The following is a 57,671-nucleotide window of genomic DNA, read 5'->3' as shown; positions in this document are numbered from 1 at the left end:
CTGATCAACGAATTAGATCCTTCCCGAAATATTTTTTTTAAAACGGAGTATGATGAAATGGCAAAGAAATACCGCACAAACCTGGACGATTTTATTCTTAGTAATGATTGCAGTTTTTTAGCCGATATTACTTCCAAATACAAAGAAAGTCTTTTGAGAACAAAAAAGGTTCTTGAAAAAATTCAAACTGAACCTATTGATTACAGCAAAACAGATACTATCCGATTTTATAAAAAATCATTTCCTTTTTATCTTAAAAAAGAAAACCTTGAAAAAGTATGGCTTAAAAAAATTCGCTACCAGATTTTGGATGAGATAGCCGAACTAAGTGACAATTTAGATTCAATTAAAGTCAATTTTCAGTCGATAGAGCTCAAATCAAAGAAACTAATTTTATCCAATGAAATATGCCGAATCAATACGCTTTTAGAGACAAATATTAGACAGGAAGAAAAGTTCTACAATTTCTTTTGTAACTACTTTGATCCGCATTCTGCCTATTTTAGTGACGATTCTAAAACGAGCTTTGTTGCTTCACTCTCTAAAGAACATTTATCTTTAGGAATGACTGTCAATTTAAATGAAAAGAATGAAATCATTGTAGCCGAAGTTGATCCTAATGGTCCTGCTTATCAAACAGGTCAGGTCAAAAAAGGCGATCAGATCATTTCAATATCCAATCAAAAAGAAACTTTACAAGTTTCCTGTGCTTCGCTGGAATCCATCTCAACTTTGATTTTATCGGAATCTAACAAAAGCATCACCCTAACTTTAAAACGAAACTCCGGTAAAAGCTTTGATGTTTATATCGAAAAAAAGGTGATGAAAGACGAAGAGAATTCTGTTTTTAGCTTTATTATTGGAAAGGAAAGTAAAATTGGGTACATCAAAATTCCAAGTTTTTACGCTGACTTAGAAGGCAATAGTCGCAAAGGTTGTGCTGATGATGTGGCTCGCGAAGTTATAAAACTGGAAAGAGACAATATTAAGGGACTCGTAATTGATTTAATTGACAATGGTGGCGGATCGATGGAAGAAGCGATAAAACTAGCCGGAATGTTTATTGACTATGGACCACTTTCTATAGTTGTAGATCGTAATCAGGGAAAATCGATTATTAATGATCCCTATAAAGGTTTGATTTATAAAGGTCCGATAGTCATTCTGGTCAATAGCAATACTGCCTCGGCAAGTGAATTCTTTTCCTCTATATTGCAGGATTATAACCGTGCTTTATTATTAGGAAGTACTACCCTTGGGAAAGCGACCATGCAAACGATTCTCTCGCTTGACGAAACTAAAAACACTGATTTTTTAAAAATTACAATCAACAAATTTTACAGAGTTACAGGTAAAAGTCATCAATATATTGGAGTAAAACCGGATGTAATTCTTCCTGAATTCTATGAAAATGTTTATCAACGAGAAAGCAATTTCCCTACCGCCATTAAAAATGATAGTATTACACCGTCTTTAAAATTCAAGCCTTACGTAAAAAGAGCCCTAATCGACAAACTGGCCCAAACTAGTACAACAAGATTGGCAGACAATTATTTTTTCAATAACATAAAAGAAATCAATCAAAAAATTGACAAACTTATCAATACTCCAAAAGCGGAAATTCCGATGACTCTAGATGCGGTCTTCAAACAGAAAAAAGTAGTGAACTCACTTTGGACCGAAATCACAACTTTTAACGATGAAAACAATCCTCTGGATGTGTATAACTCTACGGTAAATCAGTTTCTACTGGGGGTATACCCTAATGACAAAACAATCAACCAATATCAGATCGACAATCTAAAAACGAATCCCTATCTAAATGAAGCTGTAAATGTTATTAATGAGTTTAATGCTTGGAAATAGTTCTAGGCTATAAGCTTTAAGCTATACGCTATAAGCTGTAGGCTGTAGGCATTGGACGTTAGACTTTCTACTTTACAAAAGGGAATTCGGATAACCTTAAACCGTAAACTTTAAACTTTTTAACCTCTAAGCCCTAACTATCACTAAAAAAGAATTCAATTGATTTTGGAAAAATAAGGAATAACCGTATTTTTGCCACACAAAACTAAAAATTAGAAATGGGAAGAGCGTTCGAATTTAGAAAAGGAAGAAAAATGAAACGTTGGTCAGCAATGGCTAAAACATTTACCCGAATTGGTAAAGATATCGTTATGGCCGTTAAAGAAGGTGGTCCCAACCCGGAGGCCAATTCTAGATTAAGAGCTGTAATACAAAATGCAAAAGCCGCCAACATGCCTAAGGACAATGTGGAGCGTGCCATAAAAAATGCAAGTAATAAAGATACTGCCAACTATAAAGAAATTTTGTTTGAAGGATATGCTCCGCACGGAATTGCGATTTTAATTGAAACAGCATCTGACAACAATAACAGAACGGTAGCAAATATCAGAAGCTATTTTAATAAGTGCAACGGAACAATGGGAACACAGGGTTCTGTTGAGTTTATGTTTGATCATACCTGTAATTTCAGAATTGCAAAAGGTGAAATTGATGCCGAAGAATTAGAGTTAGAACTAATTGATTTTGGTGCTGAGGAAGTTTTTGAAGACGAAGACGGAATTTTAATCTACGCCCCTTTTGGAAGCTTCGGAGCTTTACAAAAAGAACTGGAAAACAGAGGTCTGGAAATCTTATCTTCAGGATTTGAGCGTATTCCTCAAATTACAAAAGAACTTACGGAAGCTCAAATTGCAGACGTTGAAAAACTAATCGAAAAAATCGAAGAAGATGATGACGTGATGAACGTTTATCACACAATGAAAGAAGAGTAAAAACTTACATTTTTTATTTTACAAATCAAACTCCTGAGCAATCTGGGGTTTTTTTTTGCCATAATGTGGAAAGCCGTAAAGAATAAATTCAGAGATTGTTTATGTTTGGCAAAAATTTAACAAAACCAACATTTGATACTTACATGAATGCAAATAAAAAGAGTCTTTTTCCTGTGGCTCTGTACCTGAAATCGAATGTTTTGAAAAGAAGTTATAGCCTCAATAAACCATTTTCTTTCTATTAAAAACAACAACAACTATTTGGTCCCCCTAAAGAAGTTGCTTTAGATCCGTTAACGCGCTACTATATTGCCTAATACCAACCAAACCTACTAAGACTTGAAAAAAACTACTCTTAAGTTATTTCCTTTTATCGTATGTATTATTTTATTTTTAGTCAGCATCAATTGCTTTTCTAATACTTACACCGATACCATCACCAATTCAAAGAAAGTTTTTATTTCTAAAAATCTTCCCAAAGACGAAATTGGTCTTCTCAACAATTCGCTTAGTTATTACCAAACTCCAAAAAGCGAATTCACCAATGAGTTTCTAAAAAAGAACTTCCCAGTTTCACAGGAGATCAATAAAGATCGTGATCTGGCCATGTCTGTTTTTAAGGAGATTGCCAAAAACGATAACCTTACAGATTTTTTAGAGCCTAAAAAATTATCGATGCTTCCTCTTGGTATAAAAAAGACCATAGGAGGAATCCAATATATGCTTGGCATTAGCAGCGCCAAATTTACTCCGGAATATACAGAGCTGACTGCTTTTGTGAAAATTGTAATTCCACAGCATGACTCACTTGGAAGACCAAAAGAGTTGTTTTTTGGGGCTAATGGTATTAAACTTTCTCACAAAGGCGGATTGGTTGGGGCTACGAACTTGGTTTTACTGGGTGACGTTCCCATTAATATAAATGGTCAAAACTCCTTACTTATTTTAAAAGGAGGCATGGAGATGTCTACAGGACTTGTAGAAAAAAAGACTTATGTAACGATTGACTGTAATGGTTTTAAGGAACTGGGAATTGCGGCGGATGTTGAATTTTCAAGAGCCTATCTTGAACCGGTTGATAATGATTACAGGCTTATTCCCGCTCCGACCCGCGTACGAGGTTCATTTCAAACCATAGTTTCCAATTGGAATGATATTTTGATTGAAATATCATTACCTAAATTTCAATTGACATCATATAAGGGCAAAGGCCCTGCTTTTGAGCTAAACAATGCTGTAATCGATTTAAGCGACATCAGGAACTCGGATAAAATTGAATGGCCGGATGCGGATTATGTCAAAGATTATCTGGTGCCCGGTAACGAAAAATTATGGAGAGGTTTTTATGTCAAATCCCTGAAAGTCGTATTACCGGAACAGTTTAATAAGAGAGACGAGAACAAGAGAGTTAAATTTGAAGCCGCCAATCTCTTAATTGACAGAATGGGGGTTTCTGGTAAATTTTCTGGTGATAATGTTTTTAGTCTTAAAGAAGGAAGTGCTTCGGGCTGGCAATTTTCATTGGACCATATTGAGATGGAATTTAGAGCCAACTCATTAACAGCGGCCGCCTTTAATGGTGAAATTGTTCTGCCGGTTTCTTCGGAAGAAAATACGCAATGTGATCCAAAATCGAGAGGAAGATTGGCTTACAATGCCATCATAAATCCTGTAGACAACGAATATATCCTTAAGGCTGATGTAACAAACAACATTTGTTTTCAGGCTTTTAAGGCAACCGCCTCTTTAGAAAAAAACTCCTATCTGGAACTAAAGGTAAAGGATGGAAAGTTTTTACCAAAAGCGGTTCTTTACGGAAGTTTAGCTTTAAAAGGAAGTAATAAAAATACCACCGCAGCCGAACTTGTTGCATCACCAACTAAATCATCCGGATCAACTGATGCAGAAGGCGAGAAAAAAGAAGCCATAAATTTTAAAGGAATTATTTTCCAGAATTTAACCCTGCAAACTGTTGTTCCCTATCTGACGGCAGACTATTTCGGTTACAAACACATTCAGGAAAAAGATGCTGCAGTAAGTAATTTTCCGGTTACCATTAACGAAATTGCTTTGGTCGCTACAGATGTATCAGCAAGTCTGAAAGTTGATGTTGCCATTAACATTATGCAAAATCAATTTAACGGTCAAACCAAATTTTATGTGGTTGGAAAATTCGACAGAGAGAAAGGAATCCAAAAATGGAAATACGATCATCTTAAGTTCGAAGAAATAAAAGTTGCTGCAGACTTAGGAGGTGTAAAATTTAAAGGAAGTATCACCATAATGGACAATGATCCGGTGTACGGAAACGGTTTCAAAGGAAGTGTATCGGCTGATTTTACAGGAGGTATCAAGGTTGAAGCTAATGCTATTTTTGGATCTACTACTTTTAGATATTGGTATGTGGATGCCATGGTAGACAATTTAAATATTCCTGCCGGGGCCATTACTTTTAAAGGTTTTGGTGGAGGAGCCTATTATCAAATGAAGAAAGACGGCTTTAGTTCTTCTTTTGTGGCCTCTAAGTCGAATTACGTACCTGATGCAGATTCAGGATTAGGCGTTAAAGCTATGATTAAGTTTGCGGGCACAGCTACGGCAAATGCTTTTTGGGGAGGTGCCGGCTTTGAAATTGCTTTTAATAAACATGGCGGTCTTAATAGAATTAGTATTTATGGTGAAGGTCACGTGATGCAGCCCTTTGAAATTCCGGGAGCAGACGAAATAACAAAGGCATTACAAACTGTTACTGAAAATGAATCTCTAATGGGGGCAGTCGCTTCAGAAGTACTTAAAACAAATAATTTATCGGCTGCTGCGGAACAGCTTTACCCAAACGATGTAAAAAACTCGATGGGTATCAATGCATTTGCAGCAATAGAATACGATTTTAGGGCAAAAACATTACACGGTACATTCGATTTATACATTGATACTCCGGGAGGCTTCATAAAAGGCCGTGCTTCTGGTAACAGAGCAGGTTGGGCAGTGCTACATTTTGGACCGGACAAATGGTACATCAGAGCAGGTACTCCTACTGATCGATTGGGTATAAAGCTGGCTATTGGATCTATCGAAGTAGAAGCCGGCGGTTACTTTATGCTTGGAGATGATATCCCAGGCAGTCCTCCACCACCGGATATTGTTGCACAGCTTTTAAAAGTTGATGTCGCTAAACTGAATTATATGCGTGACGAAAACAGCATTGCTTCAGGAAAAGGATTTGCCTTTGGTTCTGATTTTAGCATCAAAACCGGAAATTTAAGTTTCTTAATGTTTTATGCCAATTTTCAGGCCGGATTTGGATTCGACATTATGGTTAAAGATTATGGAGAAGCACAATGTAAAGGTTCCGGACAAATTGGTATAAACGGTTGGTATGCTAACGGCCAGTCGTATGCTTATCTACAAGGAGAACTCGGAATTAATATCAAATTGTTTTTTATACGAAAGAAAATATCTATTATAAAAGGTGGAGGAGCCGTTCTATTACAAGCCAAATTACCTAATCCGGTATGGATTCGAGGATATATGGCGGGTGAATTCAGTCTGCTTGGTGGTGCCGTGAAGGGTAGTTTCCGCTTTAAACTTGAATTTGGGGAACAGTGCGAATTCATATCCGCGAACCCTTTAGAAGGTTTAAAATCTATCGCAGATATTACTCCTGCTCAGGGAACAAAAGAGGTAGATGTCTTTACCATTCCTCAGGTTGGATTTAATATGCCTGTAGATAAAAACTTCAACATTGAAGGAGATGACGGGATTAAAACCTACCGACTCAAACTAGAAGAATATACCATCAAGAATGGCGGAGTTCCTGTAATTGGTACTTTAAGCTGGAATAAAACGAATGATTTGGTAAGTTTCAATTCATCTGAAATATTACCTGAAAAATCAGAACTAACCTTAACGGTAAAAGTAAGTTTCCAGGAATATAAAAACGGTTCATGGCAAACAATTCTCGATCAGGGTCAGGTTGCTATGGAAACTGAAACCAGAACTTTTACTACGGGTGTGGCGCCTAACAATATTCCGGTGAACAATATTGCTTACTGCTACCCTGTTTTTGATCAAAAATATGTTTATCAGAACGAGAGTAAAGAAGCTTATATGGTTCTAAAAACCGGACAGGCTTATTTGTTTAATCTCAAACCGGGGCAATCACAAAAAGCTTTTTATAAAACCGGAAATAAAACCGTAAATGGCACTATATCCTATAACACAGCTTTAAAAAAGGTCATTGTTAGTCTGCCGGTTTTAGAGCGAGTAAAATTGTATAATTTATCTTTAATGACATTAGAAACTCTAAAAGATGCCAATACCAATCTAAATGAAAGTTTTGAGAAACAGGATCTTGGTTCAAATGCTAATGTTGAGGTAAAAAGTAATAAACTGGGTGAAACTCTTACGGGTGGTCAGGGTGTTGAACTGTTACAATATAATTTCAATACCAGTCAGTACAATACTTTTCAGGAAAAAATAGCGGCAAAAAAACCGCGAAAAACTCATACAGAAATAATTGAAGCTGATCAGCATGCCTTAAATGCCGAAAATTCCTCAACTGAACCTTTTGATGAAATTGAGATCGCCGGTAGTCCAAAAACGTTAAATATTCCATTGGTGAATGTCGAGGCTATATTGGATGACAGTTATTTTAAAAATGATATTTATCCCTTGATATACAAAGGCTATCCATTGGAAGCTGATTTTACATTAAACAGAAATACAAACATATTAGGAAACCCACCAATTAGAGGAGTTGAAATCTTGACCTGGTATTTGGCTGATTTAACTAATAACCCGAAAAGCTCTGATTTAAGGGAGAGATTGCCTTATCGTTATAATCTCCCTTTTTACTATAAGGACGATTTTATAAAAATTCAGTATAAAATAATCAATAAGTATATAAACAGTCTGAATCAGGCTATGATCAGTAAGTACCATTACATTATGAACGGAACATTCCCTATGATAAAAGATGGGCCTTACAATGTTAGACTAAACTATACGCTACCAGGCGGACAAGCAGGTACCAGTTCAATTTTTACATTTAATAAAACAGATTAGCATGAAGCTTAAATTTTTAATTCTCCTTACTCTTATTACAATTGGTACTACCTATTCACAAGAAAAAAATAGCACAGGAGAAGCAAATCCAACCGAAATAAAATCGGAGATACAAGTTATAGCCAGAGTACAAAAAGATCGAATTTTGTTACGCTGGGCTGTCACCAATGCTATGGCCTGGAAAAAACTAAATACTTATGGGTATACTGTAGAACGTTATACCGTTACCCGTAACAACAAGACTTTGCCAGCTCCCGAAAAAGTGGTCCTGGCTGGTACATTGAAACCTGAGGCACTGGAAACATGGGAAAAACTAATTGAAAAGAATGACAATGCCGCTATTGTAGCGCAAGCCATTTATGGAGAAAATTTTTCGGTTACCGGAACAGATAAATTAGAAAATATCGTAAACCTTTCAGAAGAGAATGAGCAAAGATTTACATTCGCTCTCCTAACTGCGGACAAAGATTATGAAATTGCCAAAAAAGCGGGTCTGGGATTGGAAGATAAAACAGTTAAGCCTAACGAAAAATATGCCTATCGCGTAATTTCAAATGTACCTGAAAAAGAGGCTACAATATCTTATGGTGGAATTTTCGTGGGATTAAGCGATTATCAGCCACTCCCAAAACCAATGGATTTCACGGCTCATTTTACAAACAGCAGTGCCATGTTAAGCTGGAATTTTAAAATACTTTCGCATACTTACGCCAATTATTTTGTAGAACGTTCGACCGATAAAAAGACTTTCGAAAGAATTACTGATAAACCTTACACCAGTTTAAATCAGCAAAACACGAATAACAGTCAAATTTTCTATGTTGATTCTATCGCGAACAATAAACCATACAGCTACAGAATTCAGGGGATTTCGCCTTTTGGTGAATTAGGTCCCTATTCAAAGGTTGTTACCGGAAAAGGTGCTGAAATATTAAAATATGTTCCCCATCTGACTGTGAAGGAGTTTAAGGATGAAAATACTGTTACTTTAACCTGGGAATTTCCAACAGAAGGGGATAATGAAATCACAGGATTTGAATTAAACCGTTCTGATACGGATGATGATGGCTATACAAAAGTAGTAAAGAACATCCCTGCCAAGAGCCGTACAGTGACGTACAACAAGCTCTTATCTACAAACTATTTTACCATTACAGCCCTTGGAAAACAAGGTAGCAACAGAACTTCATTTCCTATGTTGGTACAGCCCGTAGACTCTATACCACCTTCTAAGCCTATTGGTTTAAAAGGAGTTATAGACAGCTTAGGTGTTGTAAAACTAACCTGGGACCCTAATAAAGAAAAAGATTTATTAGGATATCGTATCTATAGAGGAAACACCGCCGAAGAAGAACTTACACAGTTGACTGTAAGCCCAAGTGAACCTAACTCTTACCAGGACAAAGTACTTATTAAAAATTTGAATCCTAAGGTATACTATAAAGTTATTGCGGTAGATTATCACTACAATATGTCTGATTTCTCAGATGTTTTAATTATTAAAAAACCGGATGTAATTCCCCCTACTTCACCTGTTTTTACCAGTTTTAAAATTAAAGAAGGATCGATTTTTCTCGAATGGGCAAACAGTCAGAGTGAAGATGTGGCTGTACACCAATTGTACAGAAAAGAAAATGATCAAAAGGACTGGACACTGATTTTGGAAACCAAAAATAAGGAAGAGAAATTTCAGGATAAAACTGCCGTTGAAGGAAGTACTTACCGATATGCTGTTTTTGCGAAAGATGAGAGCAATTTAGTTTCTAATCCTTCACCGGAATTAACCTTATTTGTACCTAAATATTCTGTTATGCCAGCTGTGAAAGGTTTTTTCGCTCAGCCAAATAAAACAACCAATACCATCGATTTGTCATGGGATTACGCGAACAGTGAAGTAGATGGTTTTGAAATTTACAAAGCTTCAGATAAAGATCCATTGCAACTGATCCAGATTGTGACCGGAAAAACACGCTTTTTACCTGACCCGACTATTACCATTAATACGACGTACCAATACGGCATCAGAGCGATCTTTAAAGACGGAAGAACCTCTAAAATGGATTTTTTCACTGTAAAGTTCTAAACATATGAAGTGTTTCTTAGGTCTTTTAAAATTAATAACAAGAGAGAGATACAATATATTTATCGTATTGTATTTCCTAACTCCAAATATGGTTCATTCTCAATTATATATAATGGAATTCAATGGAGTCCGATCAATTGAAGAATGTAGTTGTCTCAGCTATAATTGGGAAGTAAAATCAAATGGTACTCATATAGGAGCAATTATAAGTAAAAATGAATACCTAATTTATGATATAAAGCCAACCTCTTTTGAATATATGGCATATCGTCCTGACTCTTATGCCTGCAGTGGCCCTTGTCGTGATGATTATTATGAAGCTTACGCTGATCATAATTTAAATGCAGACTGCTATCCTCCTTATTTTATAGGTAATCAGGTATTAACTAAACCAAACAATTTAACTAATTCTTTTTGTGACAGAGTCTTACTGGCGGCAGTGGGTTGTACCGGAACTCAAAAATTTTATTGGGAATATAGTACAAACGGAAAGGATTTTATTAAAACAGATATCAGTACTAATTTCAATCAAAATTATGACTTCGTTAAATCCAATTTTCCGGCATTAAATAACTACTATGGTACTATTCTCTTTAGAGTTTTAATAGATTCCAATCCTGATATTACAGAAGAAAATGTTTATTCTAACGTCGTTAATTATACCCTTATACCATGTTCCCCAAAACTAGATAATACTTCAACTTCAAACTATACCACCTGTAGTTATAGTAATGGTAGTGTGGTATTTACTTTTAGCAGACCATTAGAAAAAGATGAAAAATACCTTTTCAATCGCAATCCTGTAGGCGGTGGTGCAGTAACTTCTGCAAACTCAAATGATCCTGATATAGAAAAAGTAAATACGCTTAGCTATAAATGGAAAAATATACCTGCCGGAAATTACAATTTTAAATATCAGACACAATTTGAAAGCGGGTCCCCTTCAAGTATGTCCACTGTCACCAACTTTACCATCAGTCCAAGAACACCATTAACCTTTACATCGACAGCAGTACAACCATACTGCAGTACTGACCCAAAAGGAATATTGATAACTGCTACAGGCGGAACCCCTCCCTACTATTATCTTTTAGATGACGAGCCTCTGTCGCAAAAACATCTATTTTCAAATGGCTACATCATCCCCATAACAACAGATGGTGAACACAAAGTAATGGTAGTAGACAATTCTAATTGCATTGAAAACTAAAATAATGACCAAAAAATTACCCTTAATCTTATTCTTTTTAGGAAGTCTGTTTGCTTATGGACAGACCGATTATGGAATATTAATAAAATCTAAAATCACTTCACCTTCTGTCTGGCCTTCGAATGATTATAGCGGACTCCATCAAATTACGGCAGGAATGAACTCGTGTTCAATTGATTTTTTAGAAGACAATTACAAGAATGATTTGTATTGTTTTTTTTATGTGACAGGCAATCCTACGAAAATAGATTTTATGGAAGTTTTGGGTGGGTCGCCAACATGTGGACAAATAACACGAACTATTCCATACAATAAGGATACCTTTAAGGGCTGGTTTTTTAGCGGGTGTTTAGCAAACGCTGAGATAATGCCATTGCATATCACTCGACCAGACTCCAATCCAAAATGCAAGGAGGATCCTATAACTTTAAATAATGGGTGGAACTGGCAGTATCAATTTGATAGCGAAGGTTGGAAGAATCTTCCTGCACAATTCCAGGAACAACCATCAATTACCTTTAAAATAAAGGACTTACCTGGATACAACAGTCAGGCAAACGTTCATTTTATTGCGGGTTATGAAAAGTATGGACAATATACAAATACAGTCACTTATAGTATTATCGGCTGTTCACCCGAACTGGCCGAAAAAAAACCAACTGCAAATTCGGTTAAATGCAATAATACAGCCACTGGCAGTGTTACCCTAAAGTTTGAATCACCCCTAAAAAAAGATGATCAATTTCTTTTTAATCTATACCGTGTCAATCCGGTGGCACCAGACACCGGTTTTATAAAAAGCATTAAAGCATCAGAAAAGGAAACTGAAAATAAAACCTATACATGGGAAGGAATAGCAGCAGGAACATACACCATAAAATATCAGGCACAAAGCAAATTTGATAATGGCCAAATTGTAGGATCTAGTGCTATCGTTACCGATTCTTTTACGATAGAAAATAAAGACCAATTAACTTTTAGAACGACAGCAATTCAACCAAAATGCAGTGGAGATCCTGGTAGTATTGAAATTTCAGTAACTGGAGGTACCTCACCTTACTTTTATATTCTTGACAATGGGATTAAAACTCCGCTTACCAAAAATCCGGATACAATTAACGGTGTAACGGATGGCGCTCATACCGTAACCGTTCTGGATAGTCATGGTTGTATAGAAAACTAATAATATGAAGAAAAAATTACTCTTGTTTATATTCTTTTTAGGAAGCCTGCTTGTTCATGGGCAGACCGAGTATGGAATATTGATAAAATCAACCATGAAACCCAAAAATTCAAACGCATCAAGCACAAGATATACCATTTGTGGAGTTACAGATTATTCCTTAACAGGTCCTACAGGATCTATAGATCTGTACACTAAACGATTTTGCACTGATAATATCATTAATTCGAGTGGAGCCGAAAAGATTCAATACAATTTTTTTTATGTCAGGGATATTGATGGTCTATTTATTTTAGATCTTGAACTAAACAGCCGTGGCCAATCAATATGTGCAAAAGAATATGCCATTCCTTATAACAAAAACACATTTAAGGACGAGGTTTTAGGCGGATGTGTTGGCAGATCCAATGTATGGCCAATACATCTTACACAACCTGCCGCAAATAATGTTTGCAGTGACGATGTCATTAACTTAACCAATGGGTGGAATTGGCAATATCAATACGATGCAACGGGATGGAAACCAATGCCCGCTCAATTTCAAGGAAAAAGATCCATTACTTTTAACCTTAAAGATATTGGTAATCACGATGGTAAATCTCAAATTTTCTTTCAGGCAGGCTATGATAAACAATTTACAAATACAGTTGTTTACACTATTATTGGCTGTTCACCCGAACTAGACGAAAAAAAACCAGAAGCAACCCCCGTTAAATGCAGCAATACAGCAACAGGAAGTGCCACTTTAAAATTTAAATCGGAGTTAAAAACAGGTAACAAACTTCTTCTTAATCTATTTCGTGCCAATCCGGAGGCTCCGGATACAGGTTTTATCATGAGTATATCCGCATTAGAAAATGAAGTTATTAATAAAACCTATACCTGGAATAACATAGCGGCGGGTACATATAAAATAAAATACCAGGCGCAGAGTATTTCTGATACCGGGAACAAAGTGGGGTTAAGTGCTATTGTTACAGATGCTTTTACAATAGAAGAGAAAACACCTTTAACTTTTTGGGCAACGGCAATACAACCCGCATGCAGTACGAACCAAGGTGCGATAGAAATACGGGCTACCGGCGGAACAACTCCATACTACTATATTTTAGACAATCAAACTGAAGTTATAAATGGGGAGACAGTTCCTAAAAGAATACCGTTTTCCGGTTCTTATCAGATTCCCATAACAACAGACGGAGCTCATACCGTAAAAATCGTTGACAAATTCAATTGCGCAGAACAATAAATTCCCGAACAAGCCTATAATTATGAAAAAAATCTACACATTACTACTTATAACTTTATTGGGATATTCGCAGATAAATGCACAATCAACCAAAACAGTTACTATTACAACACCTAAACCAATTACAATTTTAGGTACTCCCAGTTATACAAATGCAACTGAAAATGGCAAAGCCGATGGCTCATTCTCTATTGGATTTGAGGGAGGTACAGGCAACTACGAATATATATATGCCAAAGACGGGCAGCCTTATACCCCGGTTTCCTTGTTTTCTATGCCAGCCGGAAACTACATCATGTATGCAAAAGACATTGGCAAATCCTGTAGAAGTGCTGATTTTTCTTTTACAATATATGCGCCTGAAAAAGTAAAAGTCACTGCCCCAAAACCAACTAATATAACATGTCCCGGAGGAAGGGGCAGTATAACAGCTATAGCCGAAGGAGGATTTCCTTACAGCCCAACGCCGATAACCCGAACTTACACTTATACCTGGTACAGCTGCGACAACTCTGGAACTATTATTGGTTCAAATCCAATTTCGGGACCCAATAGTAGTCCCACAATTACGGGACAAAATGCAGGCTATTATAAAGTTTTTGCTACTGATAGTAAAGGAGCCACTTCGGATGGATTTGTAGTACAACTAGAAGCCAATCCTCAAATAGAATCAACAGTACTATCTACAAAAGATGTTAGTTGTTTCGGAATAAATGATGGTGAAATTCAAATAAGCTTAAAAGGTGGAATTGCTCCACTATCCGTGCTATGGAATGACGGCAGCACTAGTGCAAACAGAACCGGTTTAAAAGCAGGTAGCTATTGGTATACTGTAACAGATGCCAACTCTTGCAAATTTAATAATAATGTAATAACAGAGATTAAACCATCACCTCCTTTATTACAAGTCAAACTTGATACAAAAATACAACCCTCCTCTCCCTCTGTCAATGACGGAACAATAGCAGTCTCTGTAATTGGTGGAGCTGGTAACTATACATATTCGTGGACTAAAAATGGTCAGCCTTTTGCTGCCAATACCAATGCCCGTGCCGATTTAGGGAATGGCAGCTACCAGATTAAAGTAGTAGATAAAAATGGTTGTGGTGCCACTACCAATACAATCGAACTAAAAGCTCTGACTATAACCCCACTTACTCAAATAGACATTAAATGTAAAAATGAACCAACCGGTAGTATAACTATAGAGGCAAGCGGAGGCACAGGATCTTATTTTTATCGTTGGTTTAAAATAGAAAATGGCATTGAAACACAAATTTCCGGACAAACTACTGCTACTATAGCAAATCTTGTTACAGGTACCTATAGAGTTGGAGTTAAGGACAGTAAAATGGAAATTTATAAGAATTTTTATCTTTCTGAGCCACAAAATGTGCTTACAGCAACCCATACTTCTACCAATGTAATTTGCAATGGCCGCAATGACGGTACAATTACGTTAGATATAAAAGGAGGAACAGCTCCTTACACAACTATTTTTAAAGACGTTAATGATTCCGCCAAAATAATAGATCCTGTAAAATTAACAGCAGGAACCTACTCTTATATCGTTACGGACCATAATAACTGTACTTATGGTAGTCCTGTCAACATCGAAATCACCCAAAATGCAGCTGTTACTATTGCAAGTACTACTAAAACACAACCTACCATAAATACGGCAAATGATGGTGAAATAATTGTGAATGCAGATGGAGGAACAAAAACGTACACTTATACCATAAAGAAAAATGGTATTAGTACCGGTACCATATATACTACAAATACAATCACAGGCTTAGGAGATGGCGTATATGAAATAATTGCAAAAGACAGTAATAACTGTACTTCTGCCCCTGAAACTGTTATCCTTAAAGCATTGGCTGTAGCCTTCGTAAATAAAATTGACGTAACCTGTAATAGAGCAAACACCGGTAGTATACAAGTCATTGCAAGTGGTGGAACTCCAAATAACTTAAATCAATACAATTACAAATGGTATTACAAACAAAAAGCGACGGATCAATATACTTTGTTAGTTGAAACAACAACAAACAAAATTGAGAACTTATACGCTGGTTTTTACAAAGTAATAGTAACTGACAATGTAAATATTTCGAGAGAACTTGTTATTGCAGAATTAACGGAAAGACCTGCTATCACCTGTATTTTTACTCAAACAAACGTAAATTGTTTTAGTGGCAGCGATGCAACCATTACCTTAAATATTCAGGGAGGAACCGGAGATTATCATATTTTATGGAATGATGGCGTTACTACAAAAGACCGTGCAGGAATTCCTGCCGGAGACTATTCTTTCACAATTATTGACGATAATGGTTGTTCTTATTCAACAGCACCTGTAATTGTTAAAATCACTGAGCCGCTAAAACCATTAACCATAGCTTCTTTTGAAAAAGTTGATGCAAGCGGCTATCTGTTAAAAAATGGCCATATCGATGTTTCAGCAGCAGACGGGACATTTCCCTATACCTATCAGTGGTATCAAGGAACCGGAAGTACCAAAATAATAATGACAGGTAAAACAAACCGTCTATTAGATGGCATTGGTTTAGGTACGTATAGCGTTATAGTTACAGATAAAAATAAGTGTACAACAGAGGCATCTTACATCATTAATCAACCGGATGAACTTTTAATCACTTCCATTATAGAAACCCAGTCTATCAAATGTTTTGCTAATAAACAAGCCATACTAAAAGCTACCATCTCGGGAGGGGCTCCTATTGGGGTTCCTGACGCAGATAAAAGATATCTTTATAAATGGTACAATAAATTAACTCCGAATGTAGTCGCTTCTACAACAAATCCTTCCGAGACATTACGCGCAGGAGATTATATTTTAGAAGTTTCAGACGGATTTGGTAACAGCTACACCTCAAATCCTGTAACTGTAACTGAGCCAAAACTTTTAAAAATTAATTATAATCAAAAAAATGTTTCTTGTAATGGCGGTAATGATGCTCAGATTACAATAAATATTACCGGAGGTGTCGGTCCATATAAGATCGTATGGAGTACTGGGAAAAATGCAGACCAAAATACAATTAAGGATCTTTTCGCATCAACCTACAATGTTACCGTTACAGATGCTAATTTATGTACAGATTATCAGGAAATAACAATTACAGAACCTCAGGCAATGGGAATACAAGTGTTAAAAACACCCCCATCTGCTTTAGGACAAGATGATGCAAGTATTAAAGTTACTGTCGTTGGAGGTACTCCAAATTACAATTTCGAATGGTTCGATAAAGATGGTAACTCCATTTTTATAGATAACGACAAAGAATCCAATAGTATTAATAACATCTATGTAGGGCAATATTTCATTACAATTATTGATGCAAATGGCTGTAAAATTGATAAAAGAGACTTAGACAAAGTAGATCCTCTCTTTATTAAATTAACTCAGATTAACATTGTAAAATGTTACGGAGATGCAACAGCCAGTGTGAAAGCAATTACTTCAGGAGGGCTTCCGGGTTATTATTACAAATGGTATGATGCAACTAATTCTGCACTGATCATTAGCGAAAATGAGACTTTAATGAATGCTAAAGCGGGAACTTATTATGTTATTGCAACAGATTCTTTTGGAAAATCGATAAAAAGCGAAACGATTACAATCACTGAGCCTACTCCGCTTGACAATTCGCTTTCCGCTGAATATACCCGTTGTGGTGATGGAAACGATTGGACAATTACCTCAGCCGCATTACAAGGTACAGCTCCTTACTCTTACTTATGGAGTACAGGCGCCAGAACTGCTAATTTAGTAGACGTTCCTCCAGGAAATTATTCTTTATTGGTAACGGATACTAATGGCTGTACCATTACAAAAACAATTACACTAATTGCTCCACCGCATCTGGCAGCGTCCGAAGTAATTAAGATCCCAACTTGTTACGCCGGTTCTGACGCTACCATTACTGTGACTCCTATAAACGGTATTGCCCCTTACACCTATTTGTGGAATACGGGAGAAACATCAAATATACTAAGCAATGCCTCAGCAGGAGAATATACCGTTGCTGTTTCCGACAGTAAAGGCTGTATCATCAATCATACCTATACCATTGTTAATCCACCGAAAGATGTTATTAATATCGGAGAAGATGTGACTTTATGTTTTGATCAGACTTTAACCATTAATGCCACAATTAATGACGATAAAGCGACGTATTCCTGGACCTCCGATAAAGGTTTCAAGAGCAATAAAGCTATAATTACGGTTTCTGAACCTGCAAATTATACCGTTGTAGTTACCAACAAATTGGGTTGTGAAGCTACAGATACCCTCAAAATTTCAAGTCAGAATACCCCAATTAGTGCTGAATTTGCCCTCTCGAGTCAGGTATTCAAAAACGAAAAATTCATAATCGTTGACATCAGTAATCCTGACGCCGATGAAATCGAATGGGTAATTCCTGCCAGTGCAACCGTAATCTCGAAAAACAAAGATTTTGCCGAAATCAGTTTCAGTCAGGCCGGTGAATATGACATCACGCTGAACACTAAAAAAGGAAACTGTACTGCTTTTCAAACTAAGTCAATCTTAGTGACTGAAGGAGAATATGAAGAAAACAATCCGGACGATCAGACTTTCAAGAAATTTGATCTGAAAATCTATCCAAATCCGTCAAAAGGAGCTTTTACTGTAGATGTACTGCTGGATAAAGTAATGCCGGCACATGTCAAGGTTTATAATTTGACCAACAACTTACTGATAGATTCAAAAACACAGGAAGGCAAAGGCAATTACCTGTTCAACTTTAGTTTAACAGGTCTTCCTTCCGGAATATATTTTGTCTTATTCGAGTCACAGCAAGGAAGTAAATTGAGAAAAATCATTATTCAGTAAACTCTAATTTATCCAGCAAGCCAAAATTATAAATTTCAAATACTAATGGAAATCAAGAAAACAATCTTGGTTTCCATTCCCCATAAAGAATGATTTTAAAAAGAATAATTTTAATTACACTACTGCTTTTCACCGGTACCTTTGCTTTTTCGCAAAACTTTAATGTACAGGAGCTAGGCAAAGCGAAACTAATAAATGTCAGTGGTGGTGTATCAGCCAATACGGTATTCTATTCCGGTAATGCCACACGAGAGCCCTTCAGTTATTTTTTGAACGGAAACATCAATTTCAATATTGCCAATCTGTACAACATTCCGCTTTCGTTTTCCTATACCAATCAAAAATTCGGATACAACAAACCTGTTTTAATGAATCGTCTGAGCATACATCCTTCGTATAAATGGATTACTGCTCATATTGGAGATGTAAGCATGACCTTCTCCCCTTACACTTTAAGCGGTCATCAATTCACAGGGTTTGGAGTAGATTTGACTCCACAAGGAAAATTCAAAATCAGTGCGATGTACGGGCGATTATTGAAAAGTAACGAATTTAATTCTGCTTATCCTGATATTCTGCCTGCCTATAAAAGATTCGGGTATGGATTTAAAACCGCTTATTCCCTGGAGAAAATAAACCTGGGGCTTACCCTGTTTAAAGCAAGAGATCAGATCAATTCTTTAAACAACCCTGTACCCTTTGAACTGGATGTTGCTCCAAAGGAAAATGCTGCCATTAGTTTTGAAACTAATTTTAAACTTTTTCAAAAACTACAAATCTCTACCGAATATGCCAGCAGTAGTATCACTGAAGATTTAAGAGTTGTGGCAAGTGGAAAAGCAAAAGGAGTTTCCTCTTTTCTATTGGGTAGAAACAGTACTACCACTAGTTATAATGCCTTTAAAGGACAATTGGCTTACCCGGCCGGAAAAGGAACTTTAGGATTAGGTTACGAACGAATTGATCCTAACTACAGAACTTTTGGAGGATACTATTTTAATAACGATTTAGAAAATGTAACCGTTAATGCGACCCAAAATCTGTATAAAGATAAAGTGTCGCTTGCTTTAAACTTAGGACTTCAGAAAGACAATTTAGAAAAGCAGAAAGAAAGCCAGATGAAACGTTTGGTCACCTCAGCTAATGTCGATTTGAGACCCAATCAAAAATTAAACCTGAACCTGAACTACTCTAACTTTCAATCGTTCACCAACAGCCGTAATCAGTTTGACTACATCAATCAGGTTTCAAATTACGAGTATTTAGATACTTTGAACTTCAGACAAGTGAACCAAAATTTAGGTCTGACGGTAAATTATCTATTAAAAAATGATAGACGCCTAAAAAAGGCAATTAGTGCCAATCTCTCTATGCAGGATGCTGTAAACCAACAACAAGGAAAAACAGTTGCGGGTGGAGCCTCTACCTATTACAACTCAGCCCTTACTTATTCTCTGGGTTATCCTCAAAAAGAACTAAGTTTCAACGGTTCCTTAAACAATACCTATGGACAAACAGACGGTGGAACGAATTTTATTATCGGACCAACAGTCGGAGCCACCAAATTATTTTTTGATAAAAAACTGAATGCGACCGCCTCGACCAGTTACAATACTAGTTATAACAATGGTCAGAAGCAAAACGACATCTTCAACTTCAGATTGAACGGATCTTACATTTATCTTGAAAAACACAATTTCAACATGAGTGTCATCACACTATTTAATAAAACTGCCACCAGTAAAAACAATGACTTAACCGCTACATTGTCTTATACCTATTCTTTCGACAAAATCAAAATGCGTCCGAAAAGAGAACCCAAAACCGACGAGGATATGAATCTTACTTCTATCCTAAAAATAAATCTTAACGGAAAAATTTTAGAAGGAACACGTGATCAGATTACTGCTCAATTAAAAGAGATGCAATTGGCACTAAACCCATTACCGGAAAAAGAGAGCACAAATTTAGAACATTTACTCACTCTGGCTTCCCTTACACCGGATGACAAACAGTTCAAAGAAAAAGTACTAGACTATCTCGAAGCTTACAACATCGAAGCAGAAAACGTAAAAAAATTCAACGAATACCTTCTTGAAGCCGCCAAAAAATTGGAGGCGGAAATGAAAAACAAAGATTCAAATCTGGAAAATGCTTACGTTACAGCCTTAGGAAAGGTAAACAGCCACAAACTGCATGGTGTGAGTGAAGAAAATAACACTGATAAAGCAGCTTTCAAATCCTATCAGAAATTAATGGAAAGAAGTAATAAAAATCGCGATCAGCTTACACGTCACCGATGGATGCTCAAAGAAATTTCGGTATTGACTAAACTGCCGGCTGCCGAAATACAGCAAAATCCCGCTGCAGTAGTTTTTAGCGCAGAACAAATTGAAGAAGCTTTTAAATCGATAAAAGACAAAAAAACCGGTCCTGAAATAATAGCCGCTATCGAAATCAAAATGATACCGTTTTATCATGATCTGGCTCTCAAAAATGCAAACATTGATGAAATCGATCTTAATCATATTCAAAAATAATAAGGAGTCAATACCTACTTACTAACCTGACAAAAAATGGATAAAATTCAATTACCCAAAATGCTGAAAAACTTACACCTGTACCTGCTGTTGCTCTGCTCCCTAATAGGATTTGAGGGCTTTGCACAAACTTTCCCAATTTCGGTTACGACTCAAATTACGCAGCCATCCCCTATTTACCTGAGCAAATACGCTGATGCGACTACTATAAACAGTCCCATTAAAATTCAGTTGCTGCTCAACGATTTGACCATTTCCAATCGTCAGGTTCGATTAAAAATATACTTTCAGGGTAACGGAGTTTCGTTCAGCAACAACGATTTTGTAGTAGGAGCAAAACCACTGTACCTCGAAGGAGGATTTCCATTGCAATTAACTAATGTTGATCTGGCTCCTTACTTTCAATACCAAAACCTTCTAGGATTAAATCCAAATCAATATGCACAGCCTTTACCCGAAGGAATCAGTAACTTTTATGTAGAGGTATATGATTTTGCTACAGGAAAAAAACTGTCCCGAAAAACAGGTACAACTACGGTTATTTTTCAAAACGAACCACCCTTCCTAAACCTGCCTTTACACAATGCTTCGATCATGCAGCAGAACCTGCAGAACATTGTTTTCAGCTGGACACCGCGAAGCATCAACGTAAGTAATGTGGAATACGAATTTTCATTGGTCGAGATTTGGGACAATTACACTCCGGTGCAAAATGCCTTTGCTTACTCGCCTCCGTTGTATACTACCACAACCAAAATGACTACGTTGCAATACGGCATGAGTGAACCTCAACTGATTCCCGGCAAAAAATACGCCTGGCGCATCAAAGCAAAAGCCATTCAGGGAGCCGAAGAAATTGGTGTATTTAAAAACAACGGTTATACCGAAATCTTTGCTTTTACTTACGAAATATTCTGTACCTCTCCCCTTGCCATTAAAACCGAAAGCATCGGTCAGGATCAGGCCAGGATCAACTGGAGCGGAAACATCGACAACTTTGACTATCAGGTAAACTATCGTGAGAAAAATTCGGGTTCGGAATGGTACAAAGCCGTAACTCCACGAGAAAATATTACGCTTAGTAATTTAAAGCCTAACACCGTATACGAATATACTGTAGGATCGTCCTGTGATGTCGGCAAATATATTCACAGTTCAATATATGAATTCACCACCATTGCCAGAGACGAGATTGTATTTCAAGGCTGTGGTATCAAGCCGGATCCGAGAGATCTTGCTAACCAAACCCCACTTCCCGAACTTTTCTCGAATGATGTCGTTACAGCGGGAGATTTTCCTATTGTAGTTTTAAAAGCAACCGGAAGTAATGGTAATTTCTCAGGAGAAGGTTATGTAACCCTTCCTTTCCTGGAGAAATTCAGAAAACTTATTGATGCTGCTGATGCCTTAGGTGCAAAAGATGAAAACGGAGTTTCAAAAGGAAACCTTAGCGAAAATACCCGAATCAGAATTACATTCAATAATATTGGTCTTAATAGCGATTTTAAATTAATTTCAGGAGAAATTATTGCGGCATATGATCCTACCTGGAGCGGTATCTCTGATTTAGATGGTGTCATCAATGACGCTTTTGGTGACGCCGGAAATGTGGTCAATCAGGACATCCAGTTTCCTATAAAATCCGTAGTAAAAAATCCTGATGGAAGCATTACGATAACAGGTCCGGATGATGTTAAAGTTAACCTGCCAAAAACGGTAAACGACATTATAATAACGGATAAAAACGGTAAACAATATGCCGTTCCTGCTAATGCTCCTGCCGGAAATATCGAAAAAACAGGACAACTCGCACCAGGAGGAATTCCAAATTCCAAGAATACAAACGGAATGGGATCTGGTGGAAGTATCACAGAAATTTCTTCTCCAGACGTAAATGTAATTTTCTCTAAAGGCAATGGATTTTATGCTTTTGATAATGCTCCAACAGCAGCAAACGGAAGCTTGGATAAAACTTACGAAACAATCCCTCTAAAAAGTGGCGGCACGTACAATGTAAATTTGAAAGCCATTTCAGACAGTCCCGCTAAAACGGATATTGTAATCGCAACCGCCAACTTCAAAAACGGAAAAACCAAAAAAGACATTGTCTTTAAAACTCAAAATGGTACCGCTATTGACAGTACTCAAATTGTTTGGAACAATAATGTCGCAACACTGACCCTGAAAAAAACTTTAGATTTTGCTAAAGAAACGGTTATTGCAACGGTTAAGGCTGCTGCATCAAAAGATCCAAAAGAAACTGTCGGGAAATACGATATTGCCGGAGCGATTGATTTATGGCATCTGACCAATAAAAAAGTAAATGTAACACTGGTTAGCGTTAATAATGCGCCATTACCAAGCAATGTAATCGGGCAGTTAAATGCAATTTACGAACCAGCCGGAATAACGTTTGACCTTAATACCATAAATGTAACTTTAGACAATACCTGGGGCGAGAGCATTGAAACCAGTGACAGCGACTTACTAAACACCTATACAGCTGACCAACAGCAAATCACCAATAATCTAAAAGCAAAATTAGGTTCCGATTATAAAAAAGACACTTATTATGTAATTTATACCGGAGCTCCTTCCGATAAATCAAACCTTCTGGGCTTTATGCCGCTGAAGCGACAATATGGTTTTATTTTCAACAAAACCAATACCGTTCGCACATTAGCGCATGAACTTGGTCACGGTGTCTTTGGATTAAAACATCCATTTACAGAATATAACACTTCTACAACCACAGATCTTTTAATGGATTATGGTACCGGAGTACTTTTAAGCCATAACGACTGGCAGGTACTTCACGCTCCCGGATTACAATTGTATCCGTTTATTCAGGGGGATAGTGATGGGGAAAACCGTGATGCAAATGAACTTGACTTATTAGGAAACATATTTAAGGTAACTGAAAACGAAGAAGCTAGTGGCAATAAATTAGTTGGAAAAGTTTCCCAAAGCAGACCTTATTTGATAACTGGATTTAATGTTTACCAAAATGATACTAAAAAGTTGTTGGCTTCATTTGATGGTAAAGTAGTTGGTAATGAAGTTATTTATGAGTTAACATTTAAAGATACTGATTATAACCGTGTTAGTAACTTAGGTGATAAAATGCCATATCCCGTTACTTTAAACACTAGCGGAAAAGCTGTAATTAAAATTTCAAATGATAAATGTACCTATAGCCATAAAGACATTTATAACTGGACGAAACCTAAAAATGCTACTACTGATATTGTAATCGGGGAGATTAAAAAAATCTTAGCGAAAGACAACACATTTATTACAGTTCCAATGTATGCTCCAGATCCTACCTGTAGTGTAATAAACTCTATCGCTGACTTAATAACTAACGATAAAAATAAATGTCAACCTAATATTATTACAGAAGATAAAAAGAAGTTAAAAACTTTATTTGATAAAAAAACATTCACTAATACAGAATTAGTTAACTTAATAGTTAAAGAGCACGTTTGTATTGAAGCCTTAAGAGAAGTTGGTTGGGAGAATTTAAAGAAAGTGTTTACACAATTAAGTTTATCAAGTGAAATAAAAAATGATCAGGAAATTGCTCTACTTCGAGTAATGGCAGCAATAGACTCTGGTAATCTGACTAATTTTTATGACTTAATTTCTCTAAATAATCACGAAATAATTGTCAACCTAAACAAAAACTTAAATGACCATTCTATAAATCCTTACGATACTAAAAATTATACTTCTTTCTATCAAGGTTTAATGGCCATGTTTTCTGTTAATAGTACTAACATTGAAGCATTAATTCCGTCAAACAAGACGGAGTCGTATAAGTTTATCAAGAATTTAATTCCTGAAGCTGTTACAGGATTTGACGAAAGTTATTATTATCAATATGTAACAAATCAGACTGTAAGTGAAAAATTTAAAATGATTCCTGTTTTCTGGAATAGTATTTCATATCACAAAAGAATGGCTCTGATACAAGATGCCATGAGTAATAATTCAGCTTTTGATAAATCTGAAGAAATACTTCTTAATCTTTTTATTCATGAAAAAGATGCTCAGAAAATCACTTCAGAATTAGGCAACAATAGCTATAAATTATTGTGGGACATTTACAAAGTTATAGATGGGAAAGAACGAAAATATTTCGTTCAGGACATTCTTTATAAAACATTGATTCATAAAAAGATTGGCAATAATTATGCTAATGACTTAGCTCTGGAAGTTAGAAATAAATACAATACAACTTCACCTTTAACCGGAGTAAGGACTGAACCTTATTTTATGTTTTACGATAAAGGAATATTTAATGTTGTTTCAAATGATGGGGCTGTATTAGAATATAATTTAATTGTTACCAGATCAATGGCTGACAACAGTAAAATTCAGTTTAATTGTAATCTTCAGGTAATCAATTCTAAAAATCAAAAAGATCCCGTACAACATCTTTTTAGTCTGTATCCATACGAATATGTAGTTTTAGAGATCCCTAAAGATTTTAAAGTAGATGGCAGGGATTTTAAAAAAGGGCTATTTGCAGTTCCGGCAATTTATGCATATTGGATTGCCAACGCGGTAGAAGATCGTAATGATGCTATACTATTTAGATTAGTAGCTGACGGTGTTGCGATAGCACTAGCTCCTTTTACGAGTGGTGGATCATTAATGGCATTAGAACTAGCAATGGTTTCAACTGATGTACTAATAACTGTTACGAACTACAATAATCCAGATGCAATAAGCCCTAAATACAATGCTTACTGGGATGCTATTTATGGCATATATAACTTCTCAAAAGCTGTTGCCGGATTATCAGGTTTAGGAAAGGGAATTTTTCAATTTGCTGTTAAAGAAGGTAAACATATTCAGTCCGTAAGAATAATAAGAAGTAATATAAAGAATTTTGTTAGTGATTTTAAAGGATTAGATGAAACAGAAAGACTAGTCCATTTAAATAAAATCGATAATTTACTAGAGACCTTATCTACAGGAATAAAAGGAGGAACTCTCAGCCCCGACGAAATTAGAGTTTCGAAAAAAATGTATGATATGATCTTTGAGGCAAGAATCAAATGTCAAAACATTGATCAAAGCCTTTCTTCAATTATTGATATAACTGTTGATAATTCTGGTTTATTTCTTAATAATGGTATTACAGCAAGTCAAAAAATTGCCGATGTTAGTATTTCTAAAAATATCACTAATTTAAGTAATATTACCTCTACCTCTTGGCAACCAGCTTCTATAGTAGCTAAAGATGTAAAGTTAATCAGCACTTTTAATAAAATTTCATACGTAGATAAGACCGGGCAAACTGTTAATGGGGCATTAAATCTTGTAGAAGATCTTAATAAAAAAGGAACTTTTTATATTGCTCCTAAATTAGAATCTGTCACCTTAGCTTCAAGATTAGAATCCCCGTCATTACTAACATTAAAAAATGAAGTAAATGCCTTAGATACATCTTTAAAACTTAGATTTTTTGAAGATTTTGCTAGTGCAAGTGATGCTGTCTTAAAAGAACTAGATGATATCGTTAGATTTAACAACGACTATTTAGCATTTAAAGAATTATGGAAAAATGCAAATACTAAAGATGTCAAAAGCTACTCAGACAATATTGACAAGTTTAAAAATTGGTGGTATCCCAATAAAGCAAAAGTTAATAACGAATTTTTCATCAATCAAAAAGCTTATGAATTATCCCTAAACACAGAATATCTAAGCAATTTACATTTAGAAAAAATATCAAGCAATGTAAGAGGTCAATACTGGAATTACTACAAACAAAGTCAATGGGACAAACTTGAAGCTTTAGCAAAAGAACATAAAATAAACTTTGATGTTAAAAGTAATGCATTATGGCCTCCTGCTAATGGTGGATATGGTCCTCTAGTGAAAAGAGCCCCAAATAAAAATGAAGTATTTGATAGATATGGAGGCTCTTTTGGAGATCTGCCAGATGGAACCCCAAATTTAGGTGGAGCCTATACAAGTCCAATGTTTAATGGAAAACCTTATGATTTTGATGGTAGGGCTTTAAATATGGAAAGAAACAAATACGATTTCTATTACAAAATAACGATTAAAGATCCATCAAAATTCGAAATTGAAACTAACAGGGCAATTCCATGGTTTGGAAAAGTTGGTAAGGCAGAACAATCGCGATTTATAATAAAAGATATAGATCCAGTATCTGGTTATCCAAAAACATGGTCACAATTAGCTAAAGAAGGATCTGTCGAAATACAAGTCATGGAATCTCCAAGTGGAAAATACTCAACATGGGTTGGAAAAGGAAGAACAATATCTAAAACTATTACAGACAATGGAAGTTCTCTGAGTCAACTTAAGGAGTTAGGATTTACGGATGATATTGTTACTAAAATTATTGCCAAAAATAAATCCTTAAATTTGTCAGAAACAGAAATAAAAACATTAATTCAGGATTTAAAAAACAACTCTGCTTTAATGAAAACAGTTAATCAAAACCCTGAAAATGGTGTTGAAGCCTGGAAGATATTTACAGATAATAAAAAACCCCTTTGCAACTAGATAACTAGATATGAAACAAATAAAGCAAATTGAACATCTAAGTTTGTTTAAAACTATAAATAAAAGAATTCAGCTAAAATATATGGGCTGGGAAGAGCCTAATAGAGGTCAGGAACTTGTATATTACTCTGTATTCATTGACGGTATTGATAAAACTGAGGAATTATTTTCAACAAAAAACATTCAATGTATATTAAATGAAAAAATTGAAATAGAACATCCAACAAAAAACTTCGCTTTTATTCCGTGTGTTGATCTTTATCTGCTTAATACTTTAGATTATACAAAAAAAAGTCTAAAAGTATACTTTAGAGAAAACGGAAACACAACTGTAGATAGCTTAGTAGGGAGCTTTTTTTATCCTGAAAAACACTTAGTAATTAATAAAAGAAGTTTGGTTTTAACAGATCTGTTAACTCTGGAAATAAAAAAAGTAAAATTTGAACACGATATTGATATAGAGTGGGCCTATTTAATTAATTCAAAGCAGATTCAAGTTATTCAGTCGTTTTCTAATTTATCATTTATATATGACTTGGATGAAGGAAAAATTACCGATAAAAAAAGTATAGTCGATGAGCTACTTTATCCCGATATTTTCAGATGGATTTATAGAGGACAAGATTATGATACAAATCAAGTAGAAATGGAACTACTTCAAAAAGCAAATAACGATTTTACAAGTACTTACTTTAAAATAAACTAAATGAAAAATATAATAAAAAGATTCCTTCTTTATTTATTACTATTATCGAGCCTAATCACAAATGCAGGTCCTGGAGATCCTTGTGCATTGGCAACTTTAGTAAGCGATCTATCAACTTCTGGCACTGAATTCAAAACCGTAGTCAAGGAGTCCGATGGCTTTAATGCATGGCTAATTCTAAATAAGGAAGTGCCTGCCTTGAGAACCAATATTGATGCGCTAAAACTAGTTTCAAAAAATTTAGATGAAATAAGTCAAGCTGGCGGATATTTAAAGTGGAAGGTTAGTACAGCGATTTCAAGACTGGAAAACTCATTAAAACTAAGCTGTAATGATGTTATACGCGCCGATGGTACAGTAATTGAAGATGGGAATTCTTTAAAACTCTTTAGTAAAAATGGAGATGAAATAGCTAGTATCAATAATGGAAAAATATTACCTAAAAAGTATGATTATCCATTAAACGCTACTGCAACTCCTATAGGACAACCAAGCAATGGTTATCAAATATTTAGATTAGGGGATGATCTAATGGTAAGAAGAATCCCAGACAAATCTCCTTATAACGCTACTGAATTACGTGAATTAACGCAACATCCTAAAGCTCATCCTCTAGAAAGACATGGGCATGACGTAACAGATGAAGCATTAATTAAAAGATCTAATGAAGGATTTGCGCCTGATGGATCTTATATTGGAAACAATCCCTTAGCACCCAGAAAACCACCGTATAGTTCAAAATTTGAAACACCTCAACAATTACAAAAAGCACTAAACAATACAAGACCGGGAACACCAGCATTTAACGCCGCACCTATAACCCAAAATAATACTAAAGTTGTTATTCATGAATTAACAGATGGCAGTGCATATGGAAAAGGAGTCCCTAAGGATGGAAACACATTCCAACAATCCACAAAAGTAAGAGCAGTATTTGAAGAGGTTAGTCCAAACAATTGGCAATTAGTAACAATGTTCCCAGACTTTTAATATGAAAAGAAATTACGAAAATTTAATCTTGGCACTAGCAAAATGTGCCGAAGATTGGTGGCTACCTTATGATGATAGTATTGGTATGATTAATAATGCTATTGATAATGGTATGATTAATAAAAGAGATCTGGTGAAAAATTTTATTGAGGCAGTCAATGATGTTAATTTTAACTGGATGGATCTAGCAAAAGAAAGCCAATTACTAATTACACCTGAAGCTTATAGGAATGTTGAAATAAAAAATTATGTAAAATTATTACTTTATGATTATTTAGTACCTGAAAAAATTATTACAAAAGAAGAACTAGATAATTTAAATAAAACAGTTGAAAATATACTTCAAAAATATACTTTAAATGATGGTTGGATATTAGCTTATGATTTATTTGATGAACTAAAAGAACAAGATCAATTCACAGACTTAGAATACTATAATCTTTGGAAATTATCCTTCTCCAAAAGACGAATATTACAAAAATATATTGAAGGTAAAGAAATCGAAATAGGATATTTAAAATACAATGATCTCGAAAAATTGGTTTAAACCATATGAACTTAGTTTTTTTAACAGCTAACGATAATACAAATCAAGTAAAAATGGAACTGCATCAAAAAGCAAATAAGGAGTTTACAACAACTTGCTTTAAAATAAACTAAATGAAAAATATAATAAAAAGATTCCTTCTTTATTTATTGCTATTATCGAGCCTAATCGCAAATGCAGGACCTGGAGATCCTTGTGCATTGGCAACTTTAGTAAGCGATCTATCAACTTCTAGCACTGAATTCAAAACTGTAGTCAAGGAGTCTGATGGGTTTAATGCATGGCTAATTCTAAATAAGGAAGCGCCTGCCTTGAGAACCAATATTGATGCGCTAAAACTAGTTTCAAAAAATTTAGATGAAATAAGTCAAGCTGGTGGATATTTAAAGTGGAAGGTTAGTACAGCGATTTCAAGACTGGAAAACTCATTAAAACTAAGTTGTAATGATGTTATACGCGCCGATGGTTCAATAATTGAAGATGGGAATTCTTTAAAACTCTTCAGTAAAAATGGAGATGAAATAGCTAGTATCAATAATGGAAAAATATTACCTAAAAAATATGAAGAATATCCATTAAATGCCAACGCAACTCCTATAGGGCAATCAAGCAATGGTTACCAAATATTTAAACTAGGAGATGACTTAATGGTAAGAAGAATGCCGGACAAATCCGCATATAATACCAGTGAATTAAATGAATTAACACAACATCCAAGAGCCCATGTGTTAGAACGACATGGACATGATGTTTCAAATGAAGCATTAATAAAACGTTCTGAAACACCAAGCATTGCCCCAGATGGTGAAATTAGTCAAAACCCACCATCCTTTAGTTCAAAATTTGAAAGTTTTGCTAAATTAAAAGAAGCATTAAATAATACAAAACCTGGTTCTTCAAATTTTAATCCTCCAAGTAATGGTAACTCATATGCTTTCGATTATCCATTGTCAGGTCAAGCAAATACTCCATTTGGATATGGCATACCAGCAGGTGGAGGAAATCCAGTTCCATTGTATCGAGTTAAAGTGGTTTACAAAAAACATGGAGGGGTATGGAAACTTATCACAATGTACCCTCAGTTATAAATTATAAGAAATGAATAAAATCAATTTATATGAAAAATTAGGGCTTAACCAATATTATTGGGGTGGAGCCAGTGAAACTAAAAATGCACAATTTGATATAACTTCGAAAATAGATGTACTAGATGCTGTGGACAAAATTTGTTCTGAAGAAGGTCTATCACCACTTGGAGATGAATGGAATCAAATAAATTACAATAATTTTAAAAAAATACTTACAAAAGCTTTACAATATAATTTAGGTTTTACTAATTTTGAAGTAATGCCACATAATAAAGCTATTGAAATTTACACTGAGCTTGTTAAAAATTTTAATGAAAAAGAATGCCTATGTTTTACAAATTGGTTTAACAATCCATGGGAGAAAAAGAATACAGGTTCTTCTTTTAACTCAGTTAGCGATAATACAATGGACATGGTAATTTGTATTGTTGATAATAAAAAACTTCTCTTTATATATTTCCTTTTTGAAGATTAAAGTCTGAACAAAAATTCTAAATAATCTTAAAACCAATATTTAAAAGCTCAAATTAGTTTCAAAAAATTTAGATGAGATTAGTAACGCTGGTGGGTACTCTAAGTGGAAGCAAAAAATAGGAGGAATAGGTTCTATAGTTAAAAATGGTAATAAAATTGAGTATACAAATCCATCCGGAAAATTACTTGAATAGTCTGAACAAGGAGTTAAAGATATTGATCAAGCAATTGAATCAATAAAAAGGTCAGATCCTTTGAATTCGAATAATATTGGTCCTATTACAGAAGGGAAAGAGGGCGCATTTGTGAAAACTAAAAAAGTTTTAACTGGATTTGGTCAGAAAATCAAACCTAATATAACGGATTTTGACGTCGCAACATTAGATGAAATAATAGAAGTAAAGGCCGCTTTTAGCTCAGTTAAAGAAGATCAATTTACAAAACTTCTGGATCACACAGCTCCTAACTTTTGTAATCCTACCCAGAAAAAAGTTATTCTTTATGTTGAAAAGCCACTTATAGAAACCACAGATGCGCAAATTAGAATAATTGAAAGAATTAAATCACAAGGAGTAACTTTTGTTAATTCTTTAGAAGAACTTGAGAAAATTTTAAAATAAAAAAAAAATGGGAACTTATGCACATATAATTAAGAATTGGGAAAAACATGATCCTGAAAAAGTTTTTATGGATGCTGCAAATATCTGTTTTAATATAAACGCTATGTTTTATTTTCATAATGACAAAACATTTTATGTCGATGGGAAATTAAAACATACATATGTGGGAGTAATCGATGATAAGATTTCAGTATCAGAAGATATTAACAATCAATTTATACTAAATATACAGGGAGTTAATAAAGATGATATTGTTATGGGATTAGATAAAGATTTAGATTATTTAGTTCCAAATGAAAAATTATGTAGTCTTGTTTATATAGAAAAGGTGAGAGATGAAAATACAGAACTAATTTTTCGTTTTGCATATGAATATTTAAAACTAAATCCCGATGAATATTTTTGGTTCGAATGGGAATACGCGTTTAGTTGGACAGATATGATGCGACTTAATAAAATTCCATTCAATAAAAATTGGTGCTTTACGAATCCTAAAGATTTGATGTAAGTTTTTTGTTTAGAAATGAAAAATATGATGTATGTTTTCTTCGACGATATAAAATCTCATAACGTAATTAACGAATATGATAATTGGCTAAACCTCTTATGGATTATTCTATATTGAGTAATTCATTTATACAGATAGGGAATAGACAAATTTATATTATGAAAAAGCGAATATTTTACCTACCAGTATAACAAGATCAGATGGGACATATAGTAGTGTGGATGTTTTGTTTACAAAATAGATGAAATATCACTATTACTATAGTAATAATTTTTAAAAAACAAAAGTAGGTCTTCAATATCAAGAGAAGATTTACTTTTGTCTAATGTAATACTGATGATATCATTGTCTTCAATTTTTTCGATTCTCCAAAAATCATTCTCATTTACTAATAAAAGAAAAATCCATTCATTAAAATACTTAGAACAAAAAGTTATTCTTTCCTTTCCGTCTCTCTTCTCTTTATTTGGAAAGGCAAAATTTGTAAATCCAATTATTAGAAATTTTTCTTTTATTGTCATATTACATCGTTAAAGTCTTTTTATTTCATTTCTTTGACATAGCTACAATTAAAAAAAGATAATTTACTTTTTACAATTACTATCTAATTTTAGAATGTATCCATTCTCTTTTCAAAAATGAAGTATTAATGATTTACAAGATTTAAGCTCTAATTTATGTTATTCAGCTTTTCTAAAATAGAATAAGAATACTAATATATTATATTAATATTTTAAAAATTAACAAACTGTACAATTCTCCCGGAGACATTGTTTTAATAGAACAACAAGAAAAAAAAATTATGATGATTGAATTTAACCGATGGAGTTCTGAAGCGCATCCTAGAAATGCAGGAGAAGACAGCTTAGGAGAAGACGTTACCTATATACATGGAATATGGGAAACTCCGTTGTTAACAGATGAAATAATCGCAAAAATTAATTACTAAAATGGAAATAAAAACTCTTCAAAAATATTTAGGGATGGCGGTTCATTTTATTTATTATCATCATCATAGATTGAATAATGAAAAAGTGTTTGAAGATGATTATTGGGAGCATTTATTAAAAATAGGAACATTGGAATATTGGGAAATGTTATATAAATGTCTTGACTTCGCTTTAACTCAAAATGATTACTGTTTATCAATAGTTGATTCACCATTTAAAGAGCGCTATTCTGAGGCTGATATTAAATTGTTTTTCGAGAAATTTCACGTTTATTTAAGAGTCTGTTTACAAGTTTAATTTGATAGTCTTACTCCATGATAGTAAAAACACTTTTTCTAGAAATGAATTTACTTTATAATCCACACGCTGACGCGAATTACATAAAATTTAAATTATTAAATTCCCGAGATGGTTCTTATATTGGAAACTTTTGAAAACTAATCAAAACATTTTATCTTCTATAAACATCAAAAAGCTCTGGAAACCCCAGAGCCTTTTCTATTCAAAAAACAACAAATCAATCAATTCTCTTTTAACACTTTTTTCTCTGTATAATTAAAAGTGATATTTTAATTATAAATATATTCATTGAAATAAAACAGTTCGTATTTTACAGAATAATTTAGATGGAGGTACGAGCGAGACACGTACACCAGCTGGGGCGAATACGAACACACTATAAAGATTTAATTAAAATGAAAAACATTACTTTTTTAAAAAAATATAAGATAATTAAAATTGTACTATTAATACATCTGGCAACTTCGCTTATTGTGACCATTACAATGACTGTACACGGTCTTATTGATGGAGATATTAAGAAACCTTTTCAGGAAAATTATGAAAATTATATCGCATTGTACAATCCTGAAGAATATTTGAAAAATGCTGTTTTTGTAATTGATACCGCCTATATTGAAACTCAGGCAACTTCAAATCAGGGATCATCCACAACTTTCAAGGATTACACTATAATCAGAGGACATTTGTTACACTCCAAAACTAAACAGGAGATTACTTATGAGTCCGTAAATTCAAATGTATTAGATAGCTTTTATCATCAAAAAGCAGAAAAAATATACGTCCTGAAAAACAGTATCAACGGTATTGCCTTTTTAGAAGACAAAAAATATATAACCTCCGAAAAGATGAATGCTGTTTCGAACTTGTATTTTAATCTTTCATTCATTCCGCTTATTATAATTTTACTCGTCTTAAAAGTTAAAACCAAATGAAAAAAATTTTTACTATTATACTTGTAATTAACGTACTAATATCTTTAGCAATAATTTTTAGTAATTTATTTAATTTAAAAGAACCTTTTCAAAACATTAAAGCGTTAAATCAGTCAGATAAATTTTTAACAAATGACGTTTTAGTTTTGGATACAATAATCAAAACTTCAAAAGTGAAAGATGGGTCGACAAGTTATAGTACAACAATTGAAGGTAAGTTAATAAATGAAAAAAAATCAAGAGAAATAAGCTATTTATATAAGGACAATAGTTATGAAAAAGATATTTTTAAGTTTAAATATAAAATGGTGTATCAAAAAGGTATAAAAGTATATAGAAATGTAATAAATGACAATATCTTTTTAAAAAACCATAAATATTTACAGAGTAAAAAGGCGGATGCACTTTTAAAAATCTACTTTATTTGTTCACTAATTCCTTCATTAATTTTAATCTTAGTTCTAATGAAAAATAAAAAATGAATAAACTATGAAAACATTTTGTTTACTACTAATATTTCTAGGTGTATCAATAATAGGAATTGAAATAGCCAATGACTTTACCAAAACTAAAATATTTTATGCCTCATTTAATCCTCAAAAATATTATCATAAAGATATACTATTGGTAAACGAAACAATACCTCCAATGAGTAGCAGCAGTAATAAAACTTCCTGGATATTTTATGGATACTGTAAATCCGATAATTTAAAAAGTGGCATTACAATTTCTAAAAGCATAATCGAAAATCAAAATACATCTGAAATTCCAATTTGGAGAATAAGCTCTGTAAAAAATAAAATAATATACCGACGAAAAAATGACACAATAAACAGTCCTTTTTCTTATGAAATGCGAGACTATTGGAGTACTCCGTTATTTATTTTGGCAGCAATATCAGCCCTATTTTATTACATTACTATCAAAAGAAAAGAACAAAAAAACACTGCAAAACAGACATAAAAGGAGCACTGAAATAACAACATGAAAAAAATTATAATCTATCTTATCATTATTTATTCAATCTTTTACTTAATCATTGAATTAACATATGATTTTCCAAAGATTAAGACAACTTATTCTTATTTATGGGCTAAAGAAGGAATAGTTCGTGATACTCTTTTAGTTCGTTCAGATGCCCCTGCTTCACATTCAGGAACAACCTCTACATCTGTAGTATATAAAGGGGTTTTAAGTTCTAATAATGAAACTGCGCAAATAACATTGTCTAACAGTGTATATCCCTATCTTAATGAAAGAAAAGACTACTCAAAGAATAAACCAAATAAAATAATTGTATATCATTCAAATCTATCCAGTCACTTTTTATTCATAGAAAAACCGGATAGTGCTTTAGCACTTGGATTGACATACTTTATAGATCCTGCCCTATTCATACTATCAATAATTTTGATACTATATTTATTAATTTTAAAAGCAAAAAAAAATCTCCCCTCGCGCTTTAAAGTATTCAATTATCTCACTAAAAAAATGAATAAAAACTCATAATACTAACATTATTTTTTACTTACACATTTCCAAGATAGTATCTCAAAAACAACTCCTCTACATACATCAAAAGCTCTGCCCCCCCAGAGCTTTTTTTATTCAAAAAACAACAAATCAATCAATTCTCTTTAATCACTTTTTTCTCTGTATAGTTAATCCCTAGTCCCCCGGCAATGTAAACTTTAATCAATTCCTCCGTATTGATCTTTATATTTTGATGAAGAACATTTCCTTTCACTTTTTTACTATCAAAAGGGATCATTTTAGATAAATAATAATCCCCGCTTGAGATTGTAATCATAAGGCCTTCACCGTTTTTAGAAACCAGGGACGTAATCGAAAAATCACCAGTTTTTGGGTTTATTTTCATAGGAGGCTGTGAATCATTGATACTAAGGATTAAATTCGGATAGATCTTGCCGTTTAAAGGCCTGTTTGTTTTTGCATCTAACAACTTCCCTTTGATGGTTATCGAAATTTCTTCCTGAATGGTTTGACTAATGGCTATTTTACCCAAAATATTACTTTTAGGTACTGATTCATTTATTTCAGTTTGAACCGGAGTTTTTTCCTGTCCTGTAACATTTGATGCTAATAGAATTGAAGCTGCTACTGCCGCATACTTCAGATTATTCATTTTAGAAGTCTCCTGGTGTACAAACTCCTCCTCTAACTGTGTTGTTCTTAATCGGGCACAAATGTTCTGATCTTTATTATTGGCGATGAACCGGGCCACTTCAGTATTCGTTTTTCGACTTAAATCAATTACATTCTTTGCACATGAATTACAAAACGAGCCTTGTGAATTAGGAATCATATTATCAAAATTTTCAGAACAAGGGTCGGCTATTTCTAAAGTGAATTTCTTTTTCATACGATACTATTTTTAGTTCAAATCGTTCAAAGACGATTATACTTCTATAGAGTGTATTTTAGATGAAAAGGTTGGGAAGACCCCAAATAAAAATCTCACTCTATCTTGCTATCGGTTTCAAAAAATAGATTTTGATTCAAATTATCTGTTATATTTACAAAAAAAATAAAACCATGAAAACATCAAAATACACCAGATATGCAATAATCCTTTTGGTTATTGTATTCGTTGTCCTAAGTGTGCTAAGCTAAAATGATAATCATCTGAAAAAAATCTACTTTAAGCTGACACGTATTCTATAACCGGTAACCTCAATCATGTTACCGGTTTAGTTTTATATTGGACCTGTTTAAAAACAGAGAATCGTTTAAAATTGATCGCTTCCAAAAAGTTCAGATGTAAAAAAAACTCCATCCGTAAAACGAATGGAGTTGTATAGTATAAAAGCAGTTTAAAGTACTACTTCACAAATTCAATTTTTTGAACTTCTTCTTCATTAACACTGTCAAAAAAGCCTTGTTCGTTCATCCAGTCATCGCTGAATACTTTGCTCATATAACGAGAACCGTGATCCGGGAAAATCGCAATAATATTACTGTCTTTTGTAAATTCTCCTTCTTCAGCATACTGCTTAATGGCCTGCATTACAGCTCCTGAAGTATATCCAACAAATAGCCCTTCCTTTCTGGTAATCTCTCTTGCAGAGTGAGCACTTTCTTCATCCGTCACTTTCATGAACTTATCGATGATATCAAAATCTGTAGCCGAAGGAATTAAATTTTTACCTAAACCTTCTATGCGGTACGGATAAATCTCTTTGTTGTCGAATTCTTTCGTTTCGTGGTATTTTTTTAATACTGATCCAAAAGCATCAACACCTAAAATTCTGATATTTGGATTTTTCTCTTTTAAGAATTTTGCAGTTCCTGAGATCGTTCCTCCTGTTCCGCTGCAGGCAATAAGATGCGTAATTTTTCCTTTGGTCTGTTCCCAGATTTCTGGTCCGGTAGAGTTGTAATGCGCATCAATATTCAACTGATTAAAGTATTGATTAATGTATACAGAACCTTTTGTTTCTTCGTGTAAACGTTTCGCTACATTATAGTATGATCTTTCATCATCTGCTGAAACGTGAGCCGGGCATACATAAACTTTAGCCCCTAAACTCCTCAACATGTCAATTTTATCTTTCGATGACTTTGAACTTACTGCCAAAATACAATTATAACCTTTTATAATGCTTACCATAGCCAAACTAAAACCTGTATTACCGGATGTCGTTTCGATTATGGTATCACCTGGCGACAGAATACCTCTTTTTTCGGCCTCTTCAAGAATGTATAACGCTATTCTATCTTTTGAGGAATGTCCTGGATTAAAAGCTTCTACCTTTGCGTAGAAATTGCCTTCTAACTCTTCGGTGATTTTATTTAGTTTAATAAGGGGGGTATTGCCTATTAATTCTAAAACATTATTATAAGCGTTTATTTCTTCTTTCATAAAAAAATAGTTAATCAAAGGCATTTTAAAATAACCTTGATAGGTTGCAAATTTAACAAAAAAAATCTAATTAGCTTTTAATTTTTTCTAAATCTAATAAAAAACTAAATTCCTTTGCTAAGTCTTTTAAAGCCTCAAAACGTCCCGAAGCCCCACCATGTCCGGCATCCATATTGGTGTCTAAAAACAATAAATTGTTATTTGTTTTTAAGTTTCTCAATTTGGCAACCCATTTGGCAGGTTCCCAATATTGCACCTGCGAATCATGCAATCCGGTAGAAACATACATATTAGGATAATTTTGAGCTTTTACATTATCATACGGCGAGTACGATAACATATAATCGTAATATTTTTTATTATTGGGATTTCCCCATTCATCATATTCTCCTGTGGTCAACGGAATACTGTCGTCCAGCATTGTGGTAATAACATCTACAAAAGGCACCTGAGCGATTATTCCGTTATACAGTTCCGGTGCTTCATTTGAGATAACTCCCATTAAAAGTCCTCCGGCTGATCCTCCTTCTGCATACAAATGTTTAGAAGAAGTAAATTTTTCGTTAATTACAAATTTAGAGCAATCGATGAAATCTGTAAAGGTATTTTTCTTTTTTAACAGTTTTCCATCTTCATACCATTGTCTGCCTAAATCTTCTCCTCCTCTGATATGAGCAATTGCATAAACAAAACCACGATCCAGTAATGAAAGTCTTGTAGAAGAAAAATAAGTATCCATTGTGATTCCGTAAGAACCATAAGCATAAAGAAGTAACGGATTTTTACCGTTTTTTTCCAATCCTTTTCTGTAAATCATCGAAATAGGCACTTTAACACCATCTCTGGCTATCGCCCAAACACGCTCTTCGATATAATTTTCTTTATCAAATTTCCCTCCTAAAACCTCTTGCTCTTTTAAAACTTCTTTGGTTTTTGTCTTCATATTGAAATCGATCACAGAAGATGGCGTTGCCAAAGATTGGTAACTGTAACGCAAAATATCCGTATCAAAATCAACATTTGTTGTGGTGTAGGCGTTATACGTTTCGCTGCCAAAAGGCAAATAATAATCGGGTTCACCATTCCACGGCATAATGCGAATGTGATTCAAACCATTTGAGCGTTCTTCCACCACTAAATAGTTCTTAAAAATTTCAATATCTTCCAATAAAACATCTTCACGATGCGGAATAAGATCTACCCAATTCCTTTTTCCTGTTTTATTTTCAGGAGTTTTCATCAGTTTGAAGTTAGTTGCCTTGTCTTTATTAGTCAAAATATAAAACGAATCTTCATAATGCGAAATACTGTACTCCAGCCCGCGAACACGGGTCTGAAACACTTCAAACTCCCCATCCGGGTTATCAGAATTCAAAATTCTGTATTCTGTAGTTAAGGTACTTCCGGAGCCAATTACAATATATTTTCTTGATTTCTCTTTGCTGACAGAAACATTAAAGGTGTCATCAGTTTCATTAAAAACCAAAACATCCTCTGTAGCAACTGTATGTAATTTGTGTCTGAAAATTTTATCCGCTCTTAAAGTTACCTGGTCTTGTTTGGTATAAAAAACAGTTTTATTATCATTAGCCCAAACCGATCCTCCGGTTGCATTTTCGATTTTATCGGGTAAAATTTCTCCCGTTTCTAAGTTTTTAAACTGAATCGTGTAAATTCTTCTTCCTACAATATCAACTCCGAAACTTGCCAATTTATTATCAGGGCTAATACTTAAACCTCCTAATTTAAAATAAGCATGTCCTTTTGCCAGTTCATTACAATTGAATAAAATTTCTTCAGCTGCTGAAAGGCTGCCTTTTTTTCTGGCAAAAATCGGATAATCCTGACCTGTCTCAAAACGGGTGATGTAATAATATCCGTTGTAAAAATAAGGAACAGAGGAATCATCTTCTTTAATTCTTCCTTTCATTTCTTCATACAAATCTTCCTGAAGCCCTTTTGTATGCGAAGTCATACTCTGGTAATAGGCATTTTCCTGATTCAGATAATCAATTACCTCAGGATTTTCGCGATCATTTAACCAGAAATAATTATCGACTCTGGTTTCTTTATGTTTTTTTAGTGATTTTGGAACTTCTTTGGCTATTGGGGCCACTATATCGTTTTGCATTGATTGAGCATTAGTTTTTAAATACGAAGCAGCAAAAATACTATAAACACAACAGAACCAAATTAATTTTTTCATAAAATATATATTGCTTTGATACAGCAATATACTAATTTTGTACGGAATAATTTAAAAATCAACAAAAATGGATTTAATGGGAATGATGGGTAAACTTAAAGAAACCCAGCAAAAAATTGAAGATACAAAAAAACGTTTAGACACCGTTTTGATTGATGAACAAAGCGCTGACGGATTATTAAAAATAACATTAACAGCCAATAGAAAAGTAAAATCAATCAGTATTGATGATTCTTTATTGGAAGATAAAGAACAACTTGAAGACTACCTTATTGTAACTCTGAATAAAGCAATAGAAAAAGCAACAAGCGTAAACGAAAGAGAATTGGATGCCGTTGCCAAAATGGATATGCCAATGATTCCGGGAATGGATAATCTTTTTAAATAAAAGCACTAAGACACTAAGGTTCTGAGATACTAAGTAACCAAGGTTGGATTTTAAATGCTAGTTGTAAAAAAAATGCTGTCCCTTTAGGACGGCATTTTTTTTAATACTTTTTCACTCAGAACCTCAGAACCTTAGTCCCTTTCATCAGAATTTCTGCAACGTCTCAATTACATAAGTATGCATTACTTCTTTGTAATCTAAATGTGTGACAATTCTAAGCTTATTATGTCCCATCGAGCTTATTAAGATATTTTTTTGTTTTAGCTTTTCAATCAAAAGCTGATCACTATATCCTTCTGCCAAAGAAAAAATCAAAATATTCGTTTCTACAGGCTCTATTGCTGAAACCCAAGATTTTGTACTTAATACAGCCGCAATTTCTTTAGCTCTTCTGTGATCTTCTGCCAATCTTTCAATATTATGTGCCAAAGCGAACAATCCCGCTGCTGCTAAATATCCTACCTGACGCATCCCTCCACCAAGTATCTTCCTTATTCTCAACGCTCTACGAATATCTTCTTTCGTTCCAAGCAGCACAGAACCTATTGGAGCACCTAATCCTTTAGACAGACAAACCGATATTGTATCGAAAATTGCTCCAAATTCTTTTGGGTTTTGTCTTTTAGCCACCAATGCATTCCAAATTCTGGCTCCATCCAAATGGAATTTCAGATTATTAGCATCACAAACTTTTTTTATCTCTCTTAAATCTTCCAATTCATAACAAGCCCCACCTCCTTTATTGGTGGTATTCTCTACACAAACCAAACTGGTTAATGGACTGTGATAAAACTCAGGATCATTGATTGCCGCAGCAACCTGACTGGCATTTATCATCCCTCTGTGTCCGTCTAACAAACAACAGGATACACCGCTGTTGAACGAAACTCCTCCTCCTTCATAATGATAAACATGAGCATATTTATCTGCAATCAATTGTTCTCCGGGCTGTGTATGTAATTTAATTGCGGTTTGATTTGCCATAGTTCCAGACGGAAAAAAAAGCCCGGCTTCCATACCAAAAAACTCAGCAACTCTAGTCTCTAATTCGATAACTGTAGGATCTTGCCTGTATACGTCATCCCCAACATGAGCATTAAACATATACTGCAACATTTCATATGTTGGTTTAGTAATGGTATCGCTAATTAAATTTATTTCCATATTCTAAAAACTATATCTTATTTTTGTACAGCAAAATTACGTATTACTGTTAGTTAATTTTGGTAAGTTTCAGTAAATTTTAACTTCCCGATAACGATAGAACCAAATTAACGTAATATTTGTAAAAAACATATAAAACTACTATTAATTTATGACAACGACCGAACAAATAAAAGGTATTGTGGAGCGCCTTGGTGCGTTGAGGAGGTATCTTTGACGTTGATGCCAAACTAATCGAAATTGCGAACGAGGAAGAAAAAACTTTTGCACCTGATTTTTGGAACAATGCAAAAGAAGCCGAAGCTATTGTAAAAAACCTTCGAAACAAGAAAAAATGGATCGAAGATTACAACAAAGCAATCGAACTTACTGATGAATTGCAACTTGCGTATGATTTTTATAAAGAAGGCGAACTTTCTGCAGCAGAGTTAGACGAACATTACAACACCACTCAGGCTCATATTGAAAACATCGAATTTAAAAACATGCTTTCGGATGAAGGAGACAGTTTAAGTGCCGTAGTACAAATTACAGCCGGAGCCGGAGGAACTGAAAGTTGTGACTGGGCCGGAATGCTGATGCGTATGTACATGATGTGGGGAGAAAGTTACGGTTACAAAATCAAAGAACTTAACTTTCAGGAAGGTGATGTAGCCGGAATTAAAACTGTAACTTTAGAATTCGAAGGAGATTATTCTTTCGGTTATCTAAAAGGCGAAAACGGAGTGCATCGTTTGGTGCGAATCTCTCCTTTTGACAGTAATGCCAAACGTCATACTTCGTTTGTATCTGTTTATGTCTACCCGCTTGTTGACGATAGTATCGAAATTGACATTAATCCTGCCGATATCGAAATTACAACTTCCCGTTCCAGTGGTGCCGGAGGGCAAAACGTAAATAAGGTCGAAACCAAAGTGCAATTAGTACACAAACCAACCGGAATTCAGATTCAATGTTCTGAAACAAGATCTCAACAGGACAACAGACAACGTGCTATGCAGATGTTACGTTCTCAATTGTACGAAATTGAGTTAAAAAAACAACAAGCACAACGTGCCGATATCGAAGCCGGAAAAATGAAAATCGAATGGGGTTCACAAATACGTAATTACGTAATGCAACCTTATAAATTAGTAAAAGACGTTCGTACAGGCTATGAAACCAGTGATGTTGATGGCGTTATGAATGGAAATATAGATCCGTTCCTAAAAGCCTACTTAATGATGATGGGACAGAAAGAGGAAGAATAAATTAGTAATCAGTATCCGGTCGCAGTTTGCAGTCGCAGTAAACTGAATACCGAGACTGAATACTGAGACTAACAACTGACGACTGAGACTGACAACTGACGACTGAGACTGACAACTGACGACTGAAAACTGACGACTGACGACTGAAAACTTAAAAAATATAGTTATGATAAAATGGGCAGATGTAATTCATTTTACAAATAAAGGAAATCCTATACCGGAAAAAAGAGTAGAAAAAACGGAGGAAGAATGGCAACAGCTTTTAACTCCTGAAGAATTTCAGGTAACCCGATTAAAAGGTACCGAAAGATCCTTCAGTTCTGAACTTTGCAGTTTGTTTGACCCCGGAATTTACGAATGTAAATGCTGTGGAACTTTATTATTTGATGCTTCTGAGAAGTTTGAGTCAGGAACAGGATGGCCCTCATTTACTCAGCCTTTAAAAGAAAATGCAATTGCATACCATGCTGACAAATCATACGGAATGATTCGGGTTGAAGTCGTTTGCAATACCTGTGATGCCCATTTAGGACATGTTTTTCCAGACGGTCCCGAACCAAGTGGCCTGCGATATTGTATTAATGCTGTTTCTCTTTCTAAATTAAAAGATTAAAAAAATTAAAAATCGATTCCTTTAACAAAGCGAATCGATTTTTTTTTATTACATGCTTTTTTTTAAATAAATTTGTATTACATTTGTAAACCACTACTTATCAATAAATTAATTATTGATTTTCCAATTCAAATCGAATTCCCCCTTATTCGTATCAAAAAACAGGAGTACTAACTTGAATACAAACTAAAAGACTATTAACAAATAAACCCTTAAACTGTTAATATTGTAATATTTAAGCTATTATTCTAAACATATTTCAATAAACCCATATATAATATTAGGTAATTAAAATCTAATTGATTTTATTTGGGAAAAATTAACCCTATAATCTATTACATTCATTAAATGAAATCCTATTCCATTCAAGAAATTAACGAAGTAATCAATGGCGTAATTTACGGCACTACTTCACAAAGCATTACAGCCACAGAGCAACTAGAAAAAGCGACAACTTCAGAAATTTCATTTATAGGAAACAAAAAATATGAAAAATACTGGTCAACTTCAAATGCATCTATTGCAGTAGTTAACGAAGATATTTCAATAGAGCCAGGGGAAAATCGTGCCTTTATCAAAGTAAAAAATGCCGATCTGGCCATGTCACAAATTCTAGCCCTTTTTGCCCCTCCTGCCCCAATATTCCATACTAATATTCACAAAACTGCTACTGTAGATGAAACCGCCATTATTGGAGAAGGTGCCAAAATTGGTGCCGGTTGCTACATTGGACCAAAAGTAGAGATTGGCTCCAACAGCACTATTTATCCAAACGTAACTATTCTTGACGAATCAACCGTTGGTAATAATACTGTTATTTGGTCCGGAACAGTTGTAAGGGAACGTTGTCATATTGGAAACGATTGTATCATTCATCCTAATGCAACAATTGGCGCTGATGGTTTTGGATTTCGTCCATGCAGCGAGAAAGGATTAGTGAAAATTCCGCAAATTGGAAACGTAATTATTGGAAACGGCGTTGAGATTGGTGCGAATACTTGTGTAGACCGCGGAAAATTCAGCTCTACTATTCTTGGTGATGGCTGCAAAATTGACAATTTAGTACAAATAGGACACAACAGTAAACTAGGTAAGTTTTGCATCATGGCAGGAAACAGCGGCTTAGCCGGTTCTGTAACTTTAGGTAATGGTGTTATCATTGGCGGAAGCGCTTCCATCAAAGACCATACAACAATTGGTGATGGTGCTGTAGTTGGAGCAGGCTCAGGAGTGATCTGTGATGTTGCTGCCGGAAAAACCATGTTAGGTTATCCTGCTGTAGAAGCCAGAGATGCCTTAAAACAATGGGCTCTTCTGAAACGAATGGTTTGCGATACTAAAAAATAATCTGGTAATTATAACCTTTGGAATAATTAAATTTAACACATAGAAACATCTTTTTAGTAGTCCAAAAAAGATGTTTCACTTAGTTAAAAAGCAAAAAGTTTGACTATGTGAAAGAAATATATTTCTTTTTTGTACTCTTTCTTTATACCCAAAAAACTATGTTTCTATGTGTTGAATATCATTTTTCACAATTACAACCAACGAGTTAAAATCAATATCAAAAAGACCGGAAGTTCGCTTCCGGTTTTTTTATGTCCGAAACAGGCACCTTACTTCTTCTAAAAGGTACTGAAAATTTAACTAGCAGAACCTTCATTTAATTTCACAACAGCACAATATTTATTATGTGGGTTTCAATTGATTTTGTAAATTAGCCAACACTATTTTGTTAAAACATTAAAATATTATGGATTTAAACTTCAATAAAAACGAAGATCACAATAAATTACTAATTTCTGAACTAAAACAAAAATTTACTAAAGTAAAATTAGGAGGAGGCGAAAAACGTATTGAAAAACTACATGCTGAAGGCAAAATGACCGCACGCGAACGTATTGACTACTTATTAGACGAAAATTCTAAAAGTATTGAAATCGGAGCTTTTGTTGGCGAAGGAATGTATGCCGAACACGGCGGCTGTCCGTCTGGAGGTGTTGTCATTAAAGTAGGATACATCAGAGGAAAACAATGCATAGTGGTAGCCAATGATGCTACCGTAAAAGCCGGTGCCTGGTTTCCGATTACCGGAAAGAAAAACCTGCGTGCACAAGAAATTGCCATGGAAAATCGATTACCCATCATCTATTTAGTAGACAGTGCTGGTGTTTATCTTCCCTTACAAGATGAAATTTTCCCTGATAAAGAACACTTCGGAAGAATCTTTAGAAACAATGCACAAATGAGTAGTATGGGAATCACCCAAATTGCCGCTGTAATGGGCAGCTGCGTTGCCGGAGGTGCTTACCTACCTATTATGAGTGACGAGGCTTTAATCGTAGACAAAACCGGAAGTATTTTCCTTGCAGGAAGCTATTTGGTTAAAGCAGCCATTGGAGAAACCATCGACAATGAAACTTTAGGAGGAGCTACAACACATTGTGAAATCTCAGGTGTTACCGATTACAAAGCCAAAGATGACAAAGATGCTTTAGAAAAAATAAAAAACATCGTAGACAAAATCGGTGATTTTGATAAGGCTGGCTATAGCCGTATCAAAGCTGAAAAACCAGCTCTGGAGCCAAAAGATATTTATGGAATCCTGCCAAAGGCGAGAAATGAGCAATATGATATGATGGAAATCATCAATCGACTGGTTGATAATTCAGAATTTGAAGCTTACAAAGAAGGTTACGGTCAATCTCTAATCACAGGATATGCCAGAATTGACGGCTGGGCAGTTGGAATTGTAGCCAATCAAAGAAAAGTGGTGAAAACTAAAAAAGGAGAAATGCAATTTGGAGGAGTTATTTACTCCGATAGTGCTGATAAAGCGACCCGTTTTATTGCCAATTGCAATCAGAAGAAAATACCTTTAGTCTTTTTACAGGACGTTACCGGTTTTATGGTCGGATCAAAGTCAGAACATGGCGGAATTATAAAAGACGGTGCTAAAATGGTAAATGCGGTAAGCAACTCGGTTGTGCCAAAATTTACGGTTATCGTTGGAAACTCTTACGGTGCCGGAAACTACGCAATGTGTGGAAAAGCTTATGATCCAAGATTAATTTTTGCCTGGCCAAGTGCTGAACTTGCTGTTATGGGTGGAACTCAGGCTGCGAAAGTACTTGCTCAAATCGAAGCTTCTTCTCTAAAAGCAAAAGGAGAAATCGTAGACGAAGAAAAAGAAACGGAACTGTTTAACAAAATAAAAGCGCGTTATGATGCACAAACCTCTCCCTACTACGCTGCTTCAAGATTGTGGACAGATGCTATTATTGATCCTCTTGACACCCGTACCTGGATTTCTATGGGAATTGAAGCTGCCAACCACGCTCCTATTCAAAAACCCTTTAATTTGGGAGTGATTCAGGTTTAAGTTTTAAGACATTCCCGTAAATGCGTTAAATAAAAAGTAAAAAACTTATTTTCAGTTACTTAAAAATAAATATATCATTAAAAATCAGTAACTTTAGTAAGTAATTTTTAATCACGTAATATCATGGAAAATGTAAAAAGCTTAAATAAATGGGCCAATTCGCACACTTATTTACCTGTAGATTTAGTACGTATTGTATTGGGTGTTTTTTTATTTATGAAAGGAGTTTCATTTGTAACGAATGTTCAGTATCTGCATGATTTAATTTCTCCTATTGATAAATTTGGTGGCGGAATGTTTCTGTTACATTACATCGCACCAGCCCACATGATTGGAGGTATCATGATTGTTTTTGGGCTCCTTACCCGTTGGGCAATAGCTGCTCAATTACCCATCCTTTTTGGGGCCGTGCTGATTAATTTTATGGGACACATGCATTCTGAAAGCTTGATTCTTGCCATTGTGGTTTTATTGGTTTGTGTGTTCTTTTTATTCTATGGAAGCGGAAAACACTCAGCTGACTATTATTTCAAAATGCAACAATAACTTTGTTTTATCCTCAACTGTACCAATTAAAAGTTGAGGATAAAATAATTAGCCCCTTTTCAAACGTTAATTAATGCTGTAAAATTTCCTTAATTGTCTTTTAAGCGTTAAATTCGCGACCATGAATTGGATTCGTAAGACTGTTGCTTTTATATCACTTTTGATCATCACTTTTTTTGCCACTCAGGCAAACGAGTCTGTTGTTGACAAAAGTGAAAGTAAAAAAACAGACACTACTTTTTCAATCGACTATACCGACTCTTTGGCTTTTATTCAGCCACAAACAGGTTATCATTTGATAGGGAATATCAAAACCAATCCTTCCGGTTTAATCAAATGGTTTGACTCTTTATTGGTCGCTGTTCCTCAGCATCAGACCGTAAATACTGCCTCAAACTTTGCCAATCAGTTTAACACTCAGAGCAAAAAGGTTCTTTTAATGCTCTACCCCTTCCATTTTTTCTGGTAGATTACTTTATGAATTTTTAGTCGAAAAGATCTTTCTTTTCCCCATTATTAAGCCGTTTTCAATCTGAAAACTGTTTACTATTTCATATCAATTTATCAAATTTTAAAACAAATGGAAACAAGTGTAACCATAATTGGTATTGTGATCGCCATCATAGTAGCCATTCCTATTTATTTTTCAGCACGTTCAAACGCTGCCAACAAATCTAAAATCCTAAACATAAAAAAGAGATTCAATCCAACACATCCGGAAGACTTTGATCTGACCGAATCTCAAAGCAATAAAACACTGACAATTGATCAAAAGAATAAAAAATTCATTCTGATGAATTTCAATCCCAATCAGGAAGAATCTACTTATGTTGATTTGAAAAATGTCTCTTCCTGCAAATTGGCACTAACGACCGATGGAAACTCGGATACCATTCTAAAAATAGATTTTGAATTTCTGGACAAAGAAACTTTAAAAAAAAATATAATTGCTTTCTATGATTTCAACGATGACCGTATTAAACAAATAAGCGCTTATCAGGATCATGTATTTGCAAAAAAATGGCTTAAAATCATTCAGGATTCTATTTAAATGTTAGTTATTTAATTCAGTAAAAGAGGCTCAAAATGGGCTACCGTGTGAACACAAATTCTACGAATTTGCACAAATTTTAATAGGTTAACCTTTTTAGTGAAATTAATTTCACTAAAAAATTGATGACAATTCCTGTTACTTTCTATACTTATGTCCACATCGTAGCTCAAAATGAGTCTCTTTTTTTTATATGATATTTGTCATTTTATTTTCGGCAGCAGTGCTCTAATTTTGAGGATCAAAAATCCTCTTTTATGAAAATTTCATTAACACAAAAATACAACGTTCCCGGCCCAAGATATACCAGTTATCCTACGGTTCCTTATTGGAATGAAAATAATTTTAACGAGCAAAATTGGATTGCATCATTCCAGAGGGCTTTTGCAGAGAGCAATTCTCAAAACGGAATCAGTTTGTACATTCACCTGCCTTTCTGTGAAAGTTTATGTACCTTTTGTGGATGTAACAAACGAATTACTAAAAATCATAATGTTGAAGAAACTTATATAAAAGCTCTTTTGAAAGAATGGAGTTTATACTGTAATTTACTTCCGGAAAAGCCAATTATAAAAGAGATCCATTTAGGTGGCGGAACTCCAACTTTCTTCTCTGTAAACAATCTGGAACAGCTTATCAATGGTATTTTTAAAAATGCCCGGAAAGCCGAAAACTACGAGTTTAGTTTTGAAGGCCATCCGAACAATACCACTTACGAACAGCTTAAAAAGTTGTATCATTTAGGTTTTCGAAGGGTAAGTTTTGGTGTTCAGGATTATGCGGAAAAGGTTCAAAAAGCAATTCATAGGATTCAGCCTTTTCATAATGTGGCAAAAGTTACCTTTTGGGCCAAAGAAATAGGATATACTTCAATCGGTCATGATATTATATTTGGTCTGCCTTTTCAAACGGTAGAAAATGTTATTGATACTGTTGAAAAAACGAACTCCTTAAAACCGGATCGTCTGGCATTTTACAGTTATGCCCATGTGCCCTGGATCAAAGGCAATGGCCAACGTGGATTTAATGACGAAAACATTCCGAAAGATGCCGAGAAAAGAAAACTATATGAAGTTGGTAAACAATTACTGGCACAAAACGGTTATCATGAAATTGGAATGGATCATTTTGCCTTCGCCTCTGACAGTCTATACAAAGCGGCGCAAAATAAAAAACTACACCGAAATTTTATGGGTTACAGCGCCTCAAAAACACAGCTTATGATAGGCTTAGGGGTTTCCTCTATTAGCGACAGCTGGTATAGTTTTGCTCAAAATACCAAAACTCTGGAAGAATACTACCAATTGTTGGAATCAGACCAACTACCAGTGGTGAAAGGCCACATTCTTGATGATGAAGATCTAATCATCCGAAAACATATTTTAAACTTAACCTGTGAATTTGAAACTTCCTGGAGTGATGAATCTTTATATTTCAAAGAAATTCCAGCGGTTTTATCCGATTTAAAAGAAATGGAAAACGATCAGTTAGTTGTAATTGAAGAGAATAAAATTAAGATTACCGAAGCAGGAAAACCTTTTGTACGTAACATTTGTATGGCCTTCGATCTGCATTTAAAAAGAAAATCTCCGGAAACAAACCTGTTTTCTATGACGGTTTAAATTGCTCTGGAAGAGCATTAACAAAAGCAACAAGCAGATCATTCGTAATGCTCCGGATAATTGTTTATGTCATCGAAAGGATAAAAATTAAAGCGTAACAAAAAACTTTTATACCGTTTTCATGAAATCCTCTAAGAAATTGTATTGCTTTTATCCAAATCAACATGATCCCTGGAGGCTCTTGCCCTTTCAGGGCAATTCTACCTCTATAATCAACTCATAGTACTTCGCACTATGCTGTTGCTTTTTTTGGGCTTTCAGCCCATTTCTTCCTAACTTTTCGGATCAGCTGAAAATCTGCGAACGGATAAAATTTATTGTGATTATAAAGGTTTGGTCATTAATGTCAAATGAAATATCATTTTAGAAGATCATATCTTATTCAGAGCCTTCTTTTCCTTACATAAATGTTCGAAACGCTGACAAAGGGCTGAAAGCAATTTTCGTCCCTTACAGATCCCAATAAAAAAAGTTTATATTCTTGAAGAATCTCACACAAAATATACCGGATGCTTTTCTTAGCGATCAAGCCTTTGTCCTTTCAGAGCATAACCTATAATTACCATCATCATTGATAACGCTACAAACAAGACTATTACCAGAGCTCTTTCATCGCAAATCCAACCAGATCTCTTCTATTCAGATTATGCAATCTTTTTACTTAATTCTTAACTTTTGCAACTGATCCCTGATTTACTTCAATGCTACACCATTTTTCGCATGATCTCGATCCCCTTTTAATGACAATTAGGAGTTGACTGAACAAACAAACTCATATTGGATGGAGAAATGTAAGGAATTCCGAGACCTAATCCCCTCAGGATAAATAATACTCCGATAATAACAGCAACATAGGGAATTGCTTTCTGAATCTTATTTCGGAATGGAAGTTTAATTAATGAATTAACATACACCACAACTGTCATTAACGGTATTGTTCCCACACCAAACAAAAGCATGTACAGCACTCCTAAACCGGCGCTTTGCATGGCTATAGCTCCAAATAAGGCTACATAAACCATTCCGCAAGGCAAAAAGCCATTCAACAGTCCTATTGTAAAGAGAGATTTGTAGCTTCTGTCTTTAAATTGATTCCCTAAGCTTGATTTTACCCGGGAGATAATTTTATAGACCGGTTTGGAAAAGTTGTATTTAGAAAAGACCTTTTCAGGAATTAGAACAATGGCTATCATCGCCAAGCCAATAAAAATGGACATATTTTGCTGAAGCCCGGCCAAAAAGAATCCTCTTCCTAATAAACCAAAAATAAGTCCAATGGTTGCGTATGCTGTCAATCGACCTAAATGATAGGTAATAATCTGAGTCACCTTTTTAGCTTCATTTTGTCGATCGACAGGCAACATCATAGCAATTGGACCGCACATTCCGATACAGTGTAAACTGCTGATTAATCCAAATATAAAAGCGGAATACAACATCTTTTTAGTTTTTTGATACAGCTTGCTTTACTATTGCTAAGCAAAAATGCTGTGCGAATAAAGACAAAATCAACTGAAAAGGAATCTTTTCAGTTGATCGGTCTTAAAATATTAATTTACATAGATTACCTCTTTAGACAGGTATTTTTTTCCTCCGTACTGCCATTCCATATTGACGTCCCAACGTCCTTTCACGAGTTTGTTTTTCGGAATTAACAATGCTGAGTTTGTTAAAGCAATTTGGGTATTAAAATCAAATTTCTTATTTGACGGACGGTATAACAATATGTTACCTTTGACTTTATCGTTTTCAAAAACGGCAGGAAAAACAATTTCAACTCCATCTTCGTGATAGGCAATTGAAGGTTTTTGCTGTAAATCCTGAGCGTTCTGAATACGTGCCATTTCTTCCTGAAAATGTGAATCATGCTTATAGTATTCTTCGACAACCAAATCATTGTCGTATTTACTATTCGATTGTACTTCAAAAACAAAATATAAAATGAAACTCATAAACAATGCAAATGCAATGACAATTCCGGTACCCCAATTTATTTTCATAATTGTATTTTTTAATTAAAACTTCGCGGACCTAAAAAGTTAGTCGTAGTGGTTTCCAGCAGCTCTTTGCCATTATAAACCCCTATTTTAACTTTCGTTTTATCGCTCTCCAGAAGTACTTCGTCTATTTCTATGAACAATGTTCCTTGCGAAATGCCTTCTTTACCTACTTTAAAATGCGTTTTTCCCACATTTTTAATTTCACCTTTTTGATCAATTAGCTCAAAATGGATATCCTTATAATCTTTCATCGTCTTATTGACAATTTTATAGGTATACACATTACTAATTTTATCTCCTTTGTGCTGAAAAAGCTGTCCTGGTAAACGTAGAATAATAGCCTGAACATCGGTTCTTAAAAACAACATTCCAACAAACACACTTAACAGAATAAACAAAACGGCTGTATATCCTTTCATTCTTGTGGTGAACTTAAAAGACGCTTTTTTCTCGATCTCGTCTTCAGACGCGTAACGAATAAGTCCTTTAGGCAAACCAACATTTTCCATGATGGAGTCACATTCATCAATACAGGCTGTGCAGTTGGTACATTCCAGCTGTGTTCCGTTTCTAATGTCGATACCCATCGGGCAAACGTGTACGCATTGATGACAATCGATACAATCTCCTTTTCCGGTTAAGGCTCTGTCTTCTTTTTTACTGAATTTAGCTCGGCCTTCCTCCTTCTCTCCACGTACAAAATCATACGCCACATTAATAGACTTATTATCCAGCAGTACCCCTTGCAAACGCCCATAAGGACAGGCAATGATACAGACCTGCTCGCGGAACCAGACAAATACAAAATAGAAGACTCCTGTAAAGATAAGCAATGCGATAAAATTACTGGCTTGCTGAATTGGCCCTTGCTCTACCATCAGGAAAAGTTCATCACTTCCCACCAGATAGGCTAAAAACACATTGGCAATTCCGAAAGAAATCAGGAAAAAGAGAGTCCATTTAGTGGTTCTTTTTCGGATTTTCTCCGCATTCCATTCCTGTTTTGCGAGTCGCATTTGTGCACCGCGGTCTCCGTCGATCCAATATTCGATTCGCCTGAAGACCATCTCAAGAAAAATAGTCTGTGGACAAATCCATCCGCAAAAAATCCTTCCAAAAACGACCGTAAACAAGATGATGAATACAACACCCACCAACATTGAGATCACGAAGAGATAAAAATCCTGTGGCCAGAATGGAAATCCGAATATATTGAAACGTCGTTCGATAATGTTGAACATCATAAACTGGTTTCCATTTACTTTTATAAACGGATTCGCGATTAAAATGGCCAACAAAACATAACTGACAATCTTTCGGTATTCGTAGAATTTACCAGACGGTTTTTTAGGAAAAATAAACTTTCTCTTACCGCCTTCATCAATGGTTCCAATGGTATCTCTAAAAGCTTCGTCTGGTAAATTTGACATGGTATTATTTTTTAACTTCTGTACTATCTTTTGTTTTATCTGCTGTGTCGCCTTTTTTAGGGGCGCTTTGGTCTACCCAAACTTCTCCTTCCGGTTCTTTTGGATCTTTTGGATTACTGCCTTGTAAAGACAAAATGTAACTTGCTACTTTTTGAATTTCCTTTGGCTTCATCCCATTGGTTTTCCAGGAAACCATTCCTTTTCCGTCACGTCCTCCATTGGTAATCGTATGGAAAATTTCTTTAATCCCGCCTCCTAGAATCCAGTGATCATCCGTTAGATTTGGTCCAATTTGACCACCACCGTCTGCTCTGTGACAGGCTGCACAATTGGTCATGAAGATCTCCTTACCGGCTGCTAAACTTGCATCATCTGTTAGTAAGACAACCGTTTTTTCATCCATCAAATCAGGAGCCGTTTTAAGATATTCCTCGACATCTATTTTGGCCTGAGCCATTTCTTTTCTCAGCTCAGTTTCCTGATCGTCTCCTCCAAAAACATCGTAACGAGCTACATAGATTACACCAAATATGATACAGATGTAGAATAGGTATACCCACCAAGGCGGTAAATTATTATCTAACTCTTTGATACCGTCATAATCATGATCCATCAACAAATCGCCTTCTTTTTCAATGGGTTCTGTTTGAGTTAGTTTATGCATCAACTCTTTGTACCAGGTACTTTCGGTCAGACTTAAACTCTTTTCATGATCAGCTTTTGCTTTTTCTTCCGGCGACATTAATTGGTACATTACCCTATTAACAGCACTCAACGTTATTTCGATTGCAATCAGAATAAACAGAAAAACAAAGAGAAAAATGGAAACCATTGGATACTTAATAAAAGCCGGCCTGTCACCTGAATCTATAAAATATTCCATGAGCGCAAAGACAATGAAAAAAATCAATGGCACTCTTACATATACTGGGAAAAATCTTTTCATTTTTATTTATCTTTTGAAATTATAATAAGCCCTTCATCCAAAGGTATCGCACTCATCTCCTCTATTTTTTCTTTCTTATAGGAGAACACCCAAAAACCCAGGCCTACAAAGAAGAAAAAGAAAATCAACAGAGAAAGTATCGGGTAAATTTCGATACCCGCGATGTTCTCCATATTGTGTTTTATTTGTTCAAACATGATGCTGTTATTTAGAAGGTTGTTTTACTTTGATGTCCGTTCCAAGTCTTTGTATGTAAGCAATTAGAGCGACAATTTCTCTCTCGTTCATCGGAACGAATTTTTCGCCTTTTGCAATTGCTTTTTTCTTACTGTCCTCGTAACTTTTTACATAATCAGGATCGTTTTCCAGACTTTTCTCAATCGCCATCGCCTGTGTTCTTAAAGTTTGAGGAGCATTTTTAATTTCTTCCTCGGTATAAGGAACCCCCAGTGACACCATTGCCTTCATTTTCTTCTGAGTCAGAGAAACATCCATTGCTTCATTATCAAACAACCATTTGTAACCCGGCATGATTGATCCTGCTGAAGTACTTTGTGGATTCCACATATGGTTAAAATGCCAGTTGTCATTATATTTTCCACCTACTCTCAACAAATCGGGACCTGTACGTTTTGAACCCCATAAAAAGGGATGATCGTATACAAACTCTCCAGCTTTTGATTGTGGTCCGTAACGCTCTACTTCGCTTCTGAACGGACGAACAGATTGTGAATGACATCCCACACAACCTTCTCTTATGTACAAGTCACGTCCTTCAAGTTCTAAAGGCGAGTAAGGTTTCACGCTAGAGATCGTCGGAATATTAGATTTCACCATAATAGTTGGTACAATCTGAATGACACCTCCAATTAAAATAGCAATCGTAGCTAAAATGGTTAACTGAATTGGTTTTCTCTCCAACCAGGTATGGAATTTCTCCCCATTAAGTCTTCCACTGCTGATTCTTTGTAATGCCGGAGCCTGAGCTAATTCGTCTTCGATTGTATTACCCGCTTTTACGGTCATAATAATATTGTAAACCAATGTCAGCATTCCAAGCAGATACAAACTACCTCCGATGGCCCTCATCCAATACATTGGCATAATAGCCGTAACGGTTTCAAGGAAGTTACCATAAACTAAAGTTCCATCAGGGTTAAATTGTTTCCACATCGAAGCTTGTTGAAAACCTGCTACATACAATGGAATTGTATAAATAATGATTCCTAAAGTTCCAATCCAGAAATGGAAATTGGCTAATTTTTTAGAAAACAAATCCGATTTGGTCATTCTCGGAATCAACCAATAAATAATACCAAACGACATGAAACCGTTCCAGGCTAAAGCTCCTACGTGTACGTGTGCAACGATCCAGTCCGTATAGTGCGCAATAGCATTTACATTTTTTAAAGAAAGCATTGGTCCTTCAAAAGTGGCCATTCCGTATCCGGTAATGGCTACTACAAAGAATTTCAAAACTGGTTCTTCACGCACTTTGTCCCATGCTCCTCTCAAGGTTAAAAGTCCGTTGATCATACCTCCCCAAGATGGAGCAATAAGCATTACTGAAAAAGCAACTCCTAAATTTTGCGCCCAGTTTGGCAAAGCTGAATACAATAAGTGGTGCGGACCTGCCCAGATATAAATAAAAATCAGCGACCAGAAATGGATAATTGATAATCTATAAGAATATACCGGACGATTGGCTACTTTTGGAACAAAGTAATACATGAGTCCTAAAAACGGCGTTGTAAGGAAAAATGCAACTGCATTGTGGCCATACCACCACTGAACTAGAGCATCCTGAACCCCTGCGTAAACGGAGTAGCTTTTTAAAGCTGAAACCGGAATCTCAATGTTATTGAAAATATGCAACACTGCTACTGTAACAAATGTGGCCAGATAAAACCAAATGGCTACATATAAATGACGTTCTCTACGACGCAGCATGGTACCAATCATATTAATCCCCATTACCACCCAAATAAGAGCAATCGCAATATCTATTGGCCATTCTAATTCAGCATATTCTTTTGAAGAAGTATACCCTAAAGGCAAGGTGATTGCTGCGGCGACAATGATAAGCTGCCAGCCCCAAAAATGCAGATTACTTAAAAAGTCGCTGAACATTCTGGCTTTTAGCAAACGCTGCAGCGAATAATACATCCCTGCAAAAAAGGCATTCCCAACGAAGGCAAAAATTACCGCATTGGTGTGCAAAGGCCGTAGTCGCCCATAACTAAGCCAGGAGATCCCATCAGTTATGTTGGGAAAAAGGTACATCACCGCAAGGGTAAGCCCTACTAACATCCCCACTACTCCAAACAGGATAGTGGCGTAAATGAATTTTTTAACAATTTTGTTGTCGTAATAAAACTGTTCCATTTCCATAATTATACTTGTTTTTCTTTTATTGGTAAATTGTTCTTTGGGCTGGTAATTTTGGTCTCATCATCAAAAAGCATTCTGACTGAGGGTGTATAATCGTCATCGTATTGTCCTGATTTA

General features: G+C 34.9%; 44 protein-coding genes (2 of these 44 cut by a window edge). 32 read left to right on the top strand and 12 right to left on the bottom strand.

Translation table 11 applies throughout. The features are described 5' to 3' along the window. From LNQ34_RS16720 to LNQ34_RS16640, 17 genes are all read left to right on the top strand, one after another. Positions 1–1,866, top strand: partial view of a S41 family peptidase gene (locus tag LNQ34_RS16720; protein ID WP_202703276.1) — the 3' portion only. 165 nt of this gene lie to the left of the window's left edge; the window shows 1,866 of its 2,031 coding nt (coding positions 166–2,031); its start codon lies off the left edge, out of view; its stop codon occupies positions 1,864–1,866. A 218-nt stretch (positions 1,867–2,084) separates the two neighbouring features. Then, a complete protein-coding gene (locus LNQ34_RS16715) occupies positions 2,085–2,798 on the top strand; it encodes a YebC/PmpR family DNA-binding transcriptional regulator (protein WP_173967295.1) in 714 nt (237 codons plus the stop codon). Between the two features lie 339 nt (positions 2,799–3,137). Continuing rightward, positions 3,138–7,865 carry a hypothetical protein gene (locus LNQ34_RS16710; protein ID WP_230000519.1) on the top strand — a complete coding sequence of 1,576 codons (4,728 nt, stop codon included), beginning with the start codon at positions 3,138–3,140 and terminating at the stop codon, positions 7,863–7,865. A gap of 1 nt (position 7,866) precedes the next feature. After that, positions 7,867–9,948 (top strand): fibronectin type III domain-containing protein, encoded by a 2,082-nt coding sequence (locus LNQ34_RS16705; RefSeq protein WP_202703274.1) that lies wholly within the window; start codon positions 7,867–7,869, stop codon positions 9,946–9,948. 112 nt (positions 9,949–10,060) lie between these two features. Then, positions 10,061–11,158, top strand: a complete 1,098-nt coding sequence (locus tag LNQ34_RS16700; protein WP_230000518.1) for a hypothetical protein — start codon at positions 10,061–10,063, stop codon at positions 11,156–11,158. A gap of 4 nt (positions 11,159–11,162) precedes the next feature. Further along, positions 11,163–12,341, top strand: coding sequence for a SprB repeat-containing protein (locus LNQ34_RS16695; RefSeq protein WP_230000517.1), 1,179 nt, complete (start codon positions 11,163–11,165; stop codon positions 12,339–12,341). Positions 12,342–12,345: 4 nt separating this feature from the next. Next, positions 12,346–13,590 (top strand): hypothetical protein, encoded by a 1,245-nt coding sequence (locus LNQ34_RS16690; RefSeq protein WP_230000516.1) that lies wholly within the window; start codon positions 12,346–12,348, stop codon positions 13,588–13,590. Between the two features lie 22 nt (positions 13,591–13,612). Continuing rightward, positions 13,613–18,475, top strand: a complete 4,863-nt coding sequence (locus LNQ34_RS16685) for a T9SS type A sorting domain-containing protein (RefSeq protein WP_230000515.1) — start codon at positions 13,613–13,615, stop codon at positions 18,473–18,475. 89 nt (positions 18,476–18,564) lie between these two features. After that, positions 18,565–21,015, top strand: a complete 2,451-nt coding sequence (locus tag LNQ34_RS16680) for an outer membrane beta-barrel family protein (RefSeq protein WP_230000514.1) — start codon at positions 18,565–18,567, stop codon at positions 21,013–21,015. A gap of 36 nt (positions 21,016–21,051) precedes the next feature. Next, positions 21,052–27,564 (top strand): fibronectin type III domain-containing protein, encoded by a 6,513-nt coding sequence (locus tag LNQ34_RS16675; RefSeq protein WP_230000513.1) that lies wholly within the window; start codon positions 21,052–21,054, stop codon positions 27,562–27,564. Positions 27,565–27,574: 10 nt separating this feature from the next. Further along, on the top strand, positions 27,575–28,270 hold the full coding sequence (locus tag LNQ34_RS16670; RefSeq protein WP_230000512.1) for a hypothetical protein: 696 nt from the start codon (positions 27,575–27,577) through the stop codon (positions 28,268–28,270). After that, entirely contained in the window at positions 28,271–29,260 is a 990-nt protein-coding gene (locus tag LNQ34_RS16665; RefSeq protein WP_230000511.1) for a hypothetical protein, read from the top strand. 1 nt (position 29,261) lies between these two features. After that, on the top strand, positions 29,262–29,807 hold the full coding sequence (locus tag LNQ34_RS16660) for a hypothetical protein (RefSeq protein ID WP_230000510.1): 546 nt from the start codon (positions 29,262–29,264) through the stop codon (positions 29,805–29,807). 113 nt (positions 29,808–29,920) lie between these two features. Continuing rightward, a complete protein-coding gene (locus tag LNQ34_RS16655) occupies positions 29,921–30,895 on the top strand; it encodes a hypothetical protein (protein WP_230000509.1) in 975 nt (324 codons plus the stop codon). A gap of 10 nt (positions 30,896–30,905) precedes the next feature. Continuing rightward, on the top strand, positions 30,906–31,370 hold the full coding sequence (locus LNQ34_RS16650) for a hypothetical protein (RefSeq protein WP_230000508.1): 465 nt from the start codon (positions 30,906–30,908) through the stop codon (positions 31,368–31,370). A 253-nt stretch (positions 31,371–31,623) separates the two neighbouring features. Beyond that, positions 31,624–31,989, top strand: coding sequence for a hypothetical protein (locus tag LNQ34_RS16645; protein ID WP_230000507.1), 366 nt, complete (start codon positions 31,624–31,626; stop codon positions 31,987–31,989). A 7-nt stretch (positions 31,990–31,996) separates the two neighbouring features. Next, positions 31,997–32,497: a hypothetical protein gene (locus LNQ34_RS16640; protein ID WP_230000506.1), complete on the top strand. Its 501-nt coding sequence runs from the start codon at positions 31,997–31,999 to the stop codon at positions 32,495–32,497. Between the two features lie 230 nt (positions 32,498–32,727). On the opposite strand, the gene LNQ34_RS16635 is transcribed toward LNQ34_RS16640, so the two are convergent. Then, positions 32,728–33,018: a hypothetical protein gene (locus LNQ34_RS16635; RefSeq protein WP_230000505.1), complete on the bottom strand. Its 291-nt coding sequence runs from the start codon at positions 33,016–33,018 to the stop codon at positions 32,728–32,730. Between the two features lie 281 nt (positions 33,019–33,299). On the opposite strand from LNQ34_RS16635, the gene LNQ34_RS16630 reads away from it, so the two are divergent. From LNQ34_RS16630 to LNQ34_RS16605, 6 genes are all read left to right on the top strand, one after another. Continuing rightward, positions 33,300–33,446: a hypothetical protein gene (locus LNQ34_RS16630; protein WP_230000504.1), complete on the top strand. Its 147-nt coding sequence runs from the start codon at positions 33,300–33,302 to the stop codon at positions 33,444–33,446. A 1-nt stretch (position 33,447) separates the two neighbouring features. Beyond that, positions 33,448–33,744 carry a hypothetical protein gene (locus LNQ34_RS16625; protein ID WP_230000503.1) on the top strand — a complete coding sequence of 99 codons (297 nt, stop codon included), beginning with the start codon at positions 33,448–33,450 and terminating at the stop codon, positions 33,742–33,744. 398 nt (positions 33,745–34,142) lie between these two features. Then, positions 34,143–34,682 (top strand): hypothetical protein, encoded by a 540-nt coding sequence (locus LNQ34_RS16620; protein ID WP_230000502.1) that lies wholly within the window; start codon positions 34,143–34,145, stop codon positions 34,680–34,682. Then, positions 34,679–35,164 (top strand): hypothetical protein, encoded by a 486-nt coding sequence (locus tag LNQ34_RS16615; protein WP_230000501.1) that lies wholly within the window; start codon positions 34,679–34,681, stop codon positions 35,162–35,164. The genes LNQ34_RS16620 and LNQ34_RS16615 overlap by 4 nt, the downstream gene beginning before the upstream one ends. Before the next feature lie 7 nt (positions 35,165–35,171). Continuing rightward, a complete protein-coding gene (locus LNQ34_RS16610; protein ID WP_230000500.1) occupies positions 35,172–35,645 on the top strand; it encodes a hypothetical protein in 474 nt (157 codons plus the stop codon). A 21-nt stretch (positions 35,646–35,666) separates the two neighbouring features. Then, positions 35,667–36,191 (top strand): hypothetical protein, encoded by a 525-nt coding sequence (locus tag LNQ34_RS16605; protein WP_230000499.1) that lies wholly within the window; start codon positions 35,667–35,669, stop codon positions 36,189–36,191. 118 nt (positions 36,192–36,309) lie between these two features. On the opposite strand, the gene LNQ34_RS16600 is transcribed toward LNQ34_RS16605, so the two are convergent. From LNQ34_RS16600 to LNQ34_RS16590, 3 genes are all read right to left on the bottom strand, one after another. Then, positions 36,310–37,065, bottom strand: coding sequence for a hypothetical protein (locus LNQ34_RS16600; RefSeq protein ID WP_202704235.1), 756 nt, complete (start codon positions 37,063–37,065; stop codon positions 36,310–36,312). 459 nt (positions 37,066–37,524) lie between these two features. Beyond that, complete coding sequence (gene capA, locus LNQ34_RS16595) at positions 37,525–38,565, bottom strand: cysteate synthase (protein ID WP_202704234.1); 1,041 nt, start codon at positions 38,563–38,565, stop codon at positions 37,525–37,527. A 70-nt stretch (positions 38,566–38,635) separates the two neighbouring features. Beyond that, entirely contained in the window at positions 38,636–40,771 is a 2,136-nt protein-coding gene (locus LNQ34_RS16590; RefSeq protein ID WP_230000498.1) for a S9 family peptidase, read from the bottom strand. 67 nt (positions 40,772–40,838) lie between these two features. Here LNQ34_RS16590 and LNQ34_RS16585 point away from each other — a divergent pair, with 67 nt between their 5' ends. Next, positions 40,839–41,159, top strand: a complete 321-nt coding sequence (locus LNQ34_RS16585) for a YbaB/EbfC family nucleoid-associated protein (RefSeq protein ID WP_017498214.1) — start codon at positions 40,839–40,841, stop codon at positions 41,157–41,159. 144 nt (positions 41,160–41,303) lie between these two features. Here the strand turns inward: LNQ34_RS16585 and LNQ34_RS16580 are convergent, their stop codons facing one another. Further along, positions 41,304–42,323 (bottom strand): threonine aldolase family protein, encoded by a 1,020-nt coding sequence (locus tag LNQ34_RS16580; RefSeq protein ID WP_017498347.1) that lies wholly within the window; start codon positions 42,321–42,323, stop codon positions 41,304–41,306. A gap of 151 nt (positions 42,324–42,474) precedes the next feature. On the opposite strand from LNQ34_RS16580, the gene prfB reads away from it, so the two are divergent. The 8 genes from prfB to hemN all read left to right on the top strand — a co-directional run bounded on the left by prfB (position 42,475) and on the right by hemN (position 50,787). Continuing rightward, a protein-coding gene (prfB, locus tag LNQ34_RS16575) for a peptide chain release factor 2 (RefSeq protein ID WP_202704231.1) occupies positions 42,475–43,573 on the top strand; the annotation gives its coding sequence in 2 pieces (ribosomal slippage) (positions 42,475–42,537 and positions 42,539–43,573; 1,098 coding nt in all). 166 nt (positions 43,574–43,739) lie between these two features. Next, entirely contained in the window at positions 43,740–44,186 is a 447-nt protein-coding gene (msrB, locus tag LNQ34_RS16570) for a peptide-methionine (R)-S-oxide reductase MsrB (RefSeq protein WP_230000497.1), read from the top strand. A gap of 348 nt (positions 44,187–44,534) precedes the next feature. Then, positions 44,535–45,533, top strand: coding sequence for a UDP-3-O-(3-hydroxymyristoyl)glucosamine N-acyltransferase (lpxD, locus tag LNQ34_RS16565; RefSeq protein WP_230000496.1), 999 nt, complete (start codon positions 44,535–44,537; stop codon positions 45,531–45,533). 406 nt (positions 45,534–45,939) lie between these two features. After that, positions 45,940–47,568: an acyl-CoA carboxylase subunit beta gene (locus tag LNQ34_RS16560; RefSeq protein ID WP_202701419.1), complete on the top strand. Its 1,629-nt coding sequence runs from the start codon at positions 45,940–45,942 to the stop codon at positions 47,566–47,568. Positions 47,569–47,691: 123 nt separating this feature from the next. Beyond that, the gene (locus LNQ34_RS16555) at positions 47,692–48,114 is read left to right on the top strand and encodes a DoxX family protein (RefSeq protein ID WP_017498342.1); all 423 of its coding nucleotides are present in this window, start codon (positions 47,692–47,694) and stop codon (positions 48,112–48,114) included. A 121-nt stretch (positions 48,115–48,235) separates the two neighbouring features. After that, positions 48,236–48,583 (top strand): hypothetical protein, encoded by a 348-nt coding sequence (locus LNQ34_RS16550; RefSeq protein ID WP_202701417.1) that lies wholly within the window; start codon positions 48,236–48,238, stop codon positions 48,581–48,583. Positions 48,584–48,694: 111 nt separating this feature from the next. Beyond that, positions 48,695–49,165, top strand: a complete 471-nt coding sequence (locus LNQ34_RS16545) for a hypothetical protein (RefSeq protein WP_230000495.1) — start codon at positions 48,695–48,697, stop codon at positions 49,163–49,165. A gap of 257 nt (positions 49,166–49,422) precedes the next feature. Further along, complete coding sequence (gene hemN, locus LNQ34_RS16540; RefSeq protein ID WP_230000494.1) at positions 49,423–50,787, top strand: oxygen-independent coproporphyrinogen III oxidase; 1,365 nt, start codon at positions 49,423–49,425, stop codon at positions 50,785–50,787. A gap of 737 nt (positions 50,788–51,524) precedes the next feature. Here hemN and LNQ34_RS16535 read toward each other — a convergent pair. The 7 genes from LNQ34_RS16535 to ccoS form a co-directional block, all read right to left on the bottom strand. Then, entirely contained in the window at positions 51,525–52,226 is a 702-nt protein-coding gene (locus LNQ34_RS16535) for a sulfite exporter TauE/SafE family protein (protein WP_202701410.1), read from the bottom strand. A 111-nt stretch (positions 52,227–52,337) separates the two neighbouring features. After that, on the bottom strand, positions 52,338–52,787 hold the full coding sequence (locus LNQ34_RS16530; RefSeq protein WP_230000493.1) for a FixH family protein: 450 nt from the start codon (positions 52,785–52,787) through the stop codon (positions 52,338–52,340). Positions 52,788–52,798: 11 nt separating this feature from the next. Next, on the bottom strand, positions 52,799–54,217 hold the full coding sequence (gene ccoG, locus LNQ34_RS16525; RefSeq protein ID WP_230000492.1) for a cytochrome c oxidase accessory protein CcoG: 1,419 nt from the start codon (positions 54,215–54,217) through the stop codon (positions 52,799–52,801). Positions 54,218–54,221: 4 nt separating this feature from the next. Beyond that, positions 54,222–55,163: a cbb3-type cytochrome c oxidase N-terminal domain-containing protein gene (locus tag LNQ34_RS16520; RefSeq protein WP_202701406.1), complete on the bottom strand. Its 942-nt coding sequence runs from the start codon at positions 55,161–55,163 to the stop codon at positions 54,222–54,224. 2 nt (positions 55,164–55,165) lie between these two features. After that, entirely contained in the window at positions 55,166–55,360 is a 195-nt protein-coding gene (locus LNQ34_RS16515) for a CcoQ/FixQ family Cbb3-type cytochrome c oxidase assembly chaperone (RefSeq protein WP_202701404.1), read from the bottom strand. Between the two features lie 7 nt (positions 55,361–55,367). After that, positions 55,368–57,554, bottom strand: a complete 2,187-nt coding sequence (ccoN, locus tag LNQ34_RS16510) for a cytochrome-c oxidase, cbb3-type subunit I (protein WP_230000491.1) — start codon at positions 57,552–57,554, stop codon at positions 55,368–55,370. Between the two features lie 2 nt (positions 57,555–57,556). After that, positions 57,557–57,671: the 3' portion of a cbb3-type cytochrome oxidase assembly protein CcoS gene (ccoS, locus tag LNQ34_RS16505; protein ID WP_202701399.1), read on the bottom strand. 77 nt of this gene lie beyond the right edge of the window; 115 of the gene's 192 nt are visible here — the last part of the coding sequence; its start codon lies off the right edge, out of view; the stop codon is at positions 57,557–57,559.

It is taken from the genome of Flavobacterium lipolyticum (assembly GCF_020905335.1).
In the GTDB taxonomy this organism is placed as follows: domain Bacteria; phylum Bacteroidota; class Bacteroidia; order Flavobacteriales; family Flavobacteriaceae; genus Flavobacterium; species Flavobacterium lipolyticum.
The sequence above is the reverse complement of the archived record's forward strand: the minus strand, read 5'-3'. Positions and strand labels throughout refer to the sequence as shown.

What these genes read in the sequence shown, in the direction of transcription:
- LNQ34_RS16690 (WP_230000516.1), top strand. Translation starts at nt 12,346, where the DNA reads ATGAAGAAAAAATTACTCTTGTTTATATTCTTTTTAGGAAGCCTGCTT.
- LNQ34_RS16580 (WP_017498347.1), bottom strand. Translation starts at nt 42,323, where the DNA reads ATGGAAATAAATTTAATTAGCGATACCATTACTAAACCAACATATGAA.
- ccoN (WP_230000491.1), bottom strand. Translation starts at nt 57,554, where the DNA reads ATGGAAATGGAACAGTTTTATTACGACAACAAAATTGTTAAAAAATTC.
- LNQ34_RS16650 (WP_230000508.1), top strand. Translation starts at nt 30,906, where the DNA reads ATGAATAAAATCAATTTATATGAAAAATTAGGGCTTAACCAATATTAT.
- LNQ34_RS16655 (WP_230000509.1), top strand. Translation starts at nt 29,921, where the DNA reads ATGAAAAATATAATAAAAAGATTCCTTCTTTATTTATTGCTATTATCG.
- LNQ34_RS16700 (WP_230000518.1), top strand. Translation starts at nt 10,061, where the DNA reads ATGGAATTCAATGGAGTCCGATCAATTGAAGAATGTAGTTGTCTCAGC.
- LNQ34_RS16685 (WP_230000515.1), top strand. Translation starts at nt 13,613, where the DNA reads ATGAAAAAAATCTACACATTACTACTTATAACTTTATTGGGATATTCG.
- LNQ34_RS16660 (WP_230000510.1), top strand. Translation starts at nt 29,262, where the DNA reads ATGAAAAGAAATTACGAAAATTTAATCTTGGCACTAGCAAAATGTGCC.
- LNQ34_RS16515 (WP_202701404.1), bottom strand. Translation starts at nt 55,360, where the DNA reads ATGTTTGAACAAATAAAACACAATATGGAGAACATCGCGGGTATCGAA.
- LNQ34_RS16625 (WP_230000503.1), top strand. Translation starts at nt 33,448, where the DNA reads ATGGAAATAAAAACTCTTCAAAAATATTTAGGGATGGCGGTTCATTTT.
- LNQ34_RS16560 (WP_202701419.1), top strand. Translation starts at nt 45,940, where the DNA reads ATGGATTTAAACTTCAATAAAAACGAAGATCACAATAAATTACTAATT.
- LNQ34_RS16640 (WP_230000506.1), top strand. Translation starts at nt 31,997, where the DNA reads ATGGGAACTTATGCACATATAATTAAGAATTGGGAAAAACATGATCCT.
- LNQ34_RS16600 (WP_202704235.1), bottom strand. Translation starts at nt 37,065, where the DNA reads ATGAAAAAGAAATTCACTTTAGAAATAGCCGACCCTTGTTCTGAAAAT.
- hemN (WP_230000494.1), top strand. Translation starts at nt 49,423, where the DNA reads ATGAAAATTTCATTAACACAAAAATACAACGTTCCCGGCCCAAGATAT.
- LNQ34_RS16530 (WP_230000493.1), bottom strand. Translation starts at nt 52,787, where the DNA reads ATGAAAATAAATTGGGGTACCGGAATTGTCATTGCATTTGCATTGTTT.
- LNQ34_RS16695 (WP_230000517.1), top strand. Translation starts at nt 11,163, where the DNA reads ATGACCAAAAAATTACCCTTAATCTTATTCTTTTTAGGAAGTCTGTTT.
- LNQ34_RS16585 (WP_017498214.1), top strand. Translation starts at nt 40,839, where the DNA reads ATGGATTTAATGGGAATGATGGGTAAACTTAAAGAAACCCAGCAAAAA.
- LNQ34_RS16605 (WP_230000499.1), top strand. Translation starts at nt 35,667, where the DNA reads ATGAAAAAAATTATAATCTATCTTATCATTATTTATTCAATCTTTTAC.
- LNQ34_RS16670 (WP_230000512.1), top strand. Translation starts at nt 27,575, where the DNA reads ATGAAACAAATAAAGCAAATTGAACATCTAAGTTTGTTTAAAACTATA.
- LNQ34_RS16535 (WP_202701410.1), bottom strand. Translation starts at nt 52,226, where the DNA reads ATGTTGTATTCCGCTTTTATATTTGGATTAATCAGCAGTTTACACTGT.
- ccoG (WP_230000492.1), bottom strand. Translation starts at nt 54,217, where the DNA reads ATGTCAAATTTACCAGACGAAGCTTTTAGAGATACCATTGGAACCATT.
- capA (WP_202704234.1), bottom strand. Translation starts at nt 38,565, where the DNA reads ATGAAAGAAGAAATAAACGCTTATAATAATGTTTTAGAATTAATAGGC.
- LNQ34_RS16545 (WP_230000495.1), top strand. Translation starts at nt 48,695, where the DNA reads ATGGAAACAAGTGTAACCATAATTGGTATTGTGATCGCCATCATAGTA.
- LNQ34_RS16665 (WP_230000511.1), top strand. Translation starts at nt 28,271, where the DNA reads ATGAAAAATATAATAAAAAGATTCCTTCTTTATTTATTACTATTATCG.
- LNQ34_RS16620 (WP_230000502.1), top strand. Translation starts at nt 34,143, where the DNA reads ATGAAAAACATTACTTTTTTAAAAAAATATAAGATAATTAAAATTGTA.
- LNQ34_RS16705 (WP_202703274.1), top strand. Translation starts at nt 7,867, where the DNA reads ATGAAGCTTAAATTTTTAATTCTCCTTACTCTTATTACAATTGGTACT.
- LNQ34_RS16615 (WP_230000501.1), top strand. Translation starts at nt 34,679, where the DNA reads ATGAAAAAAATTTTTACTATTATACTTGTAATTAACGTACTAATATCT.
- LNQ34_RS16610 (WP_230000500.1), top strand. Translation starts at nt 35,172, where the DNA reads ATGAAAACATTTTGTTTACTACTAATATTTCTAGGTGTATCAATAATA.
- LNQ34_RS16675 (WP_230000513.1), top strand. Translation starts at nt 21,052, where the DNA reads ATGGATAAAATTCAATTACCCAAAATGCTGAAAAACTTACACCTGTAC.
- LNQ34_RS16715 (WP_173967295.1), top strand. Translation starts at nt 2,085, where the DNA reads ATGGGAAGAGCGTTCGAATTTAGAAAAGGAAGAAAAATGAAACGTTGG.
- LNQ34_RS16520 (WP_202701406.1), bottom strand. Translation starts at nt 55,163, where the DNA reads ATGAAAAGATTTTTCCCAGTATATGTAAGAGTGCCATTGATTTTTTTC.
- LNQ34_RS16635 (WP_230000505.1), bottom strand. Translation starts at nt 33,018, where the DNA reads ATGACAATAAAAGAAAAATTTCTAATAATTGGATTTACAAATTTTGCC.
- LNQ34_RS16630 (WP_230000504.1), top strand. Translation starts at nt 33,300, where the DNA reads ATGATGATTGAATTTAACCGATGGAGTTCTGAAGCGCATCCTAGAAAT.
- LNQ34_RS16550 (WP_202701417.1), top strand. Translation starts at nt 48,236, where the DNA reads ATGAATTGGATTCGTAAGACTGTTGCTTTTATATCACTTTTGATCATC.
- LNQ34_RS16555 (WP_017498342.1), top strand. Translation starts at nt 47,692, where the DNA reads ATGGAAAATGTAAAAAGCTTAAATAAATGGGCCAATTCGCACACTTAT.
- LNQ34_RS16680 (WP_230000514.1), top strand. Translation starts at nt 18,565, where the DNA reads ATGATTTTAAAAAGAATAATTTTAATTACACTACTGCTTTTCACCGGT.
- LNQ34_RS16590 (WP_230000498.1), bottom strand. Translation starts at nt 40,771, where the DNA reads ATGAAAAAATTAATTTGGTTCTGTTGTGTTTATAGTATTTTTGCTGCT.
- lpxD (WP_230000496.1), top strand. Translation starts at nt 44,535, where the DNA reads ATGAAATCCTATTCCATTCAAGAAATTAACGAAGTAATCAATGGCGTA.
- msrB (WP_230000497.1), top strand. Translation starts at nt 43,740, where the DNA reads ATGATAAAATGGGCAGATGTAATTCATTTTACAAATAAAGGAAATCCT.